The sequence below is a fragment of the Adlercreutzia sp. DFI.6.23 genome, from assembly GCF_024462535.1.
GTDB lineage: Bacteria > Actinomycetota > Coriobacteriia > Coriobacteriales > Eggerthellaceae > Adlercreutzia > Adlercreutzia rubneri.
The window spans coordinates 1-57,671 of the sequence record NZ_JANGBP010000014.1 but is presented as its reverse complement, the minus strand read 5'-3'; the positions used below and the strand labels follow the sequence as shown (position 1 = coordinate 57,671).

Sequence of the window (57,671 nt, the reverse complement as noted above, 5' to 3'; positions counted from 1 at the left end):
CCCTCGCGCAGCTGGGGCTCGCGACGGCCGAGTGCCGCCGCGCCTTCTGCGTTCGGATCGCCGGCGATCCCGTCGGCCGCCTCGCCTTCCAGAACATCCTCCGCACGGTAGACCTGCTGGCGGTAGACCGTGCGCATCGGCAGGTTCTTCGCGATCGACGTGCGCACGACGCCCGCCTCGCCGTAGCGCAGCGGCGCCTTGTAGTGGATCTCGATGTCGTGGATGGGGCTCATGTAGCCGGCTCCCTCGATGCGCTCCGCATAGGAGAAGTCCAGCGCGTCCAGGAAGTCGATGCGGGCGTCCTCGAAGTACAGCAGGTAGTTCGCGTGGTAGACCACCCCCATCATGTCCGTCTCGCCGTACCGTACCTTGATGGGGGTGTGCACATGCATCTCTTCGCTCGCTTTCGCCGTCTCGCTCGGGTTCCGTCGATCATTATAGTGAAGGCGGCGCGGCAGGGCGTCATTTTGTGCAAAATGGCATGGTTCTCGTAGTTTTAGCTGTGGCGTTATGAGAGGCAGAAAATTGCGACCTGGGAAGATGCCCATGACGAGACAGCTGTCGAAGTCAACGGACTACGAGAAGTAGGCTGTTTTGCACATTTTAAGCTCCTGTCGAATTAGTCCAAGTGGAACAGCACGGGCAGGTCGACGGAGACAGGCGAGTTGTCCTCGTTGGTCTCCATGATGTCGGCCATGAAGTCCCACCACTTCCGGTTGATGGCGGTGTCGGCGCCGGCGGCCCACCGCTCGGGATCGTCGATCTCGATGTAGCCGAACAGCGTCAGCGTGTCGGGATCCAGCGCGATGGTGTAGTTGCGGCCGCCGTGCTCGTGGATCATGTCGATCATCTCGGGCCACAGCTCGTTGTGCCGCCGCTCGTACTCCTCTTCCATGCCGGGATACAGCTTCATCTTGAACGTCTTGATCATCGTTTGCTCCTTGGGCGAAGGTAGGTGGACCCGCGTGCTGCGGGCACTTTCTGGTGGCTATGCTAGCGCGTTGCTCCGGGAAAACCGAGGATGCGCTTATCTTGCGATGAAACTGACAAAGTGCAGATCGTGCGCATGGGGGCGATTGCGTGGAGTCGGAAAGCCGGCTCAGAGCGCTTCCGTGTCGTGGCTGGCCTGGAAGAAGACCACCACGCCGATGATGCGCACTCGGCGCTTGTCTAGGATGAGGTCGGGCGAGGGTGCATCGTAGGACCATGAGGAAAGCACGACGGTGTTGTTGCCCGCCGTGTAACGGCGCACGACGATAGTGGCGTTGTCCACCAGAGCCACGACGGTGCACCCGTTGTAGGGCCGGGCCCGCTGGTCGACGAGTAGGAGACTGCCGACGGGATAGAGGCGCGTCATCTCTCGATAGTCCATGCGCACGAAGATGCTGGCCACGTGACGGGCCGCCACGTCGGACGGCGCGCAGGCGTAGCCGGTATGGCGCAGCGTCGTGCCGTTGCCCGAGCGATCCGTCTTGTACACGGGAAGGATCGCATCTCCCGCCCCCTCAGCGGCACCCGTGCCGTCGTTTCGCGTCTCCGGGCCCGGCCAGTTGTCTGCGGTCGGGGCGCTCGGCGCCGTGCCCAGCCCGCGCTCCTCGCTCATGATGTCGTCAGCGCAGACGGCGAAGTCGGCGATCATCTTGTCCAGATGGGTGCGCCGGGGGAAGGTGCGGCCGCTTTCCCAACGGCCCACCGTTTCCTTGGTGACGCCGAGCCTGCCTGCGAAGGCGGTCTGCGACAGTCCCTCCCGCTCGCGCAGGCGCCGTATGTTCTCGCCGATGCTCACAACGCTAGAGATCCTCGCGCACGAGGGGCAAACACAGGCTGTTGGGACCGCCGAACCCGACCGTCATCTCCTGGATAGATACTGGGTGCACGGTCATGCCCGCATCGACGAGCGCCTCGTTGGCGGCGAGATTCTCCGCGCACACGCAGAGGTTGCCGGGCGCAAGGGGCAGGATGCCCGCTGCTCCGTTGCCGTACTCGAAGGCCATAGGGCCGCCGCCGTCGCCGAAGTCGATGAGCCGCACCGGGCCGCCTCCCGTGGCCGCCTCCAGGATACGAGCGAGGCCCTCGCTACAGGGCTCGATGCGCACGCCGCCCCGCCGCCGGGCCCGCCGCAGGCGGTAGACGCGGGGCTCGCGGGCCAGGAGGGGATCCACCACAAAGGTGTCCCCGTCGATGGGAGAGAGGTAGGCGTCCAGATGCAGGCGGTTGCCGCTCTGGGGCACTTCGATCACGTACACATCGGTGACAGACGACCCGTCGCCCCACAGCAGCCCCTGACTCAGACGGTCGATGGCCAGGCTCTCCGTGCGACTCGAGAGCCCGATGGCCACGGCGTGCCCGCTCAAGTTGACGATATCTCCGCCTTCCAGGTGGAAAGAGCTGTCGTGGCCGAACCATTGGGGCGTGTCCGCGAAGCACGGGTGATGCTCCGCGACGGTCTGGAGCAGGTCTACCTCGCGGTTGCGGTCGTGCCAGTACATATGGTTGAGACTGATGCCGCCGCCGATCACGCTTAAGGGATCGCGCGTGAAAAACGCCGTGTTCAGCGGGCTCGAGAGGAAGGTATCGGGATCGAAAGCGCTGTCGGTGAGGGCGGCTAGCGGAAAGCGGTCGGAGGCGTCGAGGTCGGTGTCGCCGTAGCGTATGCCGTTGAAGAGGCGGGTGACGAACTGCTCGGCGTCGGCGGCCTCGGACATGTACCGGGTCGCCGCCTCGGTCAGCTCGGAGCCCTCGATGCGGCAGTTGGCCAGGAAGCGCTCGAGCAGCTCGTCTTTGGCCTCAGGCGCGAAGGCGAGGGTCTCCCCGACCAGCTCAGTCAGCTCGACAACCTCGGCGCCCTCGGCGCGAAGGATCGCCGTGAGGGCATCGTGCTCGTCCTGGGCCCGTGCCAGATCGAAGTCGCTGCTCGTGGGCCGCAAGGGGAAGGCCAGAGCAAATTCCCCGTGAGGGAAGCGCCGCGTCTCTGGGCCCGGCCGGTGGACGAGCACTCGCTTGAGGCGGCCCACTTCGTTGTTCACTCGCACGGTATCCATGGCTGTTTCGCTCCGTTTCTTCTCTCGTTGTCCTTCCAAAGCATAGGGAATTTTCGAGCCTGAGAAAAGGCACTGAGGAAAGAAGGTGACTTTTAACGTCACCTTCTACCGCTCAGGCGACGGGAAAGGTCACTGCGGGTGCCGCTTCTCCGAGCTGCGTTCCCGCTTGCGATGCGACGGCCGGACGGGAGGTGTCGCCCCGCGATGATGGCCTCGCGAATCCCGCACGCAGCGAGTGAGAAAGGAGAGGTGCAATGAGGGAAAAGGCAAAGCGCACGTTCCAGGTGCCGCATACCTACACGATCATCTTTATCTTGATGATCATCGTGGCGGTCATGACGTGGGTTGTTCCGTCAGGAACGTTCGCGACGACGGAGATCGACGGGCGCGAGGTGACGGTGGCGGGTACCTACGAGCAGATGGACAAGACGTTCGTCGATGGCGAGACGGGCAAGCAGGTCGATCTGCGCCAGGGTCCCGGAGCGGTGCTGGAGGCGCCCATCGCGGGCATCATGGCCGCGGCCGAGGTGGTGGCCTTCGTGTTCATCGTCGGTGGCGCGTTCCAGATCATCACGGCTACCGGCGCCATCGACGCCGGCATGCGCCGGGTAGTGAGGAGGTTCAAGAGCAAGGACATTCTGGTTATCCCCATCGCCATGCTCCTGTTCGCCCTCGGCGGCTCCACCTTCGGCATGGCCGAGGAGACCCTGCCGTTCTTCGCCATATTCCTGCCCATCATGATCGCCATGGGCTTCGATTCGCTCACGGCGTTCATGATCGTGTTCATCGGCGCGAAGGCAGGCTACATCGCCTCGACGGTAAACCCCTTCAGCGTGCTCATCGCCCAGGGCGTCATCGGCATCACGGGCAACCCGCAGCTGTGGCTGCGCGCCATCATGTTCGTGGTGATCGTGGGTCTGTCCATCGGGTGGGTGGTGCTCTATGCCCGCAAGGTGCGCAAGAATCCCGAGTTGTCGCTCACCTTCCACGATGACAAGCAGAAGCGCCTCGATATGGGCGCGGTGGACGACGATGTGCCGTTCACGACCGCCCAGAAGTGGATCCTCGTGGTGTTTCTCGCGGGCATGGCCCTCATCGTGTGGGGGCTCGTGTCCCAGGGCTGGTACATGAGCGAGCTGTCGGCGGTGTTTCTGGCCATGGGCCTTCTGGCCGGCATTATCGCGCGGTTCTCGCAGCAGAAGATTGCCCAGGAGTTCGTGGCGGGCCTGAAGGACTTCGCGTTCTCGGCCATCGTCATCGGCCTGGCCCGCGGCGTGCTCGTCATTGCCGATAACGGCATGATCATCGATACCATTCTGAACGCCATGGCCATGGGGCTCGCCGATGTGGCGCCTGCGGTGTACACCACCATTCTGTACGTGGCGGAGAACCTGCTGACCATCCTGGTGCCGAGCTCTTCCAGCCTGGCGGCGCTCACCATGCCCATCTTCGGGCCCCTGACCGAGTTGGTGGGACTGAATCCCGAGGGTGCTGTCACGGCCCTGTGCCTGGCCGAGCCCATGATGACTATCATCGCGCCCACGAGTGCCATCCTTGTCGCGGGTCTGGCCGTGTGCAAGATCAGCCTAGAGCAGTGGTGGAAGACCTGCTGGAAGTGGTGGCTGCTCATGAGCGCGGTCTGCATCGGCTTCACGGCGATATCGGCCATGCTGCCCGTCGCTTAGCTTATACTGAACGAGAAAGGAGAGGTCATGGCGAAAAAACCCATTCACGTGACCAGCGAGATCGGCGATTTGCAGCGCGTGGTGCTGCATCGTCCCGGGCGCGAGCTCGCGAACATGAAGGCCGCGGAGTTCGAGAAGTGCTGGATCCACGACGCCTTCTACCTGGAGTACGCCCAAAAGGAGCACGACGCCTTCGCGAACATTCTGCGCGAGGCCGGCTCCGAGGTGCTCTACATGGAGGAGCTTCTGGCCGAGGCCATGGACGCGAACCCGGTCGCTCGGGCCGCTTTCCTGGACGAATACATGGCCCAGGCTCCCATTCCCGATCCGGCGCTCGTGCCGCTCGTGCGCGAGAAGCTGGACGCCATTGAGGGCAACCGGGAGCTGGTGGCCAAGGCCCTGGCCGGCATGCGCCTGCACGAGCTCGATCTGGCGAGCGGCCCGCGTACGCTGTCGCGCTTGGAGGGCGACGGTCTCGCCCCCGACGACTTCGTGGTGTACTCCATGCCGTCGAGCTACTTCTCTCGCGACCCCATCGCCTCCATCGGCACGGGTGTGGCGCTGCACCGCATGTACTACAACCAGCGCAACCGCGAGGTGCCCTTCTACAAGACCTTCCTCACCTATCATCCCGATTTCGCGGGAACGCCGTTCTGGTACGACAACCATAGCGCGGCTCACATCGAGGGCGGAGACGTGCTCAACATCAACGAGACCACGCTGGCGGTGGGCATTTCCGAGCGCACCGAGGCGGCGGCCATCGACACGCTGGCGCACAACCTGTTCTGGGGCGAGGAGCCCTCGGCCATTGATACGGTGTACGCCATAAGGATTCCCTTCGGCTACGAGACCATGCACCTGGACACGGTGTGCACCCAGATCGACTACGACAAGTTCACGGTGTACCCGGGCATGTACGACGAGCTGCACGCCTACCGCCTGCGCAAGGGCGACAACCCCGGAGAGATCGCCGTGGACGAGCTGGACGGCTCGCTCAAGGAGATCCTGGAGATGGCGACGGGCGTCGATGAAGTCACGCTCATCGAGTGCGGCGGGGGAGACCCGGTAGAAGCGTCTCGCGAGCAATGGAACGACGGCTCCAATACGCTGGCCATCGCACCCGGCAAGGTGTGCGTCTACGAGCGTAACGTCGTGACCAACGACGTGCTCGACCGGGCGGGCATCGAGCTGTGTGTCGTGCCCTCCGAGGAGCTCTCCCGCGGCCGCGGCGGCCCGCGCTGCATGTCCATGCCCTTCGCCCGCGCCGACATCTAGGCGCCCGCTTCGGGACGGTGCGGCCCTGGCCGGCCTCTGTGCCGGTGCTGGTCGGGGCCGTGTCGCGCCCGATTCCCGCGTCGTTACCGGCCAGGCCGCTGGCCGTTTCGGCGACTGTCCCTCACTTCCCCCACTTGAGAAAAAGGTGATCCCATGCCGCTCAATCTTTCTGGAAAGCACTTCCTAACCCTGCTCGATTTCAGTCCCGAAGAGATCCGCTACCTGCTCGATCTGTCCCGCGACTTCAAGAACATGAAGCGCGCCGGTGTGCCCCACCGCTACCTCGAGGGCAAGAACATCGTGCTCCTGTTTGAGAAGACCTCCACGCGCACCCGCTGCGCCTTCGAGGTCGGCGCCATGGACCTCGGCATGGGTGTGACCTACCTCGACCCGGGCAGCTCGCAGATGGGCAAGAAGGAATCCATCGAGGACACCGCCCGCGTGCTCGGTCGCATGTACGACGGCATCGAGTACCGCGGCTTCGAGCAGTCGGTGGTGGAGGATTTGGCCGCCAATGCGGGCGTGCCGGTGTGGAACGGTCTCACGGCCCAGTTCCACCCCACCCAGGCGCTTGCCGATGTCCTCACCATGCAGGAGGAGTTCGGCCCCGACTTGCGCGGCCGCAAGCTGGCGTTCTTCGGCCAGGTGGGCAACACCGCCTCGTCGCTGCTCGTCATCTGCGCCAAGCTCGGCATCGATTTTGTGCAGGTGGGGCCCCAGGCCGACGTGCCCGGGAACCGCACCTATCGTCCGGAGCTGTGGGAGGCCTGCCAGAAGCTCGCGGCCATAAGCGGGGCGACGCTCTCGGTGACCGATGACATCGACGAGGGCATCCGCGGCGTGGATGCGGTGTACACCGACGTGTGGGTCGGCATGGGCCAGCCCGCCGATCTGTGGCGCGATCGCATTGCGCTGCTCGAGCCCTACCGCGTGACCGAGGCCGTGATGGCCAAGGCGAACCCGGATGCCATCTTCATGCACTGCCTGCCCTCGTTCCACGACACGAACACCACCATCGGCGCCGAGATCGCTGAGCAGTTCGGCGTGACCGAGATGGAGGTGGAGGACGTCGTGTTCGAGTCGGACGCCTCCCGCGTGTTCCAAGAGGCCGAGAATCGCATGCACACCATCAAGGCCGTCATGTACGCTACGCTGAGGTAGCGGTCTTTCGACGGCGAACTTTCCTGCGGTGCGGCGGCCTTAACCATGCCGCACCGTTTTCCGTGACGCCGCCCGTCGATCCCCTTGCAGTCGGCGGGCGGTCGGCACATCTGGTCTAATATGGGAGCGGTGTCTACAAGAGGGCGGCCATGTAGATGGGGAGGTATGTTATGGGGCCTTCTTGCTCCAGGTTTCCTCTATGCAGCACTATCGCCCCTTCCAGTTTGTAGTTCTTTACGCCGAGCAACGCATCAAGCGCCGCGTGGCGCTTCGAGCTCTTGCCCGACTTGACCTCGATGGGCACAACGTATGGGGCGCCGGCTGCGTCGATCATGAAATCGACCTCTCCGACCCCTCGCTTGTTGAAGTAGTAAAGCCGCTCATGGCCGTGAGCGCGCAGCTCTTGAGCGACGGCGTTTTCGAACACGGCGCCCAGGTTCATATCCTCCGAGCGAGCCAGCAGCTGCTCGACCGCTGTCGATGGGAAGGTGGCAAACAGCAGCCCAACGTCCGACTGATAGAGCTTGAAGTAGCTTCGTTCCTCGGAGAGCCCCAGAGGAAACGTCGCCTCAGTGGCTCGATGCACGGGAATCACGACGCCGGCGTCGGCGAGCCAATCGAAATCGGAGGCGATTCTGGAGAACCGCTTGCCGTCGGTGGCGCCGCTGATGATAAAGCGCTTACTCTCCTTGTTCAGCTGCGACGGCACCGCATCGAATATGGTCTTGATCTGGCGGGCGCGCACGCGATCCTTCACGTAGCGCGTAATGTCGGCACGATATGTGTCGAGAATACCCCGCTGCCGGGCGCGCATGAGCTGGGTATCGTGAGTGTCTGCGAATACCTGCACGGCCTCGGGCATGCCCCCGATGAGGACGTAGCGCAGCCAAAGGTCGAGGAACATCTCATGCAAGAAGTCCGGCACGGGCTCTCTTGCGGCAAAGCACCCTTTTACGGCATCCCAGAGCGTTGGGTCGGTTCCCTGGGACCAGCAGAACTCTTCGAAGTCGAGCGGGAACATTTCCTCGATGTCGATGGTCCCGACGGGCAGGGATCGAAAGTCGTAGGCCTCGACGCCGAGCATCGAGCCAGAGTAGATGACGTCGAAACGGTCGTCCTCGGCCAGATAGCGCATCCAGGTAATGGCGTCGGCGCACCGTTGAACCTCGTCGAAGAACAGCAGAGTGCTCTCGGGGGCGAGAGGCCGTTCGGCAAGCGCGGTGATGCGCATGATGAGATCGCTGGGGTTCTGGGCTTCGCTGATGACCTCGACCGCTCTCGGCTGCTCGACGAAGTCGATCTTCACCATGGCTTCATAGCGTTCGCGCCCGAACGCCTCGATGCTGCTTGTTTTACCCGTCTGGCGAGCGCCAGTGATGAGAAGGCCTTGATTGGTCTTTGTCGCCTTCCAAGACTCGATCCGTTTTTCGATTTTCCGCTTGAGCATATATGCCTTTCTTGACGATATGCAGGTAGTTTACGGCTTAGGTGACAAAAATGCAAAGTTAAAAAGAGGCGAAATGGCGAAAATGCAAAGTTAGAAAGCCGCGAAATGGCGAAAATGCAGAGTTCTGAAGCCGCAATGGGTGCAGCTGTCTCCAGTTTTTGCAAAGAAAAAGTCCCCGTGCTGCGCAACGGGGACTTTGAGGTATGTGAGAGAGGCTGCTAATTCTTCAGCGAGTTCAAAGGTGCGGGCATGCGGCCGCCGCGGTGGGCGAAGACGGTGCCGGCGTAGGGGTTCACGGGCATGACCGGGGCGTAGCCGAGAAGGCCGCCGAAGTCCAGCTGGTCGCCCACCTGACAACCGATGGCGGGGATGAGACGTACGGCGGTGGTCTTGTTGTTGATCATCCCGATGGCGCACTCGTCGGCGATGATGCCGAAGATGGCCTCTTGCGTGGTATCGCCCGGCACGGCGATCATATCCAGGCCCACGGAGCACACGCAGGTCATGGCCTCCAGCTTCTCGATGGAAAGCGCCCCGTCCTCGGCTGCGCGGATCATGCCGGCGTCCTCGGAGACGGGAATGAAGGCGCCGGACAGGCCACCCACGGACGACGACGCCATGACGCCGCCCTTCTTCACAGCGTCGTTCAGCATGGCGAGGGCCGCCGTGGTCCCGGGGCCGCCGCACTGGCCCACGCCGATGGCTTCCAGGATCTCGGCCACGGAATCGCCCTCGGCGGGCGTGGGGGCCAGCGACAAATCCAGGATGCCCTGCTGCACGCCGAGGCGGCGCGAGGCCTCGCGGGCCATGAGCTCGCCGGCGCGGGTGATCTTGAAGGCGGTGGCCTTGATGGCCTCGGCCACGGTAGTGATGTCGGCGTCCTTGGGTAGGTCGGCGAGCACCGCGCGCACCACGCCGGGGCCCGACACGCCCACGTTCACTACTTCGTCGGCCTCGCCGGAGCCATGGAAGGCGCCGGCCATGAAGGGGTTGTCCTCCACGGCGTTGCAGAACACGACGAGTTTGCCGGCACCGATGCACTGCTTATCGGCGGTGAGCTCGGCGGCGCGCTTGATGATGCCGGCCATCTTGAAGGCGGCGTCCATGTTGATGCCGGCCCGCGTGCTGCCCACGTTCACCGAGGCGCAGACGCGGTCGGTGGCGGCGAGCGCCGTGGGGATGGAGTCCATGAGCTTGTGGTCGGCCCGGGTGGCGCCTTTGTGCACGAGCGCCGAGAAGCCGCCGACGAAGTCGACGCCCACCTCCTTGCCGGCGCGGTCCATGGCCACGGCCACGGGCGTGAGGTCGTCGGCGGTCACCGCGGCGCAGATCTCCGCGATGGGGGTGACCGAGATGCGCTTATTCACGATGGGGATGCCGAACTCGCGCTCGAGCTGCTCGGCGGTGGGTACGAGCTTCTCGGCGGTCGAGGTCATGCGGTCGTAGACCTTCGAGGCCAGCTTGTCCACATCGGCGTCCACGCAGCCACGCAGGTTGATGCCCAACGTGATGGTGCGGATGTCCAAGTTCTGCTTGGACACCATGGCTAGGGTCTCGGCAACTTCGGCAGGGGTGATCTGCATGGCGGCTCCTCGCTCGCGACGGTCGGCAGGGCGCGCACTTCGCGCCCTGGTAATTGTTCCGGCTCAGTCTACCAAATCACGCCCGTTCCCGTCGCCGTACGGGCGTGGACGGGTCAGATTGTCTGTGACCATTCGCAATGTCAGGTTCGAAGAGGTCAGTCGTTGGTTTTTTGCCGCCGGAGCGTCTCTATTACACTGATCCGCACCAAGGGCAACCTATAAGTGCGCAATAGTTGCTGGTGCTCTGCCGCCTGCGTGCTAGGATGAATTCATCAAGGTGATTCTGAGAAGGCGAAAGGCGAGAAAGCGAGGCGGAAAATGGTGGTCATGGGGTTAGGGCTTCCCGAAGTTGTTATGGTACTGGCGGTTATCGTCATCAAGGTGATTCCCTATATCCTTTTCGCCGTTCTGGTTGCGCTTGTTGTGAGATATCTGAACGCGCGGCCCCGGCGAGATCGTGAGAGGAAGACCGCGCATTCGTTGGGCGAAGTGCTAGCGGAGGAGCGCCGACGCTGTGGCATGACGCAGGAGTTCGTGGCCCACGAGCTCGGAGTGAGTCGCCAGGCGGTTTCGAAATGGGAGAAGGGAACGAGCGATCCGTCCACCCACAACCTCATCGCCCTTGCCGAGCTGTACGGCGTCGATGCGGCCACCCTCATCAAGTCGGTCGAGCGCGACGGTAGCAAAGCGGCCAGCGCTGCCTCGGAGGGCTAGGCATCGGCGGCTAGTCGATTGCGCAGGTCGCGGTGCTGATCGCAGACGCAGAGAGCAGTCTTTATCGCGATCGCGATATTTTTCTTTTCCTCCTGTGCTATTATCGCGATCGCGATAATGATTGAAGGCAGGTGAGGACATGGCCATTCGAAGCGCGCGGGACTTTGGGGCGGCGATTCGCAATCGTCGCAAGCAGCTTGGATACACGCAAGGAGAACTTGCCGAGATGTGCGACGTAGGAATAATGTTTGTCTCTCAATTGGAGAACGGAAAGCCGACGGCCCAGCTGGACAAGGCGATTCGCGTTGCGAACATGGTCGGACTCGATATTGCGCTTCAAGAAAGGCGGTAGCCCATGCGCATGAAGGTGTGGGGCGAGATATCGGGCGAACGCCGTTCTCGGAAATTGCGACGGGCACCTCAAGAACCTCACTGTGCTTCGGGGCACCGACTGGTCGTCGTTTGCATTGGCGCCTGTGTACGACATCGCCTCGACGGTGGTATATGGGGGCCTCGACCGTCGTATGGCCATGCGCATCGGGTCGACCAACAAGATCGACGAGGTTGGCCGGGACGATTTTCTCGCTTTGGCGAAGGAGCTAGACGTTTCGCCGCGCATGGTGAGGCGGCTCATCGAGGAAGTTTGCGAAGGTGTTGGCGGGGCGGCGTCCGACGTGCTGCGCGATACGGAAGACGCTCTGGGCGCACCGCTTTCGAAGCTGCGAGATATCGAGGAGTTCGCGCGGTCGCAGATTGATCGGCTGGGCATAAAGGGCGCGTAACGAGGGCGAATCTCCTAAGACTCCTTTTCGCTCTGCTCGGCAGCTGCCTGCTCGGCCTCCGCAGCTTCGATGGCCCCTTCTTGGGCGGCGAGTTTCTCCAGCTCGGCGAGGAACTGGTCGGCCTCGGGGGCGTAGCTCAAATGCTCGGGGCGGGGAAGCGACCCGGCGGCGAAATCGCCCAGAGGGCCGCCGAAGCAGTCGTCCCAGTAGGCCTCGCCGAGCAGGTCGGCGGGAACGTCGGGCTCCAGCTCGATGAACGAGCACACCCAGCCCGGCACCGGCGTGAGGTTGAGCAGCAGCACAAGCGCCACGAGGGCGGCGAAGGTGGCGAGGATCTGCAGGTTCTGGCGACGGTGCACCAGGGTGGCCAGAGAGGCGGCGGAGCTTACGTCGGCAGTGTCGGTTGAAGGCGTATCGGTGCTCATGGGGCGCTCCTAGCGGCGGAAGAGGGAGAAGATGAAGTACAGGACGACGATGAAGATGCCGATGGTGCCTGCGAACAGGACGAGGAAGGGGATGACGCAGGCGATGGTCAGGAGCGTCAGCGTGACCATGGTGGGATGCTCGCGCCGCGCGACGGCGATGACGGCGAAGGAGAGGGCGGCCAGGCCGCAGTAGGCGATACCCCAGATGAGCTGGTCCTGCAGGAAGTACCAACCGGTCTCGCTGGCCAGGTCGGCCCAGGCGCCATAGCCCAGTCCCGAGGCGGTGACGATGGTGACGCCGGCCGCCGCGATGAGCGCCCCGCCCCAGAAAAACCCTTTGGAAAGGGCCGTGGCGGTGGCCTCGGGGTGCCGGCGCGCCCGGGTCTTCGCGATGAACGCGCTCGTGTCTCGGGCCACCGGGACGGGCCCTTCCTCGTTGCCGGTGATCCAGCAGGCGGCCTCGCCGCCGCCTTCCGCAATGCGGGCCGCCTCCTTGCGCAGGGCCGTGGCGCGCCGGCGCGTCTGCCCGCGGGTGCGCACGCCGCGGATGGCGAAGGCGGCGCTGGCGAACTTGGGGGCGAGCACGGTGGCGGCCGCCGCCAGAAAACCGAGGAGCGCCGCTCCGGTGAAGGTGGCCGTGGGCACGGCCGAGATGTCCCAGAGCGCGTCCGGGTACACCGAGTTTTCTCCCATGCCGGTGGGGGAGATGAGCACCGTGGCTGCCGTGGCGAGCGGCTCGCCGGCGTTCACGACGCCGTTCTTCCAGCTTCCGAAGGTGAAGCGGGGCGTGACGAAGCACACCAAAAGGACGAGGGCGACCGCGAGGACGAGCCGTCCGAAAAAGGCGGGTTTGGAAAGGCCGTCCACAGGAGCGTGCTTTCCCTCGGCGTCGGCCAGCGCATCTATCTGGGAAGCGGCCTCCTCCAGGGCCGCGACGGCGTCCTCGGCAAGGGTGTCGCTGCGGGCACCGCGCAGATGCTTGCTGGCCTCGGCCACGGCGCCCTTATCGGTAGCGGAGACCTCCATGAGTTCGGTGACGAAGCCTCGGGGCACGGGGCGGCCGAACAGCTCCGCGGTGAAGTAGCCGGCAGCCGTGGCGGGCACCACCGCCTCGCTTGCGCGGACGATGCCGAAGTGGTGGATGTGCGGGCTCGCCTCGGTGTGGGCGGCCATGTCGTCGGCGCGCTGAACCAGGCGGGCGCGGGCCTCGGCGGTGGCGGCAAGAGGGGCGGAGTCGTCCACGGCCGTGGAGCCCACGGCCCGGATGAGCCTGTCTCCGGCGCCGGTGCGCCCGTGGTAGGCCTTCAAGTTCCGCTGCACCCACGCCGCCCAGCCGTCGCTTCCGTAGCGTGCGGCGAAGGAGCGCACGGCTTGCTTGTCGGCCGCCGTGGCCTCGAGCACCGCCAGTACGCGGTCCACCTTCTCGCCCAAATTCGCGTCCTCGTGCTCGCGCAGCCACTTAAGTCCGGCGCGGGCCGGGCCCGAAAAGCCGGCCACGGCCACGATGCCCAGAAGGTCGCGCACCGCTTCCTCGTCGGCGATAAGGCGGTAGAAGCCGAGCGGCGTGGCCGAGGCTCGCGCAAACAGGGCATCTACGGCGGAGGCCCCGGGCACGACGGCCTCGCCCTTCCAGAAGACAGCGCCGCGCGCCGGGTCGATGAGCGTAAGCGCCCGGGAAAGCCCCAGATCCTCGTCGCCGTTCTCGTCCTCGGGCAGCGTGTCCGGATCGCGGTCGGTGATGTCGTTCAGGGCCACGGCCAGATCTGTCTCGCCGAGTTTGCGGAAGTAGTCTTCCAACCCGTGGGTGTACAGGTGGCGCTTGGCTTTCTCCCAATTATTCGCCAGCGCCGTGACCAGGGTGGCACGACTCTCGTAGACCTTGCCTTCGAACTGATAGCCCGCTGGCCCCGCCATGGCGGCGGCGTCCAGCGGGTCACGGTAGCGAAACGCGTCCGGGTCGGCCAGCCAGCGCTGGATGTCCTCGTAACCGAGGCGCCCCTGGGGATGGGCGTAGGTGAGCCCGTAGATGAGCTGGCCCAGCGTCTCATGCTCGGGCGCGCGGGCCTCGAAGGCTACGGGACGGCCGCCGGCGAGCACCGCCGACAGGTCGTCGCCGTCGATGAGCGTCTGGTGCGGGTGACGGCCGCCGTTGTACAGCGTCCAGATGGTGTAGCCGAGCGCGTACCAGTCGTTCTCACGCTGCACCACCGAGGAATGGGGCGAGTAGCCCGGCGTGCGGCGGTCCACCTTGGTGGCGCCGGTATCGCGGCCCTCTTCCAGCACCGAGGAGATGCCGAAGTCGCCGAGCACCACCTCGCCTTCTAGAAGATAGAGGTTCTTCGGCTTCACGTCGCGGTGCACAATGCCCTCGTCGTGCAGGTGCGCAAGCGCGCTGGCGGCCTGTGGAATGATCCTGTCGCGCAGCTCTTCGAAGGAGGCGCCGTCGCGGGTGAAGGCGTCGTCGCACAGGGGCATGACGACCACATCGTAGGTGGACTCGCCGAGTCCCGGCACCTCGTCGCTGATCTGGCCCGTGGCGTACAGGGGCATGAGGTGCGTCTCGCGGAAGTGCTCCTCACCGAGGGGGTGTTCGGCCATGAGGCGCCGCAGGTAGCCGAGCACGGCCCGACGTGCGAGGCGGTCGCGCACGGCGTGGGGCTGGTAGGCGATCTTAGCGACGAAGGTGCGGCCCTCCTCATCGGTGGCGGCGACGACCGTGCCCTGGCCGCCGGCTCCGATGACGTCGGCGGTGTGCAGGGTGAAGGTGCGGTCTCCGTCGCCTTGGAAGGGAAGGTCGGCACCGGAGAGGACGGGGGCGGTGGAGTCGATGTCCACGAGCGTGGGAGCGGCGTCCACGATGGTGGGTGCCGCGTCCCGCCGCGGCTCCCGCGAGATGTTCGGGCTAGCAGCCATTAGTGGCTCCGGCCTCCTCATCGGCCCTGCGGAACGTGACAGCGCCGGCGCTGGCGACGGCTTCTACGGCTTCGCCAGCTTCCACGTTTTCGTCGAAGATGAAGGTGGACAGCGGGTTCAGGTACGCATCCTCCACCAGGTTGCCGATGCCGCGGCCGCCGTTCTCGCGCACCTCGGGGGCTAGCGCGCGCTCGGCCAGAAGGTCGAGTGTGGCCTGGGCGGCGGCCACGGTGATGCCGCAGCGGTTCCGCACGTTTCCGTTGATCTTCCGGATCTGCGATTCCAGGATGAGGCGCGAGGCCTCAGGCGAGATGTAGTCGAACACGACGATGTTGTCGCCGATGCGGTTCAAGACCTCGGGCTTGAAGTGCGTGGCCATGGCCTGCTGGACCCGGGCGCAGATGACGTCGTAGGGCTCGCCGGGCTGCACGATGTTGCGGCGGCCGATGGTGCGCCCGTGCTCGTCGAGGAGCTCTTCGGAGATGCCGACGTTGCTCGTGAAGAAGATGAGGGTCTCGCCGAAGTACACCGTCTGGCCCTGGCCGTCGGTCATGCGGCCGTCCTCCAGGATTTGAAGGAACTTGTCCATGATGGAGGGATGGGCCTTCTCCACCTCGTCGAACAGGAGCACCGAGAAGGGGTTGGCGCGCACGGCGTTGGTGAGCTGGCCGCCGGCCTCGTAGCCCACGTAGCCCGGCGGGGCTCCGAAGAGCTTCTGGTCGGAGGCGTCGGCGGCGTACTCGGACATGTCGAAGCGCAGGTAGCTGCGCTCGTCGCCGAACAGAAGCTCGGTGACCGCCTTCACGATCTCCGTCTTGCCCGTGCCCGTGGGGCCGGCGAGGAAGAGCACGCCTTTGGGCTTGGTGCCCGATGAGTGCTGCATGCCGGAGAAGCCCAGCACCGAGCGCTTGAGCACCGAGACGATCTTGGCGATGGCGGGCTCTTGACCCTTCACGCGGCGACGCAGGACAGCTGCGGGGTCGTCGCGCAGCTTGTCCATCATGGCGCTCCAGCGGTTCTCGCGGATGCCGTACTTGTAGAGGTCCACGAGTTCGGTGACATGCTCCGGCACCGTGCCGCCGCGGGCGTACAGACGCCGCAGCTCGTCCAGCTCGGTGAGCAGCATGCGGTCGGTGGTGTCGACGAGTTTCTCGCGAGGGCGGTCGAGCTCGGGCGCGGCAAGGTCGGGGAAGGCGATGTCGAGATAGGCCTCGCGGGCCGGGCGATCGGGGCTGGGCAGTGCGATGACGCGCACGTCGGGGTTGCCGCGCACAAGCCAGGAGGGCAGGTCGGTGGCCTTGTTGGCGACAAGGACGAGGGTGTTCACGTGCTCGCCATCCCCGCGAATGGCGTCTTTCGCGCCGAGGAGCAGGTTCATGAACACGGCGTTCTCCTCGGGAGTGAGGTCCTCCGGCGAGGAGGCGAGCCGGCTCGCGAAGTCGAACACGCAGGCGACGGAGCGGGGCTCTTCCTCTCCGAGCCGCCGCGAGAGAGCCGCGCGTACGAGCAGGGAGTCGTGGACGAGGCGGTTGGCGGCAAAGGGCTGCTGGCGGCTCGCCGGGTCGGCGCCGGGGTTCAAGGCCTCGGCCTCGGCGGTGAGGCGTTCCGCTTCGCGCTGGGCCGCCTGGGCGAGCGCGCGCACCTCGCCGGTGCCGAGGGGATCGTGCACGCCCCGCAGCGGATCCACGTAGAGGAACCGGTAGGGCCGTGTGCCGTCCGGCGCGGCGAACAGCTCCGGCAGGATGTGGGCGAGGGGAAGGAACTGGGTCTGCCCTTCGCAGTCCCACGGGTAGAGGTCGGACACGTTGCCCTCCAGCACGAAGAGCGGCTTGATGCCGATGAAGTTCTCCAGCTCGCGCTGCCAGGTAGGCATGTTCACGGGGCTACTCCTTCTCGCGGGTCGTTTGGGGCCGGCCGTGGATGCCGATGGATATCGCCCGGCCGTCGAACACCGCGTTCTGCACCGAGCGCGGTTTCTGCATCTCCTCGTGATACAGGGTTTCCAGTGCCGGATTGAGCACGATGACCCGTTGGTTGGTGGAACCGCGCAGCGCGCAGACGCCGTCGTTTTCCGCCTCGACATAGGGCCCGTCGATGAGCACGTCGATGAGCGGCGCATCCTCCGGGTGCGCGCTGGGGGCGGCCCCGGCGCTTCCTTCGTTGGGAAGGCCGCCGCTGCTTGGTTGCGGGGAGGAGGGGAGGGGAAGCAGGCCTTTCGGTAATTTGGGCATGGCGGTGAGCTCCCCGAAGGTGTAGCCGGTGTAGATGAGGATGTCGTCGAAGGCGGAGCGGATAGCCGCGAGCACGGAGGCGAGGGCCGGCGCCTGTTCCAGCGGATCGCCGCCGGTGAAGGTGATGCGATGGGCACCGGTGCGCCCGGCAAGGTCGTTCAGAACGGCAGCGAGGCGCGCGGGCTCGATGGCGGCCTCGGGGCGCGTCTCCCACAGCTCGGGATTGGCGCAGCCGGGGCATCGCTTCGTGCAGCCACAGGTCCACACGACGACGCGCTCGCCGGGACCTAAGGTGGTGACGGGGAAGTAGATGCGGTCGACGAACATGGCGGCCTACCGGCCGGACATGGCCCGCGCCGCGACGCGCGCGATCTGCCGGGCATCCAGCGGATCCTTGCAGAACGTGCAGGCGGCAACGCGACCTTCGGGGCCTTCCACGGCATATTCGGTCCCGCACACGGGACATCGCACGGACCAGGCAGTTTCGGCGGGAGCGTTCTGCGCGTCCGATTCCACGGCGGCCCCGTCCGCCACGGCCGCCTGGGTGCCCACCTGCACGCGGAACACCATGTCGGCCAGCTTCAGCGTCTCGCCGCCGAACAGCGGTTGGGGCGCGCCGCAGCGCAGATCCGACCAGACGCCACCACGCTCCACGGCCGACGCGTTGCGGCCCGTGTGCTCGATGGTCCAGCGCCCTTCGCTGTCGACGGCCACCACGGCATGGACGCCGGACACCCTCGGCGAGAAGAGGTCGGGCGAGAAGTCGCCGGCGCGCCCAAGGATGCCGCCTGGGGCCGGTATGCGGACGACCTCCCCGCTCCGCACGTCTTCCAAAAGCAGGGTATCACCTGCGCTTTCGTGCGAAAAAGCGCCTCCGCAAGCGGCGCAGCGCATCGCATCGTCGGGGTTGGCGAAGCCGCAGGAGCACAGGCGCATGCTATCTCATCTCCCTTGTCGCGTTGCCGCTGCGCCTGCGCTTCCGCGCTTCGCGCCTCGCCGCCGCATCTTCTCCGTAGGGGCTGACCTCGGTCAGCCCTGGCCCGCGAGATTCGTTGGAGGCGCGGATTCCGTCGCGCTCCGCCATTCCCGCCCGCGCCTCGACGTCTGCGACGGCTCGCATCTCGCGGCAGAAGGCGGTATCGGGTGCGGCCTTGTAGCGCACAGTGTTGGTGATGCCGAAGGCGGCCAGATCCTCCGCGATCTCGTCGTAGACGGCGCAGAAGTCGTGCTGGTCGGCGAGGAGTCGCTCGGTGCGCGCCCCGCCAGGAGCCGCCTCCATGGTCACGACCTCGCCGTCTTCCACTGCCTCGATGCCGCCAGGCAGCCCTGCCACCTGCAGCATGAGGTCGCCCGCATCCGACACGAAGGCGTGCAGCCCCTCGGTGGCGTCTTCTCGGCCGAAGAGCCGATGGGTGCCCATGAGGTCGCGCCCCATAGTGACCGAGCGGGCGATGGTGTAGCCGTGGCGTGCCATAACGGTGTCGATGCAGGCCTTCAGGTAGGCGTTGCGATCGACTTGAAGCTGGAGGGCCCGCAGCGTCTCCAGGCGGCCGACGGCCTCCTCCAAGGTAGCGAAGGTGCCGAACGCTTCCGCGAAGGGGACGCTCTGGGCGCGCAGGTCGGCCTCGGCGTCCTCGATGAGGGCGATAAGATCGGCCATGGCTGCGGCGTTCGATTCCATGGTGGGGAGCAGAAGCGCCAGCTGCGCGGCGGCCTGCGGGCCCAGCTCGCGCGTCGTTTCCAGGAGCAGGGCGCGATCGGCAGGTAGGGTGCAGGGGGAGGCGATGAGCGCGAGCGCCCGACGGGCGACCTCTTGCACATGGTTGCGGGCGATCAATGTCCCGCTTTCGTCCACAGCAGCGGGCGAGGGGCGACCGAGGTTGCCCCCTACGGGCTCAACCTGCATGGCCGTCCCCTCTGCAGCAGCCTTCTCCATAGGGGCGGATCTTGATCCGCCCTGGGCTTCGACGGCCGATGATTCCGACGGCAGACAATGCTCATCGGCCATGAAAGAGCGGGCGGCCTCCACAGCGGCCGCTGTGGCGCTCTCTTTGGCGGCCTTGGCCAGCACGGCGGTGAAGTCGCGTGCTTCGGACGCGGCTGCGGCTTGGGCGCGGGCTCGCTGGATGCGTTCGGCCAGGGGGTGCGCCTCGCGCTCGAAGGCATCAGCGATGGCTACGGCTCGCGACGAGCAGCGCTCGGTCCGGGCGACGGATTCCGCCATGGCCGTTGCCGGCGTAAAAGCGCATTCCGCTGTCAGCTGCGCGAGGGCCGCCTCGGCGAGCTGCCGCAGGGAGGCAGCGGCTTCCTCGGCTTCGGCACAACCTTCGGCCTCGTTCAGAAGCTCGTTCAGGAGCGCCGCGATGCGCCGCCGCGCCCGGGCCCGACTGTGATCCACGTCGGAGCGCAGCGCCTCAAGCTGCGCCCGGATCATCCGCTCGATTTCCAATTGACTCGTCTTCGGCCCGCTCATGGATGTGCCCCTTTGCCCAAATTCTCTCTTCGGGCCATTATAGAGCCATCAGAAAGAATCGCGCGGGAAGATGGGAGACGGTATGAGCGAGGATGAAGCTGTGAAATTGACGACGGCGGGCTATACCGCTGACGACTACGACGGGGATGCCCATGTGCCAGCCGAGGAGGCGCTGCGGCGGCTTGTGGAGGGCAACCGCATCTACGTGGAGGCGCTCGACCATGAGCGCGATCTGTCCCAGGAGCGCATTGCCGACCTGTTCGAGAACGGTCAGCGCCCCTTCGCCTGCGTCATCACGTGCGCCGACTCGCGGGTGGTGCCCGAGCACGTCTTCATGACCGGGTTGGGCGAGCTGTTCGTCATCCGCGTGGCGGGCAATGTGGTGGGGCCCATCGAACTGGCCAGCGCCGTGTATGCCTGCGAGCACTTGCACACCCGTCTTCTGCTGGTGCTGGGGCACACCCACTGCGGCGCCATCAAGGCGGCCCTCGATGGGGAAGCGGGGCCGGTGGCCGCCATCACCGAGCGCATCGTCGCGGCCCTGGGCGACGTGCGCGACCCCTACGAGGCCAGCGTGGCGAACGCCCGGGCCGCGGCAGCCGAGCTGGCCGCCTCGCCGGAGCTGGCGCGCCTTGCCGCCGAGCACGACCTGGACATCCGCGTCGCCATCTACCACACCCACTGCGGCGTCGTCGACTTTCTGCAGCGCGGCTCTGAGATCCTGACGTTTGACGGGGAGATTCCGCTCTTGAAATGATTATCGTAATAACTTGCGATAAAGTGATTGAGGGGATACACTTGCACGTGATGATTCGCGAAATGTAGGGGCGGCGTTGGAAGGCAGGGGAGAATGTTGTTCAGCGAACTTGCCGTAGCCTACTTGTTTTTCGGGGGAGCGGGGGCTGGCACCTGTGCTGTTATGGGCGTATTGGAATGCGCCAATTTAGGACGCTACGGTACGAGAGCGACCTATCGCACTACAAAGAAATCGCAGCCCCGTTTGATTCGGTGGGTGCGAAGAAACTTGCGAGTGCCCCATGAGCTGTTATCCCGCGGCTGGGTGCTCTGCCTGGTGCTGCTGGCGGTGGGATCGCTTTGCCTCATGGCCGATGCCGGCCGTCCCGAGCGGGTGCTCTCTCTGTGGCTGGCCCCTCGCTTCACGGTCGTGACGGTGGGTGCGTGGGCACTTTTGGCCTCGGGCGCTTTGGCGACTTTCTTCGCTCTTGCCTCGAATGGTATTGGCGCGCGATTGCCTCTCTTCGTAGTGCTCGTCGCCTCCGTTGCCGCTGTGATCGCAGGAGTTATCACAGCGGTCTACACGGGAGTGCTCCTCATGCAGCTGCCCTCGGTTGTCGCCTTTGGGTCGTGGCTTGTGCCGGCACTCTTTTGTCTCTCGTCGCTGTCATGCGGGGTGGCCGTGGCCTTCGGCGTTGCGTCTTTCGTTGATTCTCGCGTGCCGTTCGGTTCAGCGCTGCGATGCTTAAGCCACATGGACCGTGCGATAATCATCGCAGAGGCAGTGGCTCTGGCCCTCTTTGCGACGTTTTTGCTGACTGATATCCGAACAGAGGCGGGGGGCCGCGCCCTTCTGACGGGTGATGAGGCGATTATGTTTTGGGTGGTGCTCGTGCTAGCCGGTTTGGTCGCGCCCTTTATCTTGGAGTGTCGTTACCCTGGAGGAGATCGGCGCACAAAGGGCCTCTGGATTGCCGTCTGTGTGCTCCTTGGCGGGGCGGCCCTGAGGGTCTGCGTGACAGGGCTCGCCTCTTTCGACGTTTCCCAGAACCCCGAGCTCGCGATGCGTATGGCGTTCGCGGTAGCTGGAGGCTGAGCTGTGCCCTCGCAGCGGGAACGCTGGAATACGATGAACAATAAGGCAACTTGCTAAGCAAGATGAGAGGAAGGATCGACCGATGACGAAAAGCGCAAGGGGTCGCAAAGCGCGCCGCACTGAATGGGAAGCTGCGCCGGGCCCGTGGAGCGACAGCGAAGCGGAAATGCTGGCGGCAACCTCCTATGTGCCCAAGAAATCGTCGCGCAACGGCGCTCTCGTATTCAGCGTCGCCGTGTTCATGGCCGCGGCCGCTGCGGCGCTTGTCTGCGATCTTCTTTTGGAGGGGCGCATCTCGCTCGTGGGCATTCTTGCGGCTCTGCTCGCGGCACTTGCGGCCTCTTCTTCGTTGCATATTGCTCTGGGGTGGGAAAAGGTGGTCGTGCTGCGGCTCGGCAAGTTGAACCGCGTGGTGGGACCTGGTTTCTATGCCACCATTCCCATTTTGGAGCATGGGACCATTCGCGTCGATCAGCGCATTATCGCCACCCCCTTCCGTGCTGAGCGTACGTTGACGGCCGATCTTGTGCCTGTGAACATCGACGCGGTGCTGTTCTGGGTGGTGTGGGATGCGGAAAAGGCCTGCGTGGAAGTGGAGGACTATTACGCGGCCATATCGTATCTTGCTCAGACGTCGCTGCGCGAGGCAGTGGGGCGCTCAACGGTAGGGGAGGTGGCCTTGCGTCGCGATCAGCTGGATGAGGAGATCAAGGCCGATATCGAGAAAGAGGCCTCGGGGTGGGGCGTTGACATCATCTCCGTAAAGGTCCGCGACATCGTGATCCCGGCGGAGTTGCAAAACGTCATGTCCTTGGAGGCTCAGGCCGACCGCGAACGCAATGCTCGCATGACGGTGGCGAGTGTCGAAGCCGATTTGGCGGAGATGCTTTCTGAGGCTGCCCGCATCTACGGGGATGAGGACGCGGCCCTGAAGCTGCGTACCATGCTCATGCAATACGAGACGGTGAAGGGATCCGGTAGCGCTGTTGTCACGGTGCCCACGGCCGTAAGCGATGGTTTTGCTGAAGGCGTCCAACGCGAGGGGCGAGGGCTCTGATAGGATATAAGTACCGTTTCGCGAGAAAGAAGCATCATGGGCGTCCTTGAATCTTTCGCTATAGACCACAACTCCGGCCTTCCGGTGTGGATACAGATTAAGAACCGCATTGCCTATCTTATTGGCTCGGGAGCCTTTGTCCCCGGCGATAGGCTTCCTACGGTGCGCGCCTTGGCGGTGGATCTGGATATCAGCTACAACACGGTGAATCGCGCCTATATGGATTTGGAACGCGAGGGCTACATTTCTACTCGCAAGGGGCGGGGCACTTTCGTGGCCGAGCGCCACGATTTGGGTGCTCATACGGCTTCAGATTCTCCCATCGAGCTAGTAATCGACGACATGATCCGCGTATGTTCGAACGCAGGGCTCGCCGATGACGACATTGTCGCCATGGTACAGGCTCGCCTTGCTCACCGGGATTTCATGCGATAGGCCCCATTTGCCTTCAGGGGCCAGGGCGCGGAACGGCGCGTCAACGTGCGCAGGAAACATGCCTGGGCAAAGAGGGACAAGTCAAGTCTTTATTGTCGCAAGATATTGTGATAATGTGACACTGTGACGTTAAGACGACTACATCGAGCTTTCGTATCGATGCTATCCAGGGGGAAAGATGGCGGTCGGGAAGGAAACCGAAAAGGGAGCGGGCGACGAGGGGCGCCGTTCGGCCCTCGCCCTGTACGAGGACATCGAGGCCGAGCACATGGCCGCCCTGGAGGCGACTGGCATAGCGTTCGCCCCGTACGATAGCGAACGACTTGAACGCGAGGGACTGCTTCGCCAGTTGCGCGAGCGGGGGGCTCGCATCCGCAATGGAGGAGCGAGTGTGGCCATCGGCCCCATGAGCGTTGCCTGCGAGGCGTGCACCGGCTCCTGCGTGAGCCGCAGTTTTGCCTTGACGAACAACTGCCATCGCGACTGTTTCTTCTGCTTCAATCCCAATCAGGAGGATTTTGCCTACTGGTGCGAGCGACCTTTTCCATGGCGTCGCCAGCTGGACGATTTGGCTGCAGAGCCCGGCTCCCCGGCCTGCATTGCGCTTACTGGCGGTGAGCCTCTTTTGATGGCAGACGAGGCTGTGGCTTTCTTCTCCCGTGCCTCCGAGCTGTTTCCCGCGGCTCATCTGCGCCTGTACACGTCCGGGGACCTGCTGAGCCGCGAGCTGATCGATCGTCTCGTGCGGGCGGGCCTTCATGAGATTCGATTCTCTGTCAAGCAGGATGACAAGCCGGAGCTTTTGGAAAAGGTGCTGGAACGTATGGCTTGGGCGCGCGAGCAAGTGCCCACGGTCATGGTGGAGATGCCCGTCATTCCGGGAACCGACTCGTTCATGAAAGAGCTTTTGGCGAAGCTCGATGCCCTAGGCGTTGACGGCGTTAATTTGCTGGAGTTTGCCTATGCCATGTGGAACTGGCCCGTGTTTGAGTCCTTGGGCCTTACGCTGCGCAACCCTCCCCAGCAGGTGATGTTCGACTACACCTATGCGGGTGCTTTGGCGGTGCAGGATAGCGAGGAGGACTGCTTGCGTCTGATGCTGTGGGCGCGCGAGCAAGGCTTGGGACTGGCGCTGCATTATTGCTCATTGGAGAACAAGCATCGAGCTCAAGTGCGAAACATGAACGAGCCCTTCGCCGACATTCACGCCTGCTATGCCTTCGACTACGACGACTTCTTCCTAAAGACCGCGCTGGCTTTCGACGGCGATCGCGATCTGGTGAGACGAGCCCTAGAGAGGGAGGGCTGCCGCCAGGTTCTCGAAGACGCCGAAGGGGGGTCGTTGGCCTTTCATCCTCGCTGGCTCTCCGTTGCTCGTCGTGCTGTGCCGGAACCCGGGCGGCTGTGCGTGTCTTTCAACGTCGCGGTGGACGAGGGGCGTTCCCTGCGGGAGCTGAAAGTGGTACCCGCAGGCGAACTTTCTGTGCAGCTTACCGACAGTACAGGATCTGCCGATGCGTGTGAGCCTTGCCTCCAGGGGTTTGAAAAGAGCTGGAATCGCTAAACAGAGAAAATAGGCTCAAATTTATTGTCACAATGTATTGCGACAAAGTAACAAAGGGTTTATACTGCGCACTGAGAGCGGGGAGGGGCCGACCCCGCGCGAGGGCGGGCGCTTATGCATGGCGCCCGAATGGAGAGCGGAGAGATTCCGCTGCATTTGGAGATAGGAGGAGAAATGTCGGAACTGAACGTACCGGTCAAAGGCATTTCGCGCCGAAGCTTTCTCAAAACTACAGCTGCTGTAGCCGGAGCCGCTGCAGTGAGCGGAGCCACGATGACGGCTCTTGCTGCAACCGATGAGGAGACTGCGGGCGACGAGGAGCATGAGGTCGTTTGCGTCTGCGGTTGCAACTGCCAAGGCAATTGTTCGATGGTTGCCACGGTTCGCGAAGGCAAAATGGTAAACATACGATCTAATGAGGATCTTCCGTATCCCGCTTACGAGCGAATCTGTATGCGTGGTTTTAGCCATGCGAACCGCATGTACGACTTCAACCGCGTGCTGTATCCCATGAAGCGGAAGACGTGGAGCTTGGAAGAGCCCCATGTCGAGAACCGCGGCACCGACGAGTGGGAGCGCCTGTCGTGGGACGAGGCTACCCAGCTTGTCGCCGATACGCTCACCTACAACACGGAGAACTACGGCGTGCGCTCGAACTGCGTGCTTGTGTCTGCCGGCAACTCTTTCGCCGCCTACGGCGGCTTGATCGCCGGTCTTGGTTTCGCGAATGCCTTTGGGTTCCAGGGGCTTGACGTGTGCCTGGACTACGGCGATCTGGTCGGCATCGGAGAGGTGACCGGCAGCGGTTGGGACTTCAACCAGCGTAACATGGCTGGCGACTACCGTTTTGCCAAAACGCTTTTGATCTGGGATACGAACCCGCCCAACTCCCAGCCCCATAGCTGGCACTTCTGCATGGAGGCCAAGGACGCTGGCGCCAATCTGGTCGTCATCGACCCTACCTACACCATCGCGGCCCAACAGGCCACAAAATGGGTGCCCATCAAACCCGGTACCGATCCGGCGCTCGGCATGGCTATGCTCAACGCTATCATCGCCAACGAATGGTACGACCTGGACTTCATGCGCGAGAAGACCTGCGCTCCCCTGCTCGTGCGCGAGGACAACGGCCATTTCCTCCGCGCGACGGATTTCGGCGAGGAGGGCCCGGCACAGCTGCCCGAGTACCCGTTCTTCGGCACACTGCTACTCCAGGGCGTGAAGGCCGGCAAGGTGCCCACGTTGGAGGAGTCGGCCCACTATGTGGTATGGGACGCCGACAAGGACGCCTGGGGCCTCATCAATGACGTGGCCAACCCCGCACTCGAGGGCAGCTTCGAGGTAAACGGCGTGAAAGTTACCACGGCCTGGTCGCTGTTCAAGGAGCATATGGCCGAGTGCACGCCAGAGTGGGCTGAGGGCATCACCGAGGTGTCGGCGGATACCATCGTGGAGCTTGCCCGCATGTACTCCCAGGACACGCCCTCGACCATCTATGCGGGCTACCACCTGTACGATAACTGCGAGGAGATGGGCATGACCTGGGCCTGCCTCGCCGCCCTTACGGGCAATATCGGCAAGCGCGGCGCCTCTATCGGGCATTTGGGGAAGAGCAAGCCGACGATCAACATGGCCGGCCTCGCCTTCCCGGCGGGACTCAAGGGCCTTCACGACGAGCTGCCGTGGCTTCATCTGCCCGAGGTCTTGGAAACGGGCAAGCTGAAGGGCGAGGATTTCCCCGTGCGCCTTCTCTACAACATAGGGGCGAACCCGGTCGGCAGCTATGCGGCCCAGCGCAAGACCATCGAGGAGATCTTGCCGAAGATCCCCTGCATCGTGACGAACGACATGGAGTTCTCCGAAACCTGCGAGTACAGCGACATTGTGCTGCCCTGCGCCCACTACTTCGAGTACGACTGGATTCAGGCCAGCTCGCACACTCCCTTCCTGTACATGGCGAACAAGGTGGCCGACCCCATCGGTGAGGCGAAGGAGGACGTGGAGATCTTCCGGGCCATTGCCGAGCGCATGGACAACGAGGCGGCCAAGGCGTTCTACGCCAAGTCCAACGAGGAAATGATGCGCATGGTGGTCGATACCGAGAAGGGCGAGCCGGTGGGCATTACCTTCGACAACCTCAAGGAGAAGGGCGTGCTGGCCGACCGAGACGAGAACTGGATTCACTGGGAAGAACAGCGCTGGCCTACGCTTTCCGGCCGTCTGGAATTCTACGTGGAGAATCCCGGCGCTCGCATCGACATCGGCAAGCCCATCGACAAGGACTTTTACCATATGCCCACCTACCATACGCCCTTCGAGGCCTACGATGAGAGCGAGCAGCACGAAAAATATCCCCTGTACCATTATTGCGAGCGCACAAGATGGCACTTGCATACCCAGTACAACCATGCTCCTGTGCTGCGCGAGCTTGATCCGGAGCCCTATTTGCGCATGAACCCCGTTGATGCCGAAGCGCGCGGCATCGCTGAGGGCGACTACGTCGAGGCCTACAACGATCGGGGCCACTGCGTGTGCAAGGCGAAATTCGATATGGGCGTCAGGCCGGGCATGGTCTCCTCGCCCAAGGGATGGCACCGGGGAGCCTATGTGGCGGGCAGCTATCAAGAGCTGACCTGCGACCATTTGAATCTGCTTCATATGAACACGTCGTTCGACGACACGCTCGTCGAAGTGCGCAAGTACGAGGGAGAGGTGAGATAAATGACCCGTTATGGAATGGTGATCGACACTAAGAAGTGCATTGGCTGCCACGTATGTGCCATGGCGTGCAAAACGGAGAACAACTTGCCCAACGATGTATGGTGGAACCGCATCTTCACCGATAACGGTGGCGAGATGGGGTTCGACATGGTGGGCGGCTCGTATCCTGACAATTTGCAGTTCGGCTATATCCCCGTCGCCTGCCAGCATTGCGAGAATCCCGCCTGCGTGAAGGTATGCCCGGTGGGAGCGACCTACAAGGATCCCGAAACGGGAGTGGTGCGCCAGGATTACGACAAGTGCATCGGCTGCCGCATGTGCATGAGTGCTTGCCCTTACAACGGTGTGCGTTCTTTCAACTGGGAAGAGCCCGTATTCCACATGGACTATGCCATGGGCAGCAAGGATGCGCCCGAACATCAGCAGCACGTCGTGGAGAAGTGCACGTTCTGCTACCACCGCACGTCTCAAGGCATTGAGCCGGCTTGCATGCACCTTTGCGTGGGTCGAGCACGTTTTTGGGGCGACTTAGATGACCCGACTTCTGAGGTAAGCCGTCTTCTTGCGGAACGGTCGCACAAGCGGCTCTTGGAAGATCGTGGCACGGAGCCTTCAACTTACTATCTCGTCTAGCAGAGGGGAGTGACATTATGTCCGAGTATATGCAGGGTGGAGCCCTTGCCAGCGATGACCTCGATTTCTCAGCGTCCAGCGATCGAGGGCGTGCTAGTGAGCACGCGTCGACGGCCGTCAAGAGTCCTGCTCTCAATGTTGCCATCGGCGTGAGCGCCGTGGTGATGGTGGTCGGCTTGGTGCTGTGGTTTATGCAGCTGTCGGGCGGCATGGTGCAGACCGCCATGCGCAACCTCGACAGCTGGGGCCTCTACATCACGGGCTTCATGTTTTTCGTGGGCCTGTCGGCCGGCGGTCTTATCATCTCGTCGGTGCCCAAGGCCCTCGGCATCCGCGGCTTCGGCGGTATCTCGAAAGTGGCGGTGTTCTCATCCATCGCCTGCACGGTGGTCGCCATCGGTCTTGTAGTGGTGGATATGGGCCAGCCCTTCCGCGTGTGGGAGCTGTTCGTTTACTCCAATCTGGGCAGCCCGCTTATGTGGGATATCATTGTCCTTTCCACCTACCTCATCCTGTCGTGCGTATACCTGTGGGCCCAGATTCAGGCCGAGCGCGGCAAGGTCAGCGCTGTGGCCTTGCGCGTCATCTCGGTGATCGCTCTCGTTACCGCCGTGCTCGTCCATTCGGTAACTGCCTGGATCTTCAGTCTTCAGCAGGGGCACGAGATGTGGCATACAGCCCTTCTGGCTCCTTGGTTCGTGTCCTCCGCTCTGGTGTGTGGTACGGCGCTCGTGATGGCTGTTGTCATTGGATTGCGCCGTGCCGGTTACCTCAACGTGGAGCAAGACAACATCGTGCGTCTCGCCAAGCTGCTCGGAGCCTTTGTGCTGGTGGATTTGTACTTCTTTGGCTGTGATCTGCTTACCGAAGGGTTCCCGGGTGGCGCAGGGGCAGAGGTAGTGGCCATGCTGACCCAAGGTCCTCTGGCCCCCTACTTCTGGTTCGAGATCATCGGCTGTGTCGCGTGCGCCGTCATCTGCCTGACTCCTGCCCTGCGTCGCAACGGTCTTCTGGTGACGGCTTCGTTGCTGGCCATCGCCGGCATCTTCTGCAAGCGCGTTCAGCTGCTGGTGGGCGGATTCCAAATCACTAACCTGGCCGACATGGCACCTGCAGTGAATTCCATGAGCATCACCTACGCCGATGGCACGCTTGCCGATGCCTATGCGAACCTCGTCTACTGGCCGACGCCGCTGGAGGCGGGCGTGACGCTGGGCGTCGTGGCCCTTGGGTTCCTCGTGTTCTTCTTGGGGCTCAAGTTTCTCCCGTTGCGTCCCTCCGAGAAGTAGTCAGTTGCGCGGACGCGAGCCGAGCCCTCCAATCAGCCCTGCGTCTTTCTGACATGCGGGCCGCCTGCCGCAGGGCGGGCGGCCCTTCTCTTTCGGAGGAGGAAGGAGTCCTATGAAAAAGATCGCCGTGACGGCGGCGGTGTTTCTGCTGGCCGCAGTCTGTTCGGTCGGTGCTGTGATGCTTGTTCAGCCTGAGGCGTTGAGTGTGCGACCCATTACGGAGACTTCACCCTGTCCTGTGGTGGGATGCGCTTCAGGAAGCTGCCACGGTTTCGACGACGTGCCCGAGCCGGATGGCGTGCACGAGATGACGTGCCCGGAAGCTTCCTGCGCATCGGTGGAGTGCCATGGTTGGGAAACTCTCGGCTCGCGCTACCACCAGGCATCGGATGCGAGCTTGAACCTGTGGATACTTATGCCGGTGGCCCTTGTGGTGGCGCTTGTCGGCATCGTGCGGAAGGTGGGACGCTCATGAGAGTGCTCGTTGTTGATGCGCTGGCGCTGGTTTTGTATATCGTGGTGTCGCTGCCTGCGATGACGGGCGTTGGCGCGCACGAGTGGCTGGGGCTTGGTATCGGGTTGGTCCTGCTTGTGCACGGGGCCCAGCATGTTGATTTTGCCGGCCACCTTTTGACGAGTCGGGGCGCCTGGCGAGCAAAGGGACGAATTTTGCTCGATGCTGCGCTGGTGCTTTCCGTTGCAGTTGTTGTCCTGTCGGGTCTCATGGAATCGGGAACAGTTCTGCCTGCCTTTGGCTTTTATGCCGAGGGCTATTACTTTTGGGGGCCGCTGCATGCTGCTTCCGCCAAGGTGCTTCTCGCGCTTCTTGTTGTGCATGGGGCGCTCAATCTCGGCTCGGCGTGGCGTCTGGCCCAACGCGCCCGTGCGAAGGAAGATGAATGAACTTTCGGCAGCTATTTGACGGTTGCCTTTGATCTTGCAAAAAAGAGCGGCCCGGGCGAGTGTCCGGGCCGCTCGGCGTTTCTGGTGCGGATTCGTGCCTACTCCACGTCCACGACGTCGTCGGTGGTGAGGGCGTCGGCCATGAGGTCGCGGTACTCGGCGGGGGAGGCGGCGTTGGTGGCGGCGCCCAGTTCGGTATCGCTTGCCTGGGGCTCGGGGATTTCCGCGGAGGTGTCGGTTGGATCAAGCCCTGCGTCTACCCGGCGCATCATGTCCTGCCACTCGGCGTACTGGGTGCCCACGTAGCTGATGCCGTCCTGGTTCAGGGTGTAGCTGGGGCAGGCGGCCGAGTACATGGTGAGTCCCTTGTCCTTGAAGGTGAGCGCGAGGGACACCAGATCGGTCACGGAGTAGTCGGTGGTCACGCAGCGGGCGAGGGATTCCACGGTACCGGGGATCTCGGTGATGGACTTCGAGAGCACCTTCTCCACGATGGCCTCGATGATCATGCGCTGGGCCTGGGCGCGGGAGAAGTCACCGGCGCGGGTGGCGTGGCGCTCGCGGGCGAAGGCGAGGGCCTGGTCGCCGTCGAGGGTCTGCTCGCCGGCCTCAAGGGAGATGCCGCTCGTGTCGGAATAGAAGCTCTCGGGCACGTTCACCTGAATACCGCCGAGTTCGTTCACAACGTCCTTCAGCTCCTCGAAGTGCACCTCCACGTAGTGGGTGATGGGCACGCCGGCGAAGGTGGAGAGCGTTTTCACGGCCTCGGACGGGCCGCCGAAGGCATAGGCGGCGTTGATCTTCTGGGTGCCGTGACCCTCGATATTGATCATGGTGTCGCGGGGCACCGAGATGAGATCGACCACGCCCTTGTCGGGATCGATGCGGGCGAGCATGGTCACGTCCGAGCGGCTGGCTGTCTCGCCCTTGCGGGCGTCGCTGCCGAAGATGCCCACGTAATAGGAGCCGTCGGCCTTGGCCGGGGCCAGCTGCTCGCCGAGCTCCTTGAACTCGGCGTCATCGAGGCCGCCCTGGATGGTGGCGTTGATGCCGTTCAGGTAGAGCGCGAGCGCCGTGCCGGCACCGGCGAGGATGACGACGAGGGCCGCGGCGATGCCGAGAGCGATCTTCTTACCGCGCGACTTCTTGCGAGCCGCTTTGGCGTGGGCAAGGCTGTCCGTGGCAGCGAAGCTTTGGGAGCCGCCCGCGGCGGAAACGGGGCTTGCGGTCGGCGCGAAGCCGGTGCCCTCGAAGGAGGAGCGGGCGCGGGAGGCGCGAGGCGTCCGCGAGGCGTCCGCCTGGGCGCTGCGAGAACGGGCGGCCTGGGCGCTCCGGGTGCTGCGGCCGGCGCTCGTTACGGGGGCGGAGTGGGAACCGCGGCGTCCCTGCGTGGAGCCGAGCGGCGCCGAGTGGGCGCCCCGGCGCGAGGTGCCGGAGTTGAGCGGAGCGGAATGCTTGCCAGGTCTGTTTGCCATAGGGTTCGGCGCGCAGGCGCCTGCCTCCTCGATAAACGCGGTGGTACGAATGCGAAACCCCAAGATACCAGGAAAAGAGCAACTGCGGGCCGCCTTCGACAAGAAAACAGGCTTTTGGAAGGGTGGTGGAAGGGGAAGGAAGGGGTTGCCGAAAAGGGCGGCGCTCTCTATAATGCGAGCTATTGAACAGTGTGTCCAATTTTGGCCGTTCTGTCGAAATCCGACCGCTGTATCGCAACCGAACGAAGGAGACCGTCATAGCCACGGCAACCTGCGCGCCGGCCGCCCCCTGCGAGGATCGGCGCATCGCGAAATCGAGGCGGGCCCTGCGCGGCGCCCTCATCGAGCTCATGGAGGAGCGCGGCTACGATGCGCTCACCGTGAACGATCTGTGCGAGCGGGCCGATACGTCCCGTGGCACCTTCTACAACCACTTCCGCGACAAGGACGGGCTGCTCGCCGTGCTGGAGGACGAGGTCATGGCCGACCTCGATGCCCTGCAGGGACGCATGCAGTCCATCACCTTGGCGGATATGCTGGCCTTCCGCGCGACGGGCCGGCCGCTGCCGTTTCTCGTGGAGCTCTTCGACTACCTGCGCGAGCAGAGCGATTTTTTGCACGCGGTGCTCGGCCCCGGGGGCGATGTGCGCTTCGGGCCGCGGCTGCGCGAGGCGGTCTGCGAGAACCTGGTGCAGAACATCCTGCATGAGAAGTATCGCGACAACCCTACGGTTTTCGTGGAGTACTATGTGGCCTTCTACGCCGCCGCCTACCTGGGCATCATCGCCCACTGGATCGAGCGCGGCTGCCCCGAATCCTCTGAGACCATGGCGCGCATCGCCATGCGCCTTCTGTTCATCAAACCCGGCGAATCCATCGAGCTGCAAGTTGGGAGAAAGTCCGATGAAGAAAAACACCAAGAACAGCAAGTACACTGAGATCATCACCGAGGCCTCAACCTCGGCGAAAGAGCTGGCATCTGCGGCGTGCGCCTCTTGCGCGCCGCGGGTGACCACGGTGGAGACGGCCCAGACTTCCGCCGAGGCCAGCGCCGCTGCGGAGGCGTGCCCCTTCCATATCGGCATCGACGTGGGATCGACCACGGTGAAGCTGGCGGTGCTGAACAACGACAACGAAATCCTGTGGGCGGTGTACCGCCGCCATCACGCCGACGTGCGCGCCACCATCGTGGAGGTGCTGCGCGAGGCCGCCGCGGCCTATCCGGACGAGACCATGACCATCGCCATCACCGGATCGGGCGGCCTGCTTCTGTCCCAGTGGCTCGATGTCACTTTCGTGCAGGAGGTCATCGCGTCGAAGACGGCGGTGGAGACCTTCATCCCCAAAACCGACGTCGCCATCGAGTTGGGCGGCGAGGACGCGAAGATCATCTACTTCGACAACGGTATCGAGCAGCGCATGAACGGCACCTGCGCCGGCGGCACGGGCGCCTTCATCGACCAGATGGCGGCCCTTCTGGACACGGATGCCGGCGGCCTGAACGAGCTGGCGGCCGATCATGAGACCATCTACCCCATCGCGAGCCGCTGCGGCGTGTTCGCCAAGACCGATGTTCAGCCGCTTCTGAACGAGGGCGCGCGCAAGGAGGACATCGCCGCCTCCATCTTCCAGTCGGTGGTGACTCAGACCATCTCCGGTCTCGCCTGCGGCCGGCCCATCCGGGGGCATGTGGCCTTCCTCGGCGGCCCCTTGCAGTACCTGCCCGAACTGCGCAAGCGCTTCTACGAAACCTTGGAATTGACCGACGAGGCCATCATCGTGCCCGAGAACGCGCACCTGTTCGTGGCTGCCGGCTGCGCCATCGCCGGTGTGGCAGAGGGCGCGCGGCCCGAGAAGCTTTTCGATGTGCTGACGCGCCTGGAGGGCCTGGGCGACATGCAGGGCTCGGAGGTGGTACGCCTGGCGCCGCTGTTCGCCGACGAGGCGGAGCTGGCGGAGTTCCACGCTCGCCACGACGCCGAGCGCGTGCGTCGCGCGTCGCTTGAGGACTACCGGGGCGTGGCCTTCCTCGGCATCGACGCCGGCTCCACCACGTTCAAGGCGGCGCTCATCGGCGAGGACGGGGCGCTTCTGTGGTCCACCTACGCCTCGAACAAGGGCGACGTGCTGGGCTGCGCCAAGGCGGCCGTGGCCGAGCTGTACCAGGCGCTGCCCCGCGACCCGGAAACGGATGAGCCGCTCGTGCAGATAGGCCACGCCACGGTGACCGGCTACGGCGAGGGGCTTCTGCTGGAGGCCCTGCGGGTCGACTCCGGCGAGATTGAGACGGTGGCCCATTTGCGCGGCGCCCAGGAGATGCTGCCCGGCGTGGAGTTCATCCTGGACATCGGCGGCCAGGACATGAAGTGCTTGCGCGTGAAGGACGGCGTCATCGACCACATCATGCTGAACGAGGCCTGTTCCTCGGGCTGCGGCAGCTTCATCGAGTCCTTCGCGAGCGGCCTGAACCTGGACGTGGCCGAGTTCGCCGCCACGGCCATCTCCGCCGAGAACCCGGTGGATCTGGGCAGCCGCTGCACCGTGTTCATGAACAGCCGCGTGAAACAGGCCCAGAAGGAGGGCGCCACCGTAGGCGACATCGCCGCGGGTCTGGCGATTTCCGTTATCAAGAACGCCCTGTTCAAGGTCATCAAGATTCGCGACCCGCACGATGTGGGCACGAAGGTCATCGTGCAGGGCGGCACCTTCTTGAACGATGCGGTGCTGCGCGCCTTCGAGCAGCTCTCCGAAGTGAACGCCATCCGTCCCGACATCGCCGGCAACATGGGCGCCTTCGGCGCGGCATTGTTGGCCCGCGACCGCTTTGAGGAGACGCGTCGGCGCACCGAGAACGTGCCGCTGTCGCCGGATCTGGGCCCGAAGGTGCCCCTGAGTGGGCTTTTGTCCCTTGAGGAGATCGAGGCGCTCGCGCCGACGCATCGCACCGTGCGCTGCAAGGGCTGCTCGAACGCCTGCCTGCTCACAGTGAACGATTTCGGCATCGATGCGGCGACGGGCAAGCACCGCCGCTTCATCACCGGCAACCGCTGCGAGAAGGGCGAGAGTTTGGGCACCGGCACCGAGAAGTCGGCCGTGCCGAACCTGTTCGAGTACAAGGCCGAGCGCACCTTCGGCTACGAGCCCCTGGCGCCCGAGGAGGCGCCCCGCGGCACCGTGGGCATCCCGCGCGCGCTCAACATGTACGAGAACTACCCGTTCTGGTTCACCTTCTTCACGAAGCTGGGGTACCGGGTGGTGCTGTCCGACCCGTCCACGAAGAAGACCTACGAGGCCGGCATCGAATCGATGCCCTCCGAGAGCGTGTGCTATCCGGCGAAGCTTTCGCACGGCCACATCATGAACCTGCTCGACAAGCACCCGGACTTCATCTGGATGCCGTGTTCGAAGTGGGAGCGCCAGGAGGACGAGACCGCCGGCAACCACTTCAACTGCCCCATTGTGGCGAGTTACCCCGAGGCGCTGCGCCTGAACATCGACGAGCTGCGCGAGACCGATGTGGCCTTCGTGTCGCCGTGGGTGCCCTACCACGACAAGGACAAGCTGGCCGAGCGCCTGGTGGTGGAGCTGACCGAGAACTTTGCGAAAGAGACGAACGGGTGCGGCCCCGCGCTCACGGCTGACGAGATCCGGGCGGCGGTGGAGGCGGCCTGGGCCGAGGACGAGGCGTTCAAACGCGATATTCGCACGAAGGGTGTGGAAACCCTCGCGTGGATGGAGAAGACCGGCACGCGCGGCATCGTGTTGGCCGGGCGCCCCTACCATCAGGATCCCGAGATCAACCACGCCATCCCCGAGCTGCTCACGAGCTTCGGTTTGGCCGTGCTCACCGAGGACTCCGTGGCGCACTTGGGCCAGCTGGAGCGGCCCATTCGCGTGGTGGATCAGTGGATGTACCACACGCGCCTGTACGCGGCGGCCAAGGTGGTCACCCAGCGTAAGGATCTCGATCTCATTCAGCTGAACTCCTTCGGATGCGGCCTGGATGCCCTCACCACCGATCAGGTGCAGGAGGTGTTGGAAGCGGCCGGCAAGGTGTACACGGTGCTGAAGATCGACGAGGTGTCGAACTTGGGCGCGGCGCGCATTCGCGTGCGCAGTCTTTTGGCGGCCTTGAAGGACCAGGCCGACCGCGAGGCCGAGGCGGAAGCCGACGCCGCCGCCGAGAAGAGGGGCTGTCCGGCTGCGTGCATCGACTTGGACAACCTGGATAAGCTCGTGCCCGCCAGCTTCACCGAGAAGGCCGATGGCGTGGTGGCCGCGGCCGAGATCGAGCAGCGCGAGGGCGCCTCCACCGAGTTCGCGCGCCCCCAGTTCACCGAGCAGATGCGCGATGGGGGCTGGACGATTCTGGCGCCCCAGATGGCCCCCTACCACTTCGAGCTTCTGGTGCCCATCTTCAAGCGCGCCGGCTACAACGTGGCGCTTCTGCCCTCGGTGGACCACGGCGCGGTGGACGCGGGCCTGAAGTACGTGAACAACGACATCTGCTACCCGTCCATCCTGGTCACGGGCCAGATTATGGAAGCGGTGCTGTCGGGCAAGTACGACACCGACAAGCTGGCCGTGCTCATCACCCAGACCGGCGGCGGCTGCCGCGCCACCAACTACATCTCGCTCATCCGCAAGGCGCTGAAGTCCGTGGGGCTCGGGCACATCCCGGTCATCGCCATCTCCTTCAAGGACCTGGGCGAGGAGAACCCTGGCTTCAAGATCACGCCGAAGATGCTCTACCAGGCCATTTACGCGCTGCAGTACGGCGATTTGCTCATGATGTGCTTGTATCGCACGCGCCCCTACGAGGTGGAGCCGGGCAGCGCGAACCGCCTGTTCCAGTACTGGATGGACGCCTGCAAGCACCAGCTCGAGCGCGGCGTGCGCCAGTCGGAGTTCCGCCGCACGGTGCGCCGCATCGTGGAGGACTTCGACGCGCTGCCCCTGGCCGGCGAGGGCACGAAACCCCGCGTGGGCGTGGTGGGCGAGATCCTCGTGAAGTTCCACCCGACGGCCAACAACCAGATCGTGGACGTCATCGAGCGCGAGGGCTGCGAGGCCGTGGTGCCCGGGCTTATCGAGTTCTTCCTGTTCGGCATCGCCGGCGGCATCTTCCAGCAGCCTATCGGCAAGTCGAAGAAGAGCGCGCTCGGGAGCAAGATCGGCCTGGCCGCCATCAAGAAGCTGCGCAAGCCCGTGAACGACGCGCTGGAGAAGTCGAGTCGCTTCCACCCGCCGGCGGACATCTACGAGCTGGCCGACTACGCGAGCGAGATCCTTTCCCTGTGCAACTCCATGGGCGAGGGGTGGCTGCTCACCGCTGAGATGGTGGAGCTCATTCGCTCCGGCTGCCCGAACGTGGTGTGCACCCAGCCCTTCGCCTGTTTGCCGAACCACGTGGTGGGCAAGGCCACCATTAAGGAGCTGCGCCGCCGCTACCCGGAGAGCAACATCGTGGCCGTGGACTACGACCCCGGTGCGAGCGAGGTGAACCAGCTCAACCGCATCAAGCTCATGATCGCCGTGGCCAAGGCGAATTTGGCCGAGAAGGAGGCCGAGGCCCGTGCCGCCCGGGCGGTGGCCCGCGACGGAGCGCCTGAGGAACCCGAGACCGTGGCGGCATCCGTAGAGGTGGAGACCACCGAGGTCGTGGGGTAGTGGAATCCGCCAACGCTTCGGGAAAACTCGTCATCGTGCCGACGCCCATTGGGAATTTGGGCGATATGACGCTGCGCTCGCTGGAGGCGCTGCGCGAGGCCGACGTGGTGTGCGCGGAGGACACCCGGGTAACGGGGAAGCTGCTCGCGCATTTCGGGATCGAGAAGCGGCTCGCGCGGCTGGACGAGGCGATGATCGGCTCGCGGGCTGCGGGCGTGGTGGAGCGCGTGGCAGCCGGCGAGGTGGTGGCCTACTGCTCGGACGCCGGCATGCCCGGCGTGTCCGACCCGGGGCTGCGACTTGTGGCCGCGGCGCGCGAGGCCGGTGTGGCCGTGGAGGTGCTGCCCGGCGCCTCGGCGGCGGCCTGCGCCTACGTGGCCTCGGGAACGGTGTGCCCGCGCTTCTACTTCGGCGGCTTCTTCCCACGCAAGGCGACCGAGCAACGGACGGTGCTCGCAGAGCTTTCCGGGTTGGACGCGGCTCTCGTGTTCTACGAGAGCCCGAACCGGCTGGTGGCGGCGCTTTCGGTCATCGCCGAGGTGCTGCCGTGGCGCGAGGTGGCGGTCTGCCGCGAGCTGACGAAGCTGCACGAGGAGGTGGCCCGGGGGAGTGCCGCCGAGCTGCGCGAGCGGTTCGCGGCCCGTGCCGAGGAGCCCGGCGGCGTTCGCGGCGAGATCGCGCTCGTGATAGACGCCCCGGGCGAGACGGAGGCGGCCGTCGGTGCCGAGGAGGCCGCGGCATCGGCTGCCGAGCGCGCTGTCGAGCTGGTGGCGGAGGGCCTGCGCACCAAGGAGGTCACCAAGCACCTTGTCGCCGAGTTCGGCATTTCCCGCAACGACGCCTACAACCTGGCCATGGAGGCCGCGCGATGACTTCGGTGTCATTCTGAGCGAGCGAAGCGAGTCGAATAATTTCATGGCAGCAGCGAGAAAGCGTCCGGCAAAAATGATGCCTCCCGAGCTCGTCTTCATCGACGGGCTGGAGGTCTGGCTCACCCGCAAGGCCATCAAGAATATGCACCTGCGGGTAAAGCCTCCCGACGGGCGCATCGAGGTGTCGGCGCCCCTGCACTTGCCGCTCGCCACCATCCGGAAGTTCGTGGGGGAGAAGCGCGACTGGATAGAGCGCCAGCAGCAGGAGATCGCGCAATCGCCCCGTGTCGAGGCCGCCGCGGCCACGCCTACGGAAGTGGCCCAGTGGAAAGCGGTCGTTGCGGCCTGCGTGCCGGCGCTCATCGAGGCGTGGGAGCCCGTCATGGGCGTGAAGGCGGGCAAGATCGCCTACCGCAACATGACGAGTCGCTGGGGCAGCTGCCAGCCCTCGACCGGCCGCATCTGCATCAACGTGCGCTTGGCCCTCTACCCGCCGGAGTGCTTGGAATACGTGGTCGTCCACGAGCTGTGCCACCTGCTTGAGCGCGGCCACGGCCCTCGCTTCCACGCGCTTATGGACACTTTCATGCCCGACTGGAAAGAGCGCCGCGCCAAGCTGCGCTAGCGTCGGGATTCGGCACTGCGAAATTGAAGCGAACTTTTGTACTAAAAGGGCTTTTCATTGGGCTTGTATTACATTACAATGCGAACAAACATTCGGTTTTGAGAGCGAAAGGCCTGGTGAGAGCATGGGAGAGGTTGTTGGACGCAAAAAGAAGGCTGTGGTGACAGGAGCGCTGGCGCTTACCTTGGGCGCTGGCCTGGGGCTTGGCGCGGTAGCTTGGGGAAGTGAGGGGTCCGTGCCTGAGGAAAGTGTGAGAGCCGGGGACGCTTGGGCTCCGTTGGTGGGCCAGAAGTTGGAGGAGAAGGTGGCCGCTGCGGCCCGTTCCCATCGCGCCGAAGTGCGGCAGGCGCTTGCGGCCTATAGGGCAACGGACGCGGCGGAGCGGAAAGCCGCCACGGAAGCAGGGGAGCAAGCACCGGCCGAAGCCGCCGGGGCACAGGGCGCTCATCTTTCAGCCGAGGGCTCAGGTACCTCATCGGGCGAGGTCGCGGCAGCGCGTTCGGAAGAGGCGGCTCGGGTGGACGAGCAACGCGGCAGCCAGGAGGCGTCGAAGGAATCCGGAAGCGCGGGGGAGGGTGGGGGATTTGCCTCTCAGCCGAGCGCGCCCGGGCCCGAACCTTCGGTGGAAACATCGGCGGAAGCCGGCTCTTCCGCTTCCGAAGAGGTGCCATCTGATGAGGGATCGAACGTCGATGGAACGCTCAAGCCTGGCACGCTGGTGGTAGACGGTACCGCCATTCCCTACCGCGATGTGCGCGGCGGCACGACACCGAGTTCCGGGGGAGGTCTGTGGTTGGGGTCGGACGCGGTGGATGACGGCAGCTGGGGCTATTTCGTCGGACATAACCCCGGCTCGTTCGCACCGGTGCGTTCGCTGTCCTCGGGCGATGCCGTCGTCGTGTGCGACCGCTCGGGAGGGCGGCGCACTTATACGGTGAGGGATGTGTTCCAGGTGGAGGAGACGGCCACGTGGAAGACCATCGCTTCGCGGGTAACCGGTTACGGCGAGTCGGTGGTGCTGCAAACCTGCGCGGGCGACGGCATGAACGTCATCGTCGTTGCAGCGTAGGGGTGGGCGACTTTGCGGCACGCGCCGGCTTGAAAAGAGAAGAGCCCGGAAGCCCTTGGGCTTCCGGGTCGAACCAGCGGCTTGTCGGAGAGCCAGCGGCTACTCGTCGTCCTCGTCGCCGTGGCCGTGGTCGTGCTCGGAGATGTCGCTCACGGGCTTCTCCAGGCCCTCGATGACGATGCCGTTCTTCTCGGCGTAGTCCCACAGCGCCGCATGGATGGCCTCTTCGGCCAGCAGCGAGCAGTGCACCTTCACCGGGGGCAGCCCGTCTAAGGCCTCCATGACGGCCTTGTTCGTGACCTCCAGCGCCTCCTGCACCGTCTTGCCCTTCACGAGTACGGTGGCCATGGAGCTTGTGGCGATGGCGGCGCCGCAGCCGAAGGTCTTGAACTTCGCGTCGCGGATGACGTTGTTCTCGTCGATGTCGAGGTACACGCGCATGATGTCGCCGCACACCGCATTGCCCACGGTGCCGCAGCCGCTCGCGTTTTCGATCTCGCCGACGTTCTGGGGATTGGTGAAGTGCTCCATCACTTTATCGGAGTAGTTCATGGCCATGAGGGGGGTTCTCTCTTTCTATTGAGGGGAGGTGATGAGTGATGCTAGTTCGCGTAGGGGAAGCCGTCGGCTTTGAAGCGCTCGATGACCGATTCCACCTTGCCCTGCTGGAAGTCCTCGTACAGGGGGCTCATCATGCGCAGGTTCTGCAACGTGGCCTTAAGCGAGTCCACGGCGAAGTCGACGTCTTCCCGTGTGGTGTCGCGGCCCAGCGTCATGCGCAGCGAGCCGTGGGCGATCTCGTGGGGAAGGCCGATGGCCAAAAGCACGTGGCTCGGGTCCAGCGAGCCGGAGGTGCAGGCGGAACCGGAGGACACGCAGATGCCCCGGGTGGCCAGCTGCAGCAGCATGCCTTCGCCCTCGATGAACTCGAAGGAGAAGTTCACGTTGTTGGCCAGGCGGCTCTCCCAGCTGCCGTTGAGCTTGGCCGAGGGGATCTCCTCGAGAATGCGACGGATAGCGTGGTCGCGCAGCGCCAATTGGCGGTCGCGCTCGGGGACGATTTCCTCGGCGGCCAATTCGGCGGCGCGGGCGAAGCCGACGATGCCGGGCACGTTCTCGGTGGAGCCGCGCCGCCCGCGTTCCTGCTGACCGCCATCGAGGAGGTTCTGAAGCTTCACGCCACGGCGCACATACAAAAGGCCGACGCCCTTGGGGCCGTAGATCTTGTGGGACGACGCCGACAGCATGTCGATGCCCAGCTCGTTCACGTCGATGGGCTCATGGCCGAAGGCCTGCACCGCGTCGGTGTGGAAGGCGACGCTCGCCTCGTGGGCGGCCGCCGCCAGCTCGCGAATAGGCTCGATGGTGCCGATCTCGTTGTTGGCGAACATGATGGAGGCCAGGATGGTGTCCGGGCGGATGGCCGCCTTGAAGTCCTCAACGCTCACGAGTCCGTGCTCGTCCACGGGAAGATAGGTCACCTCGAAGCCCTCGCGCTCCAGCGCCTCGCAGGTGTGAAGCACCGCGTGGTGCTCGATGGCGCTCGTGATGATGTGGCGCCCCTTGGTGGCGTTGGCCCGGGCGAAGCCCTTGAGGGCCCAGTTGTCCGATTCGGTGCCGCCGCTCGAGAAGAAGATTTCGCGCGGCGTCGCGCCGATGAGGCTGGCCAAGCTCTCGCGGGCGGCAGCCACGGCGTCGGAGGCCTCCTGGCCCAAGGGGTAAATGGAGGAAGGATTGCCGAAATGCTCGGTGAAGTAGGGGGCCATGGCCTCCACCACTTCGGGGCGAACGGGCGTCGTGGACGCATGGTCAAGGTAGATCTGCCTCATGGTGCTCCTGCTTCCGCGTCTGGGATGGATTCGCCCGGTACGGTTCTCGGACGCGGCCGGGCGCCCCCATCTAAGTCTAGTAATTTGCTAGAGTTTAATATAATCGGGTTGCGGAGATTGTCAAGAACCTCTTATGATTGTTACCATATTCACGACGATTTCCCAGAAAGGCGACCTCGGTGAAGATTTCGACGAAGACCCGCTACGGCATGCGTTTCATGATCGATTTGGCCCAAAGCCAGGGGGAGGGCCGCGTGGCCCTGAAGGATATCGCCGACCGCCAGGGCCTTTCCAAGAAATATCTCGAGCAGGTCGTCGCGCCTCTCGCCAGCGCGGGATTGCTCGACGTGACGCGCGGGAACCAGGGCGGCTACCGTCTTTCCCGCGATGCAAGTGCCATCACGCTGGCCGACATCGTCGCCGCCTCCGAGGACGGCTTGGAGTTGCTCGACTGCATGGGGTCGCTTTCTGCCTGCGAGCGCGCCGAGGACTGCCCGTCTCGTCGCGTGTGGGGCGGCCTTCAAGTGGCGATCGGCGATTATCTCTCCGGGCTCACCCTCGCCGACGTCGCCTCTTCCGCCGCCGCTGCCAACTTGTAATCTACCACCAGACCTCTTTCGCGTATCATGTGTAATTACCTGTGCCGCGACGAGAGAGGACGCTGTGGAAGACGAGGGGAAAAAGTACTGGCTCTCCATAGCTGCTTTCGTTCTCGTGTTCATCGCGGTCGTCGTCACGCTGTCCACCTTCATGCAGCAGACGAGCAACCGCATCGTCGCCCAGGCGAACCAGTACGTCTCTGATGCCACGGCCCAATCCTGCGTGCTGGTCTCCACCCTCATGGAGAACACGCAGAAAGACATCGAGACTATCGCCGCCCTTGCCTCGGAGTCGGCGGATGTGACCGACATCGTCACCAGCGAGGAATGGCTCATCAGCGTGGAGGAGACCTCGCCTTTCGACACCATCGACTTCGTTGATGTCGACGGCATGCAGCACTCGCCCCAGCACGAGCCGGTGAACGTGTCGGATCGCTCTTACTTCAAGCGGGCCATGGCGGGCGAATCTGGCATCGAGGCCGTATTCAACACCCGCATGACCCACGAGAACCTCGTGTACTTCTTCGCACCGGTTCGCGAGGGCGCGGACGGCCCGGTCGTGGGCTTGCTTCTGGCCCACTACAGCGAGAACCGGCTCGCCGATCTTCTGTCAGGCGATTTCTTCGGCTACGCGTCCCAGGTGATGCTGTGCTTGCCCACCGGGGAGGTGGTGGCCGCCACGGATTCCTCCTATGTTGGCAGGAACCTTATCCAAGAGGCGCAGGCCGACCCCTCTGCCACCTCTGGCGCCCGCGATCTGGAGCGCGCTTTTGCCAATCACGAGACGGTCACGTACAGCTACCAGGCTGAGCGCGGCACGGGCTCGGTGTGCCTTCGCGAGGTGCCGGGTCTCGGCTGGATGATGCTGGAGACGTTCCCGGCCGCCGCTACCGAGCAGATGATCAACGAGGCCAATGAAGGCGGTTGGAGCGCCCTGTTCGTCATCGTGGTGGTATTCGTCCTCGTCATTGCCGGCATTATCTTCTACAACAACCGCCGCCACCGCTCGCTCACCCGCTCGATGCGCGATCGGGAGGACGTGCAGCGCGGGGTGGCCAAGCTGACCGAGCGGCTGGTGCTCATGGATTTGGATGCCGATCGGTTCCGCTACATGAGCGGCCCGGTCACGCCGAGTGACCCCTACGAGTTGGAAGGCCCCTACACCGCCATGATAGAGCGCCTGCAGGGCCTGGTCGTGGGCGACGAGGCCAAGGCGGAGGTGGCCAAGCTCTACGACAAGCACACGATCATCGATCTCATGCCGCCCGGCTCCGACGAGATCCGCTTCGAGTACCAGATGAATCGCGGGGGAGACGTCAAATGGGAGGACATCAACCTCATCTGCGTGCAGCGCGACGCGGCGGGGATGCCGACGCGGCTTCTCTACACAACCCAGGACGTCACGGCGCTCAAGCAGCGCGAGAAGCAGCTCCAGCGGGCCATGGAGGACTCCTATCGCGCGGCGGTTGCCGCCAACAACGCCAAGAGCGACTTCCTCTCGCGCATGAGCCACGATATCCGCACGCCGATGAACGCCATCATCGGCATGACGGAGCTCGCGCGCATGAACGAGGGGCATCCGGAGAAAGTGGACGACTGCCTGGCGAAGATCACGCTGTCGAGCAACCATTTGCTCGCGCTGATCAACGAGGTTCTCGATCTTTCCATGATCGAGAACGGCCGGCTGGAGCTTACTGTGGGGAAGGTGGATTTGCGGGCGCTGGCCCTTGAGATGGAGACGGTGTTCGCGCAGCGCTGCGAGGACGCGGGCATCGCCTTCGTGATTGAATTCGAAGGGCTCGCCCATCCGCTGGTAGAGGGCGACGGACTTCGCTTGCAACAGGTGTTCATGAACATGCTCGGCAATGCGGTGAAGTTCACGCCGGCGGGCGGCTCGGTGTCGCTGCGGGTTGTCGAGCACGCCTCTCGCGTCGAGGGGACGAGCGACTACGAGTTCGTCTTCGCCGACACCGGCTGCGGCATGGCGCCTGAGTTTCTGGCGCACGTCTTCGAGCCCTTCGCGCGTGAGCACGACTCGCGCACCGAGTCCGTGGAGGGCACGGGGCTGGGGCTTTCCATCGCCCAGTCCGTCGTCTCGCTGATGGGCGGCACGATTGATGTGGAAAGCGAGCCGGGTCGCGGCACGGTGTTCACGGTGCGGGTGAGCATGCGCTATGTGGAAAGGGACGCGAAAGGCTCCCTCGAGGAAAGCGACGACGCCGACGCCCTGTGCGATGTTTCGCAGGGGGATGCGCCCGCGCCGAGGGGCGCCGATTTGAGCGGCGTGCGCGTGCTGCTTGTGGAGGACAACGAGCTTAACAGTGAGATCGCCGTGGCGCTGCTGGAGTCCCTCGGCGCGGCGGCCGAGACGGCGGCCAACGGCCAGGAGGCCCTCGATGCGCTGGACGCGAGCGAGCCGGGCCATTTCGACGTGGTGCTCATGGATATCCAGATGCCCGTCATGAACGGTCTGGAGGCCACGCGCCGCATCCGCGAGAGCGAGCGCGATGATTTGCGCGCGCTGCCCGTCGTGGTGCTCTCGGCCAACGCGTTCACCGAGGATGTGCAGGAATCGAAGCGCGCTGGCGCCGACGACCATCTCTCCAAGCCCATCAGCGTGAAGGATCTGGCGGCGACGTTGGGTGGAATCCTCGGGCGCTCCTGATCCTTGCGGCGCTCGCGTCCCTCGCGACCCTTGCCGCCCTGGTTCCTCACGGCCCCGCGCCATCACGCGCCTACGGCGCAGCGCGGAGTCGAAGGATCGTGCGGCCCTTCGCTGTGTTAAGATAGCCTGCACGCAACAACCCTAAAGGGGAGCGGTGGTGTCATCGGCCGCCTGCGCCCGGAAAAGGAGTCTTACCCGTTATGCCTAAGGGAACCTTCGGCGTCACCACGCCCATCTACTACATCAACGCCGCGCCGCATCTGGGTACCGCCTATACCACGGTGGCCGCCGACACCATTGCTCGCTACGAGCGTATGAACGGCTACGACGTGTCGTTCGTCACCGGCACCGACGAGCACGGCCAGAAGATCGCCGAGACCGCCGAGAAGAACGGCATGACCCCGCAAGCCTGGTGCGATTCCCTCGCCCCCGCCTTCACCGATGCGTGGAAGACGCTGGATATCGACTACACCAACTTCGTGCGCACCACTGAGGATCGCCAGACGCGCGCCGTGCAGAAGTTCTGGCAGGGGCTCTACGACGCGGGCTGGCTGTACAAGAGCGCCTACGAGGGCTGGTACTGCGTCCATGAGGAGACCTACTACGCCGAGAGCGATCTGGAGAAGAACGAGGACGGCGAATTCGTGTGCCCCGACTGCAAGCGTCCGGTGCGCTACGAGTCCTCGGGCGAGGAGAACTGGTTCTTCAAGCTCTCCGAGTTCCAGGACAAACTCCTCGCCTTCTATGACGAGCATCCGGACTTCATCCGGCCGGTCAGCCGTCGCAACGAGATCGTCTCCTTCGTGAAGGGCGGCTTGCAGGATCTGTCCATCTCCCGTTCCAGCTTCGACTGGGGCATCCCCGTGCCGTGGGATGAGGGCCACGTGTTCTACGTGTGGGCCGACGCGCTCATCGCGTACCTCACGGGCATCGGCTACGGCGACCCCGAGCGCGAGGCCGAGTTCGATCGCCGCTGGCCCATTCAGTACCACTTCGTGGGCAAGGACATCACCCGCTTCCACTGCGTCATCTGGCCCGCGATGCTCATGGCCGCCGGCATGCCCATCACCCACACGGTATTCGGCCACGGCTTTCTGCTCACCAAGGGCGAGAAGATGTCGAAGTCGAAGGGCAACGGTCTTATGCCCGCCGATCTCGTGCGCGTGTTCGGCGTGGATGCCTACCGCTACTACTTCATGAGCGACGTGCAGTTCGGCCACGACGGCTCCATCTCCATGGAGCGCATGGTGCAGGTGTACAACGCCGATCTGGCCAACACCTGGGGCAACCTCGTCTCCCGCGTGACGAACATGACCACGAAGTACTTCGAGGGCCGCGTGCCCGAGACGCCCGCCGGTTCCGAGGACAATCCGCTGCGCGAGATCGCCGACACCCTGTACGCGGAATACGACGCCTGCATGGCCGAGGTGGACTTCACCGGGGCCGCGGCGGCGGTGCAGAAGCTGGCGAGCCGCGTGAACCTGTACGTGGAGGAGAGCGCCCCCTGGACGCTGGCGAAGGATCCCGCCCGCGCCGATGAGCTGGCCGCGGTCATTTACAACTGCCTAGAGGCCATCCGCATCATCGCCCTGTACATGGCGCCGTTCATGCCGAACACCTCGGCCGAGGTGTTCCGTCGCCTGGGCCTGGGAGAGATCGCCGACACCACCGACATCCAGGAGGCCACGGCCTGGGGCCAGCTGCCCGCTAGCGTCGCCGTGGAGGTGGGCGACCCCCTCTTCCCGCGCCTGGATGTGGATAATCTGCCCGAGCTGTAGGCGATCATGAGAGACCAAGATCCCGTTTTTTATGACGCGCTGTTTCGGCAGAAGCGCAAAGGGGGGAAGTGGCGTGTGATGCCCTCGCCGGTGCTGGAAGGCCCGGTGGCCGACACCCATGCGCATCTGCAGATGCTCGCCGATCCGGCCTGCGAGTTGGCCCGCGCCGGCGCTCACGGCGTCGCCTTCGTGGAGACCATCGTCGATCCGGCCGAGGACGGCTTCGCCACCTTCGACGTCCTGCCTCTCTGGCTCATGGAGGCCGCTCGCGATCTGAAGGTCATGGAAGAAGAGGATGATGGCACGGCCGGCATTGTCGCCGCTCCGGCGGTGCCCCACGTGCGCATCGCGGCCGGCGTGCACCCGCACAACGCCAAGGAGTGGGCGCCGGAGCTTAAGGCCGCCCTGCGCGAGCGTTTGCGCGACCGCCGCGTGAGCGCGGTGGGGGAGATCGGGCTCGACTACCACTACGACCTGTCGCCGCGCGATGTGCAGCGCGAGGTCTTCCGCGCTCAGATTCGCCTGGCCAAGGAAGCGGGACTGCCCATCGCGCTGCATATGCGCGAGGCTCACGACGACGGCTTCGCCATTCTGGAAGAGGAGGGCTTTCCCGAGGCGGGAACGCTTCTGCACTGCTTCAACCTGGATGCCGCTGAGGTGGCGCGTTGGGTGGAGGCCGGCTGCTACATCGCCTTCGGGGGCCCGCTTACCTTCAAGCGCGCCGACGAGGTGCGCGAGGCCGCCAAGCTGGTACCGGCCGATCGCCTGCTCACCGAGACGGATTCGCCCTATATGACCCCCGAGCCTCTGCGCGGCACCGACTGCGGCCCGGCCCACACCATCTACACCGCCGACGTGCTCTGCGAGGTGCGCGGCGCCGACACCCCCGAGGCCCGTGCCGCCCTGCTCGCCCAGCTCTACGAGAACGCACAGCGCCTCCTCAACCGCAAGCCCACCCCGTGGCAGAAAGGCAGCAGCAATGCATAGAGTGATTTTGCACGGGTCGTGTCGGGCCGATGGGCGCAGTGCCGTGCTGGCCGACGAGCTATTCAATGCCTGCATCGAGGAGTGCCCGGAGGACGGGGTGTCCATCGTGTCGGTGTCGTCCACCGAGGTGCGGCCGTGTATCGGCTGCGATGAGTGCCGCGCCGTCGCCGAGGAGCCCATCCACGTGTTCGAGGAGGGCGATCCGCTGCTGCCTCAAGAGACGGTGGCGGAATCCGGTGCTCTGTTCCACCACTGCATCATCGACGACGACATGAACGAGGTGCGCAAGCACCTGGATGCGGCCGATGAGCTCATCGTGGTGTGCCCGGTGTACTTCGCCAGCGTGCCGGCTCAGATGAAGGCGCTGCTCGACCGCCTGCAGCCCTACTACTTCACCGACCTGCGCACGCGGCCCAAGCGCCCTGCGGTCATCCACGTGGTAGGAGCCGGCGGCGATCCCCACGGCTTCGAGCCGCTCATCGGCACGGTGCGCTCGGCGCTGTCCGTGGCCGGCTTTGCCGTAGAGCTCGTGCTCAACTGGGTGGGGAAGATCCGCGCTGACGGCGAGATCACGGCCGACGCCGAGGAGTACCCGCTGCCCCCCGTGGGCGGCTTCGGCGCCCTGGGCCTCGAGTTCGATGACGACTATGAGGTTGTGGAAGTGGAGGGCGTGGAAGAAATCGAGGAAGTCGAAGAGGAGGAGGACAACGACGGGGCGACCGAAGCTGCCGAGCACCGCCCGAAGGATCGCGCGAAGCTGTCCGTAAGCCAGAAGGCGCCCGCCCCTAAGCAGGATGCCCCGAAGTCGGGCTCCCGCGGCCCGCGCAAGTCCTCCGGCAAGGGCGGCGGCCCGGCCTACGGGAAGAAGAACACCAAGAAGAAGGGCAACGGCCGTGGCGGCCACCGATAGCTATGCCGGCGGCGACGGGCGCCTGTCGCCGCTCTCTACGCCGAGTGCCACCCGCGCGGTGCTCGAGGCCCACGGCATCGGCACCAAGTACACGCTCGGCCAGAACTTTCTCGTGAACGACGACGTGCTGAAGAAGATCATCGCCCTGGCCGAGGTGGACGAGGCCGACCGCGTTTTGGAAGTGGGCCCCGGCATCGGCACGCTCACCATCGCGCTCCTGAAGCACGCCGCCAGCGTCGTCGCCATCGAGCGCGACCCCGACCTGCCCGCCGTCCTCGCCGACACCCTGCACCCCTGGCGCGAGAAGTTCGCTCTCATAGAAAAGGACGCCCTTGACGTAACCGGGGATGACATTGTTGCGGCTATGGCCGAGATCGGCGCAGACACGGGGTGCCTTGACCGAGCGAGTTCCGCAGCGAACGAAACAGCCCAGTGGGCTGTTTCGCAGAGCGAGGACTGTCTGAGCGAATCAAGGTACCGCGTGGCTGTGCCTCAGGAGGAGCTTCAGCCGAGTCTTCCCAGCAAGCTGGTCGCGAACCTTCCCTACGCCGTGGCCGCCACCGTCGTGCTCGACTACTTCGAATCCTTCCTCTTCTTGGACTCCGTCACCATCATGGTGCAGAAGGAGGTGGCCGACCGCATGGCGGCCGCCGTGGGCACGAAGAACTACGGCGCTTACACCGTGAAGCTCGGCTTGCACGCCGAGCCGGCCGGCCGCTTTCCCGTGGGCCCGGGCAACTTTTTCCCGCCGCCCCGGGTCGATTCCGCCGTCATCCGCCTGAACCGTCGCGTGCCGCTCATGGCCGATGGGGCACCTGCCACGCCGGAGGTCATCGCTGCTGCGGCTCTCATAGCCGACGCCGCCTTCGCCAACCGCCGCAAGACCATCGCCAACTCCTGCAAGACCTACTTCTCCGGCCGCGGCTCGCTCTTGCTGGGAGCCTCGGGTTCGTCGGCTGGGCTAAGGGCCGTGGATGGCGCCCTGTCTGGTGGTGTTGGGGGCGCCTTCGTCCTCGACGGAGCCGACATCGTCGACCACCTTCCCGCCATCTTCGATGCCGCCGCCATCGACCCCCGCCGCCGCGGCGAAACCCTGACCCAGCAGGAATTCCTCGCCCTCGGCGCTGCACTGCTGAAAGAGGCGACCGTCTGATCTCTTTCTGTGATATGATGCAAAAATCATATTGAAGGGAGGGGCTATGGACGATCTGGTTGCGGAGCTGCAGGATTTCCGCCACCTGCGCTGGGACGAGCGCACGACAACCTCGGGAACGAGCGGCACCTTCCCGAAGGCGCGGGCCGGCGAGGGGAGGGCGCGCCGCTACTACAAGCTCTCCTGCTACGACAGCTACCGGGGCATTTACGGCCATGAGTGTGTCAACGAGCTTCTGGCCGCCCGCGTGATGGAGCACCTGGGCATTCCCCATGCACGCTATCGGCTCATCCACGGGCTCGTGGTCATCGACGGCGAAGAGCGCGAGACGTGGCTCAACGAGTCGCCGAGCTTCCGCGCGCCCGACGAGCGCAAGATGGCCTTCGATTTATTCTACGACTTGAACCGGCGCCCCGGGGAGTCGCCGTTCGACCTTGCGCGGCGCTACGGTTGGGGCCCGCAGGTGGCGGCCCTCATCATTGCTGATTATCTCATCGCCAATCGGGATCGCCACGGCGCAAACATAGAGGTGATACGCAGCCCCGAAGGCTCGGTGCGCCTCGCGCCGCTGTTCGATAGCGGCTTGTCCTTCGTGTTCTCTTGCTACGGGGATGAGGAGCGCGTGCGCGCCTTCGACCCCTTAAGCGACGTGAACGCCAACAATTACCTGGGGACGCGCTCGTTGGAAGAGAACTTGCGCTTCGTGGGCGAGCTGGTGGAGACGCCCCTGCCAATGCCGCCTCTCGGCGAGGGGCGCATACGGGCCTTGACCGATGGCATCGGCCACGCGGTATCCGATGCCCATGTTGCGAAGATGCGCGAGATGCTTGCACGGCGCTGGGAGCATCTGCTTGCGGGGGGCATCGTCGTCGAGAGCCGGTCGGACGGCCTGTCGAGGGAGGGGTAGTCGTGTTCGCCTTCGACATCATCGACGGCCGCGCCCGCAATGCCGTTCCCTGCGGCCGTCTCTTCTACGACGCCGAACGCGACGAATGGGGCATCCAGATAGCGGAGGGCGCAGGCCCCGAAGAGGTGCCGTTCCTTTTCTCCTCGTTCGTCGAAAGGGGGGAGCGCGCGATAGGGCCTGCGTGGGCGCGTCGCTGGGTGGCCGAGCGCGTGGTGCCTCCGGGACGGCAGAACCTGGGAGAGGTCTTGAGGGCGAATGGCCTCCGGGAATACAGCGAGTTCGCCCTGCTCGCTATTGGGAAGGGGGCCTGTTCGCAGGATTATTTCGTGCTGCGCGGGCCGTTTCCCGTCGATGACGATGGCGAGATACTGGACGACCGGCGCCAGTTGCGCCAGTCCATCGGGCGCGCGGTGGCCGAGGCGCGCCGCGAGCAGGGTATGACGCAGAAACAGCTGGCCGAGAGGGCCCTGGTGGATCAGGCCGTCGTCAGCCGCGTGGAGCGAGGTCGCGCCAACATCACCTCCGATCTTCTGGCGGATGTGGCCTGCGCCTTGGGAATGTGTGTGGAAGTGACGCTGGCGCCGGCGGCGGTGTACAATGGCGAGCCTGACGAAGGACGATTGGGCCTCTAGGTCCTGGAAGTGAGCGGGCCGATAGGCCCTGGAAGCGAGGGTGCCATGGGAAAGACGGCGGGACGGGCAAGGTTCGCGCGCATCGGCATCGCGGTGGCGGTGCTCGTGGTGCTCGCGGGCATCGGTGTGGCCCTGGCCGCGACGGTGGGCGGCCTGTCCCCGGCCGGAGGATCGAATGCCCTGGTGGTGGAAGAGCCGATGGGCCGTCCCCAGGACACGCTGGAAGCAGAGCCTGAGGCTCCGGCCGATGCCGCTGCGCAAGAGGCTCCGGTCGAAAAGGCGGCCCCGCCTGCGCCCACACCTTCCACGACCGGCGCGCTGAAGGTCACAGGCGCCCAGCTCACCGATGCCGCTGGCGAGCCGGTGCAGCTGCGCGGCGTCTCCACCCACGGTCTGGCCTGGTACCCTCAGTACGTGAACCAGGAGTTCTTCACCGAGCTGCGCGACGTGTGGGGCGCCAACGTCGTGCGCCTGGCCACCTACTCGGCGGAAGAGGGCGGCTACGCCACGGAGACGGGCGACCGCACGGCGCTGAACGACCTGGTGGTGCGCGGCGTCCAGTACGCCCAGGCTGCCGATTTGTACGCCGTGGTCGACTGGCACACCCTGTCCGATGCGAACCCCGCCACCAACCAGTGGGCCGCCGAGGAGTTCTTCCGCTCGGTGTCGGGCGCCTTGGGCAACACGGACAACGTCATCTACGAGATCTGCAACGAGCCCAACGGCGGCACGAGTTGGGCCGACATCAAGGCCTACGCCGAGGCGGTCATTCCCATCATCCGCGCCAACGACCCCGATGCGATCATCGTCGTGGGCACGCCCACCTGGTCCCAGGATCTCGCCGCCGCGGCGGCCGACCCGCTGCCCGACGCCAACGTCATGTACGCGCTGCACTTCTACGCCGCCACTCATGAAGATGACCTGCGCCGTGCGCTTTCCACGGCGGTGGCCGGCGGCCTGCCCGTGTTCGTGACCGAGTTCGGCATTTGCGAGGCAAGCGGTGCCGGCGAGATCGACTACGCTTCGGCGAACCTGTGGGTACGCCTTATGAACGAGCTGGACGTGAGTTACATCTGCTGGAACCTGTCGAATAAGGACGAGACGGCGGCCCTGTTCAAGCCCGGCTGCGCGAAGACCTCCGGCTTCACCCTGGACGACCTCACTGACGAGGGCCTATGGCTCGTCGACACCCTGAAGAGCCCCGGCTTTTCCCGCGAGGAGGTGGCGCTGGCCCGGGCCGAGGTGAAGGACAACAGCGCCGGAGCCCAGATGCTCGTCTCCGCCGACGACACCCTGCAGTGGACCTTCCAGGTGGCCGACCGTTGGGAGGAGGGCGGCCGCACCTTCTTCCGCTACGAGATGGCCGGCTCGAACTACAGCGCCGGCGTGAAGAGCTGGTCGGTCGTGGTGCCCTTCAACGGCGAGGTGACCTTGGAGGACGCGTGGAACTGCAAGGCTTCGGCCTCAGGCACGCGGCTCACTGTCGCCAACGACGCCCACAACGGGAACGTTCCCGCCGGCGGTTTTGTGCGCGACGTAGGCTTCATCGTGAGCGGCCCGGCGGATCTGGCCGTGGTGGAGTACGAGTAGCGCGCGGCTTCCCCTCCGCTCGCCAGTTCGCCTTTTGACGGCGATGGGTGCGAGCATACAATAGTTGTCACGGCGTCACGCAGGCGATTCAAAGGAGGTTCGGTTGTGCGCACGGTAAGACTGGCGACGGAGGCAGACGCGGCAGGCATTCTGGCCGTGTACGCGCCCTACATTCGCGATACGGCGATCACGTTCGAAACCGAGACCCCCTCTTTGGACGCCTTCCGCTGTCGCATGGCCTCTATCATCGGCGACTATCCCTATCTGGTGGTGGAAGAGGACGGCTCCATCGTCGGGTTCGCCTACGCGCACCGGCTGGGGGAGCGCGCCGCCTATGCGTGGAACGCCGAACTGTCCATCTACTTCGCGCCGGACTACACCTCCCGAGGGTGGGGCAGCGTGCTGTTCTGGGCGCTCATCGACCTTCTGGCCCTGCAGGGCGTGCGCAACGCCTACAGCCTCATCACCGTGCCCAACGAGGCGAGTCTGGCCTTGCATGAGAAGTTGGGCTTTGCGCTCATGGGCATTCAGAAGGAGGCCGGCTACAAGCTGGGCGCCTGGCACGATGTGGCGTGGCTGCGCATGGCCATCGGCGACTTCTCAGCGGCTCCCGAACCCCGCGTGCCGCTTTCCGCCATGGATCCCGATCAGGTGGCCGAGGTGCTCACCGCTGCTGAGGACGCGCTGGCGCGGTTGGGGTAGCGGCGCTGCGTGTCGGCGCGATTCGGCTGAGGCGGACGCAATGGCGACGCCGCAGCGGTCGGTGTGGGAAAGCGCCGGGAACCGATGACGGTTTTGGGACGGCTTTGCCGCGACCACGGCAGAGCCGATACCCGCTATACTGGCTTGCAAAAGACGAGGCGACCGAAGGCGGGGAACGTTCATGGATCAGAAGATGGAGCAGGCACGGGCTGTGCTGGCGAGCCGTTTCGGCTACGACGCGTTCCGCCCGGGGCAGGAGGCAGTGGTCTCGGCGCTCCTTTCCGGTCGCGATGTGCTGGCAGTCATGCCCACCGGTGCCGGCAAGTCGGTGTGCTACCAGGTGCCGGCCGTCGTCATGGAGGGCATGGCGCTCGTCGTGAGCCCGCTCGTGTCGCTCATGGCCGACCAGGTTCGGGCCGTGCAGGAAGCGGGCATCCGCGGGGCGTACCTGAATTCCACGCTGGCGCCCGGACAGCAGGCCGAGGTGCTGCGCCGGGCGGCCGAGGGCGCCTATGACCTCATGTACGTGGCTCCCGAGCGCCTGGCCGATCCGCGCTTCGCCGAGTTCGCCCGTACGGCGCGGCTCGCGCTGATCGCCGTGGACGAGGCCCACTGCGTGTCCCAATGGGGTCAGGACTTCCGCCCCTCGTACCTCTCCATCGGCCAGTTCATCGCTGAGCTGCCCGTCCGCCCTCCCGTGGCGGCGCTCACGGCCACGGCCACCGATCTGGTGCGCCGCGACATCGTGCGCCTTCTGGGTCTGCGCGACGCGGCCTGCACGGTCACGGGCTTCGACCGGCCCAACCTGCGTTTCGCGGTGGAGCGGCGCGAGCCCAAGCAGAAGCTGGCGCGCCTGGATGCCTTCATCGACGAGCGACGGGCCGAGTCGGGCATCGTCTACTGCGCCAAGCGGGCGACGGTGGAGGAGGTGTGCGACCACTTGCGCGAGCGCGGCATCGCGGCCACCCGCTACCACGCGGGGCTCACCGCCGAGGAGCGCGAGCGCAACCAGCGGGCCTTCGTGAACGATACGGCCCCGGTCATGGTGGCCACCAACGCCTTCGGCATGGGCATCGACAAGTCCAACGTCAGCTACGTGGTGCACTACAACATGCCCGGGTCGGTGGAGGCCTACTACCAGGAGGCCGGCCGCGCCGGGCGCGACGGAAGCCCGGCCGAATGCCTACTTCTGTGGTGCGACGGCGACATCGCCACGGGCCGTTTCTTCATCGAGCAGGAATCGACCCACGAGGGGCTCACGGCCGAGGAGGCCGAGGTGGTGCGCGCGAGCCGCCGCCGCATGCTGGAGTCCATGGTCGGCTACTGCTACACCACCGGTTGCCTGCGCGCGTACATTCTCCGCTACTTCGGGGAAGGTGGTCATGACGAGGCACTCCCGTCGCAGGGAGGGGCGACCGAGGTCGCCCCCTACGGTGGGGCGGGTGCCGGCGGCGCAAACCTGCTTGACGGTGCTGCCTGCGCCCCAGACTCCCGCGATGGCCATGCCGCCTGCGACCCCACCCTCCGTAGGGGTGGATCTTGGTCCGCCCTCCCGACCGAGGAAAATTCTGCAAGCTCGTCGGCGAAGCGGTGCTGCTCGAACTGCGACGGGGAATTCGAGGCCGTGGACGTCACCGCCGAGGCTCGCGCCATCATGCGCTGCGTGCAGGCTCTGCGCGGCCGCTTCGGCAAGACGACGGTGGTGGACGTGCTGCGCGGCGCCGACACCGAGAATCTGCGCCAGTGGGGCCTGGTGAACCTGCCGGTCTACGGCACCTCCGAGGCTCGGCGCGCCCTGCTCATGGAAGTGGTGGAGCTCTTGGCTGCCGACGGGTATCTCGCCATCACCGAGGGGAAGTTCCCGCTTGTGGGCTTCGGCCCCCGCTACCGTGAGGCCGCTGAGCCCGATTTTGCGCTGCGCATCAAGCAGACGCCGAAGGTGCGCAAGGGGAGCGCGGCCAAACCGCCGAAGGCTGCCCGTCCTGGCGCCGCCGATCTGGGAGCGGCGGACGCCGAGCTCTTCGAGCGTTTGCGCGCCCTGCGTCTGCTCCTGGCCCAGGAGGCCGCCGTGCCGCCCTACGTCATCTTCCACGACGCCACCCTAGCCGCTATGGCCGCCGCCCGCCCCGCCACGGAAGAGGAGCTGCTAGCCCTCCCCGGCGTAGGCGAGAAAAAGCTCGCCACCTATGGTAAGGCGTTCTTGGAAGAGATCGCGTCTGTCCCCGAAGCAACCGAAGTTGAGTAGGCTCGGAGGGGCCGAGGGGGCCCGCGCGCAGGTTGCGCAGCGACTGGAACAGCCCAGTGGGCTGTTCCGCAAAGCGAGCCATTGCTTGAGCACGGGTTCCCTCGGCCCCTCCGAGCCGGACGGCTCCTTTCTCGCTCGAACTCGGACAGCCCCTGCCCGTTACAACCTTGTTTCTAGGCGAATTGCGGGGCGAGTTGCTCACATTTCGCGGTAGCATGGTCGCAACCGATTTCTGTCGTAAGGAGCACCATGACCAAGATTCAAATGACCACGCCGCTTGTGGAGATGGACGGCGATGAGATGACCCGCATCATCTGGCAGATGATCAAAGACGAGCTGATCTGCCCCTTCGTGGACTTGAAGACCGAGTACTACGATTTGGGCCTGGAGAACCGCAACGCTACCGACGATATGGTCACCATCGAGTCCGCCGAGGCCACCAAGCGTTTGGGCGTGGCCGTGAAGTGCGCCACCATTACGCCGAACGCCGCTCGGGTGGAGGAGTACGACCTGAAGCAGATGTGGAAGAGCCCCAACGGCACCATCCGCGCGATGCTCGACGGCACGGTGTTCCGCACCCCCATCATTGTGAAAGGCATCGAGCCCTGCGTGCGCAACTGGACGCGCCCCATCACCATCGCCCGCCATGCCTACGGCGATGTGTACAAGAACGCCGAGATCCGCGTGCCCGGCCCCGGCAAGGTGGAGCTTGTGTACACCGGCGACGACGGCACGGAGATCCGCGAGCTGGTGCACGAGTACGACGGCGCCGGCGTGGCCCAGGGCATGCACAACCTGGACGCCTCCATCGCGAGTTTCGCCATGAGCTGCTTCGAGTTCGCCCTGGACACCAAGCAGGACCTGTGGTTCGCCACCAAGGACACCATCTCCAAGAAGTACGACCACCGCTTCAAGGACATCTTCCAGGAGATCTACGACGATAAGTACGCGGCCCGCTTCGAGGAGGCCGGCATCGAGTACTTCTACACGCTCATCGACGACGCCGTGGCCCGGGTCATGAAGGCCGAGGGCGGCTTCATCTGGGCCTGCAAGAACTACGACGGCGACGTGATGAGCGACATGGTGTCGAGCGCCTTCGGGTCGCTGGCCATGATGACCTCGGTGCTCGTGAGCCCGGCGGGCGTCTACGAGTACGAGGCGGCTCACGGCACGGTGCAGCGTCACTACTACAAGCATTTGGAAGGCAAGGAGACCTCCACGAACTCCGTAGCCACCATCTTCGCCTGGTCCGGCGCCCTGCGCAAGCGCGGCGAATTGGACGAGCTGCCCGACCTCGTGGCTTTCGCCGACCGCTTGGAAGCGGCTACCCTGGCCACCATTGAGGCCGGCGAGATGACCGGCGACCTCGCCCGCATCACGACGCTGCCGAACCCCGTGACCCTTTCCACGGGCGAGTTCATCCAAGCCATCGCCAAGCGCCTCGCCGCCTAAGCGATTCCGCGTCGCCTCGTCTCTTTTCGGCTTGCCTCGTCCCTTCCGGCCCGACCGCATCCAACCCGCGGTCGGGCCTTTTCGTTCTCGCTAATTTGGAAAATGTGCTTTTCTGGATCGCGGGATTTGGAAAATGTGCTTTTTTGATTTCGCAAAACACCTTGCTTGATCTGCGGAAACTTGAAAAATCCCAGTTCAGAAGGGTGAACAAAAAAGCACATTAATCCTCCTTTGCAGATTGTGGGCTAGGAGGAGGACTCCTCATCGTCTGAACTGGGCGACCTCGCGTAGAAGTCCCTGTATCGGAGCGTTTTCGGGTTGCGCATTGCCCGATCCAACACGAACGCC

Annotated in this window: 47 protein-coding genes and 2 pseudogenes (1 of these 49 running past the window's edge); 34 read left to right on the top strand and 15 right to left on the bottom strand. The window is 64.7% G+C overall.

Going from position 1 to position 57,671, the window contains the following annotated elements:
* From NE591_RS11630 to NE591_RS11615, 4 genes are all read right to left on the bottom strand, one after another.
* Positions 1 to 392, bottom strand: partial view of a thioesterase family protein gene (locus NE591_RS11630; protein WP_256156709.1) — the 5' portion only. Its footprint begins 130 nt before the window's first position; the window shows 392 of its 522 coding nt (coding positions 1-392); the start codon lies at positions 390 to 392; the stop codon falls past the left edge of the window.
* A gap of 227 nt (positions 393 to 619) precedes the next feature.
* On the bottom strand, positions 620 to 931 hold the full coding sequence (rhaM, locus tag NE591_RS11625; protein WP_256156708.1) for an L-rhamnose mutarotase: 312 nt from the start codon (positions 929 to 931) through the stop codon (positions 620 to 622).
* A gap of 168 nt (positions 932 to 1,099) precedes the next feature.
* The gene (locus NE591_RS11620) at positions 1,100 to 1,786 is read right to left on the bottom strand and encodes a LexA family transcriptional regulator (RefSeq protein WP_202427870.1); all 687 of its coding nucleotides are present in this window, start codon (positions 1,784 to 1,786) and stop codon (positions 1,100 to 1,102) included.
* Positions 1,787 to 1,790: 4 nt separating this feature from the next.
* Positions 1,791 to 3,041 (bottom strand): arginine deiminase family protein, encoded by a 1,251-nt coding sequence (locus NE591_RS11615; protein WP_256156707.1) that lies wholly within the window; start codon positions 3,039 to 3,041, stop codon positions 1,791 to 1,793.
* Between the two features lie 254 nt (positions 3,042 to 3,295).
* On the opposite strand from NE591_RS11615, the gene NE591_RS11610 reads away from it, so the two are divergent.
* The 3 genes from NE591_RS11610 to argF all read left to right on the top strand — a co-directional run bounded on the left by NE591_RS11610 (position 3,296) and on the right by argF (position 7,162).
* On the top strand, positions 3,296 to 4,726 hold the full coding sequence (locus tag NE591_RS11610) for a YfcC family protein (RefSeq protein ID WP_256156706.1): 1,431 nt from the start codon (positions 3,296 to 3,298) through the stop codon (positions 4,724 to 4,726).
* Between the two features lie 27 nt (positions 4,727 to 4,753).
* Complete coding sequence (locus NE591_RS11605) at positions 4,754 to 6,001, top strand: arginine deiminase (protein ID WP_022739359.1); 1,248 nt, start codon at positions 4,754 to 4,756, stop codon at positions 5,999 to 6,001.
* Between the two features lie 153 nt (positions 6,002 to 6,154).
* Positions 6,155 to 7,162, top strand: a complete 1,008-nt coding sequence (gene argF, locus NE591_RS11600) for an ornithine carbamoyltransferase (RefSeq protein WP_022739360.1) — start codon at positions 6,155 to 6,157, stop codon at positions 7,160 to 7,162.
* Between the two features lie 133 nt (positions 7,163 to 7,295).
* Here argF and NE591_RS11595 read toward each other — a convergent pair whose 3' ends face one another.
* Entirely contained in the window at positions 7,296 to 8,609 is a 1,314-nt protein-coding gene (locus tag NE591_RS11595; protein WP_256156705.1) for an ATP-binding protein, read from the bottom strand.
* Between the two features lie 218 nt (positions 8,610 to 8,827).
* Entirely contained in the window at positions 8,828 to 10,192 is a 1,365-nt protein-coding gene (locus NE591_RS11590) for a PFL family protein (protein ID WP_256156704.1), read from the bottom strand.
* Between the two features lie 489 nt (positions 10,193 to 10,681).
* Here NE591_RS11590 and NE591_RS11585 point away from each other — a divergent pair, with 489 nt between their 5' ends.
* The 3 genes and pseudogenes from NE591_RS11585 to NE591_RS11575 all read left to right on the top strand — a co-directional run.
* Complete coding sequence (locus NE591_RS11585; protein WP_256156717.1) at positions 10,682 to 10,906, top strand: helix-turn-helix domain-containing protein; 225 nt, start codon at positions 10,682 to 10,684, stop codon at positions 10,904 to 10,906.
* 139 nt (positions 10,907 to 11,045) lie between these two features.
* On the top strand, positions 11,046 to 11,258 hold the full coding sequence (locus NE591_RS11580; protein ID WP_114539227.1) for a helix-turn-helix domain-containing protein: 213 nt from the start codon (positions 11,046 to 11,048) through the stop codon (positions 11,256 to 11,258).
* A gap of 37 nt (positions 11,259 to 11,295) precedes the next feature.
* A pseudogene (locus tag NE591_RS11575) lies at positions 11,296 to 11,688 on the top strand (HipA domain-containing protein); the annotation flags it as partial.
* A 14-nt stretch (positions 11,689 to 11,702) separates the two neighbouring features.
* Here the strand turns inward: NE591_RS11575 and NE591_RS11570 are convergent.
* Genes NE591_RS11570 through NE591_RS11545 form a run of 6 tightly spaced genes read right to left on the bottom strand, consistent with a single transcriptional unit; the run spans position 11,703 to position 19,730 of the window.
* Positions 11,703 to 12,113: a hypothetical protein gene (locus NE591_RS11570; RefSeq protein WP_157012554.1), complete on the bottom strand. Its 411-nt coding sequence runs from the start codon at positions 12,111 to 12,113 to the stop codon at positions 11,703 to 11,705.
* 9 nt (positions 12,114 to 12,122) lie between these two features.
* Positions 12,123 to 15,026 (bottom strand): protein kinase, encoded by a 2,904-nt coding sequence (locus NE591_RS11565; RefSeq protein ID WP_256156703.1) that lies wholly within the window; start codon positions 15,024 to 15,026, stop codon positions 12,123 to 12,125.
* Positions 15,016 to 16,899 carry an AAA family ATPase gene (locus NE591_RS11560; protein ID WP_256156716.1) on the bottom strand — a complete coding sequence of 628 codons (1,884 nt, stop codon included), beginning with the start codon at positions 16,897 to 16,899 and terminating at the stop codon, positions 15,016 to 15,018. The genes NE591_RS11565 and NE591_RS11560 overlap by 11 nt, the downstream gene beginning before the upstream one ends.
* 10 nt (positions 16,900 to 16,909) lie before the next feature.
* Positions 16,910 to 17,584, bottom strand: coding sequence for a 4Fe-4S single cluster domain-containing protein (locus NE591_RS11555; protein WP_157012551.1), 675 nt, complete (start codon positions 17,582 to 17,584; stop codon positions 16,910 to 16,912).
* A 6-nt stretch (positions 17,585 to 17,590) separates the two neighbouring features.
* On the bottom strand, positions 17,591 to 18,193 hold the full coding sequence (locus NE591_RS11550) for an FHA domain-containing protein (RefSeq protein ID WP_173114005.1): 603 nt from the start codon (positions 18,191 to 18,193) through the stop codon (positions 17,591 to 17,593).
* A 1-nt stretch (position 18,194) separates the two neighbouring features.
* A complete protein-coding gene (locus NE591_RS11545) occupies positions 18,195 to 19,730 on the bottom strand; it encodes a hypothetical protein (RefSeq protein WP_157012549.1) in 1,536 nt (511 codons plus the stop codon).
* A gap of 100 nt (positions 19,731 to 19,830) precedes the next feature.
* Here NE591_RS11545 and NE591_RS11540 point away from each other — a divergent pair, with 100 nt between their 5' ends.
* From NE591_RS11540 to NE591_RS11495, 11 genes and pseudogenes are all read left to right on the top strand, one after another.
* Positions 19,831 to 20,487 (top strand): carbonic anhydrase, encoded by a 657-nt coding sequence (locus NE591_RS11540; RefSeq protein ID WP_173113999.1) that lies wholly within the window; start codon positions 19,831 to 19,833, stop codon positions 20,485 to 20,487.
* Positions 20,488 to 20,580: 93 nt separating this feature from the next.
* The gene (gene nrfD / locus NE591_RS11535; RefSeq protein ID WP_157012547.1) at positions 20,581 to 21,561 is read left to right on the top strand and encodes an NrfD/PsrC family molybdoenzyme membrane anchor subunit; all 981 of its coding nucleotides are present in this window, start codon (positions 20,581 to 20,583) and stop codon (positions 21,559 to 21,561) included.
* Positions 21,562 to 21,643: 82 nt separating this feature from the next.
* Positions 21,644 to 22,618, top strand: coding sequence for a slipin family protein (locus NE591_RS11530; RefSeq protein ID WP_157012546.1), 975 nt, complete (start codon positions 21,644 to 21,646; stop codon positions 22,616 to 22,618).
* Between the two features lie 36 nt (positions 22,619 to 22,654).
* Positions 22,655 to 23,053 carry a GntR family transcriptional regulator gene (locus tag NE591_RS11525; protein ID WP_157012545.1) on the top strand — a complete coding sequence of 133 codons (399 nt, stop codon included), beginning with the start codon at positions 22,655 to 22,657 and terminating at the stop codon, positions 23,051 to 23,053.
* 268 nt (positions 23,054 to 23,321) lie between these two features.
* Positions 23,322 to 24,617, top strand: a complete 1,296-nt coding sequence (locus NE591_RS11520) for a radical SAM protein (protein ID WP_173113996.1) — start codon at positions 23,322 to 23,324, stop codon at positions 24,615 to 24,617.
* Between the two features lie 114 nt (positions 24,618 to 24,731).
* Positions 24,732 to 24,884 (top strand): annotated as a pseudogene (locus NE591_RS16325) (twin-arginine translocation signal domain-containing protein); the annotation flags it as partial.
* Positions 24,885 to 25,070: 186 nt separating this feature from the next.
* Positions 25,071 to 27,338: a molybdopterin-dependent oxidoreductase gene (locus NE591_RS11515; RefSeq protein WP_227081070.1), complete on the top strand. Its 2,268-nt coding sequence runs from the start codon at positions 25,071 to 25,073 to the stop codon at positions 27,336 to 27,338.
* Positions 27,339 to 27,971, top strand: coding sequence for a 4Fe-4S dicluster domain-containing protein (locus NE591_RS11510; RefSeq protein WP_114539213.1), 633 nt, complete (start codon positions 27,339 to 27,341; stop codon positions 27,969 to 27,971). It begins immediately after the preceding gene.
* 17 nt (positions 27,972 to 27,988) lie between these two features.
* Positions 27,989 to 29,260 (top strand): NrfD/PsrC family molybdoenzyme membrane anchor subunit, encoded by a 1,272-nt coding sequence (gene nrfD / locus NE591_RS11505; protein WP_227070122.1) that lies wholly within the window; start codon positions 27,989 to 27,991, stop codon positions 29,258 to 29,260.
* A 112-nt stretch (positions 29,261 to 29,372) separates the two neighbouring features.
* The gene (locus tag NE591_RS11500; protein ID WP_114539212.1) at positions 29,373 to 29,735 is read left to right on the top strand and encodes a hypothetical protein; all 363 of its coding nucleotides are present in this window, start codon (positions 29,373 to 29,375) and stop codon (positions 29,733 to 29,735) included.
* A complete protein-coding gene (locus tag NE591_RS11495; RefSeq protein WP_157012542.1) occupies positions 29,732 to 30,163 on the top strand; it encodes a DUF4405 domain-containing protein in 432 nt (143 codons plus the stop codon). Before NE591_RS11500 ends, NE591_RS11495 begins: the two co-directional genes overlap by 4 nt.
* Positions 30,164 to 30,261: 98 nt before the next feature.
* Here the strand turns inward: NE591_RS11495 and NE591_RS11490 are convergent, their stop codons facing one another.
* On the bottom strand, positions 30,262 to 31,638 hold the full coding sequence (locus NE591_RS11490) for an LCP family protein (protein ID WP_173113990.1): 1,377 nt from the start codon (positions 31,636 to 31,638) through the stop codon (positions 30,262 to 30,264).
* Positions 31,639 to 31,829: 191 nt separating this feature from the next.
* Here NE591_RS11490 and NE591_RS11485 point away from each other — a divergent pair, with 191 nt between their 5' ends.
* The 5 genes from NE591_RS11485 to NE591_RS11465 all read left to right on the top strand — a co-directional run bounded on the left by NE591_RS11485 (position 31,830) and on the right by NE591_RS11465 (position 39,874).
* A complete protein-coding gene (locus NE591_RS11485; protein ID WP_371130589.1) occupies positions 31,830 to 32,576 on the top strand; it encodes a TetR/AcrR family transcriptional regulator in 747 nt (248 codons plus the stop codon).
* Positions 32,542 to 37,308: a 2-hydroxyacyl-CoA dehydratase gene (locus tag NE591_RS11480; protein WP_256156702.1), complete on the top strand. Its 4,767-nt coding sequence runs from the start codon at positions 32,542 to 32,544 to the stop codon at positions 37,306 to 37,308. Before NE591_RS11485 ends, NE591_RS11480 begins: the two co-directional genes overlap by 35 nt.
* Complete coding sequence (gene rsmI, locus NE591_RS11475) at positions 37,308 to 38,180, top strand: 16S rRNA (cytidine(1402)-2'-O)-methyltransferase (RefSeq protein WP_256156701.1); 873 nt, start codon at positions 37,308 to 37,310, stop codon at positions 38,178 to 38,180. The genes NE591_RS11480 and rsmI overlap by 1 nt, the downstream gene beginning before the upstream one ends.
* Positions 38,181 to 38,253: 73 nt before the next feature.
* Positions 38,254 to 38,805, top strand: a complete 552-nt coding sequence (locus tag NE591_RS11470; protein ID WP_173115356.1) for a M48 family metallopeptidase — start codon at positions 38,254 to 38,256, stop codon at positions 38,803 to 38,805.
* 124 nt (positions 38,806 to 38,929) lie between these two features.
* Positions 38,930 to 39,874: a sortase domain-bontaining protein gene (locus NE591_RS11465; protein ID WP_173113984.1), complete on the top strand. Its 945-nt coding sequence runs from the start codon at positions 38,930 to 38,932 to the stop codon at positions 39,872 to 39,874.
* A gap of 99 nt (positions 39,875 to 39,973) precedes the next feature.
* On the opposite strand, the gene nifU is transcribed toward NE591_RS11465, so the two are convergent.
* Together nifU and nifS are read right to left on the bottom strand one after the other, a co-directional pair.
* Positions 39,974 to 40,426 (bottom strand): Fe-S cluster assembly scaffold protein NifU, encoded by a 453-nt coding sequence (gene nifU / locus NE591_RS11460; RefSeq protein WP_157012584.1) that lies wholly within the window; start codon positions 40,424 to 40,426, stop codon positions 39,974 to 39,976.
* 50 nt (positions 40,427 to 40,476) lie between these two features.
* Positions 40,477 to 41,703: a cysteine desulfurase NifS gene (gene nifS / locus NE591_RS11455; RefSeq protein WP_173113981.1), complete on the bottom strand. Its 1,227-nt coding sequence runs from the start codon at positions 41,701 to 41,703 to the stop codon at positions 40,477 to 40,479.
* 179 nt (positions 41,704 to 41,882) lie between these two features.
* On the opposite strand from nifS, the gene NE591_RS11450 reads away from it, so the two are divergent.
* The 12 genes from NE591_RS11450 (at position 41,883) to NE591_RS11395 (ending at position 57,323) form a co-directional block, all read left to right on the top strand.
* Complete coding sequence (locus NE591_RS11450; RefSeq protein WP_173113978.1) at positions 41,883 to 42,302, top strand: Rrf2 family transcriptional regulator; 420 nt, start codon at positions 41,883 to 41,885, stop codon at positions 42,300 to 42,302.
* 64 nt (positions 42,303 to 42,366) lie between these two features.
* On the top strand, positions 42,367 to 44,967 hold the full coding sequence (locus NE591_RS16320; protein ID WP_256156700.1) for a hybrid sensor histidine kinase/response regulator: 2,601 nt from the start codon (positions 42,367 to 42,369) through the stop codon (positions 44,965 to 44,967).
* Positions 44,968 to 45,167: 200 nt separating this feature from the next.
* The gene (gene metG / locus NE591_RS11440) at positions 45,168 to 46,745 is read left to right on the top strand and encodes a methionine--tRNA ligase (RefSeq protein ID WP_173113972.1); all 1,578 of its coding nucleotides are present in this window, start codon (positions 45,168 to 45,170) and stop codon (positions 46,743 to 46,745) included.
* 78 nt (positions 46,746 to 46,823) lie between these two features.
* On the top strand, positions 46,824 to 47,732 hold the full coding sequence (locus NE591_RS11435) for a TatD family hydrolase (protein ID WP_114539339.1): 909 nt from the start codon (positions 46,824 to 46,826) through the stop codon (positions 47,730 to 47,732).
* Complete coding sequence (locus NE591_RS11430) at positions 47,725 to 48,642, top strand: flavodoxin family protein (protein ID WP_173113969.1); 918 nt, start codon at positions 47,725 to 47,727, stop codon at positions 48,640 to 48,642. The genes NE591_RS11435 and NE591_RS11430 overlap by 8 nt, the downstream gene beginning before the upstream one ends.
* A complete protein-coding gene (locus NE591_RS11425) occupies positions 48,626 to 49,795 on the top strand; it encodes an rRNA adenine dimethyltransferase family protein (RefSeq protein ID WP_231699506.1) in 1,170 nt (389 codons plus the stop codon). The genes NE591_RS11430 and NE591_RS11425 overlap by 17 nt, the downstream gene beginning before the upstream one ends.
* A 46-nt stretch (positions 49,796 to 49,841) precedes the next feature.
* Positions 49,842 to 50,702: a hypothetical protein gene (locus NE591_RS11420; RefSeq protein WP_173113963.1), complete on the top strand. Its 861-nt coding sequence runs from the start codon at positions 49,842 to 49,844 to the stop codon at positions 50,700 to 50,702.
* A 2-nt stretch (positions 50,703 to 50,704) separates the two neighbouring features.
* Positions 50,705 to 51,334 carry a helix-turn-helix domain-containing protein gene (locus NE591_RS16315; RefSeq protein ID WP_173113960.1) on the top strand — a complete coding sequence of 210 codons (630 nt, stop codon included), beginning with the start codon at positions 50,705 to 50,707 and terminating at the stop codon, positions 51,332 to 51,334.
* A gap of 45 nt (positions 51,335 to 51,379) precedes the next feature.
* Positions 51,380 to 52,924 carry a cellulase family glycosylhydrolase gene (locus NE591_RS11410; RefSeq protein WP_173113957.1) on the top strand — a complete coding sequence of 515 codons (1,545 nt, stop codon included), beginning with the start codon at positions 51,380 to 51,382 and terminating at the stop codon, positions 52,922 to 52,924.
* A gap of 60 nt (positions 52,925 to 52,984) precedes the next feature.
* The gene (locus NE591_RS11405; RefSeq protein ID WP_256156715.1) at positions 52,985 to 53,626 is read left to right on the top strand and encodes a GNAT family N-acetyltransferase; all 642 of its coding nucleotides are present in this window, start codon (positions 52,985 to 52,987) and stop codon (positions 53,624 to 53,626) included.
* Positions 53,627 to 53,807: 181 nt separating this feature from the next.
* A complete protein-coding gene (locus NE591_RS11400; protein ID WP_231699505.1) occupies positions 53,808 to 55,871 on the top strand; it encodes a RecQ family ATP-dependent DNA helicase in 2,064 nt (687 codons plus the stop codon).
* 249 nt (positions 55,872 to 56,120) lie between these two features.
* Positions 56,121 to 57,323 carry an NADP-dependent isocitrate dehydrogenase gene (locus NE591_RS11395; protein WP_173113954.1) on the top strand — a complete coding sequence of 401 codons (1,203 nt, stop codon included), beginning with the start codon at positions 56,121 to 56,123 and terminating at the stop codon, positions 57,321 to 57,323.
* Positions 57,324 to 57,671 lie beyond the last annotated feature (348 nt).

Bases quoted from the DNA above. Each gene is read 5' to 3' on its own strand.
- NE591_RS11605 (WP_022739359.1), top strand. From the start codon at position 4,754: ATGGCGAAAAAACCCATTCACGTGACCAGCGAGATCGGCGATTTGCAG.
- NE591_RS11525 (WP_157012545.1), top strand. From the start codon at position 22,655: ATGGGCGTCCTTGAATCTTTCGCTATAGACCACAACTCCGGCCTTCCG.
- nifU (WP_157012584.1), bottom strand. From the start codon at position 40,426: ATGAACTACTCCGATAAAGTGATGGAGCACTTCACCAATCCCCAGAAC.
- NE591_RS11555 (WP_157012551.1), bottom strand. From the start codon at position 17,584: ATGTTCGTCGACCGCATCTACTTCCCCGTCACCACCTTAGGTCCCGGC.
- NE591_RS11615 (WP_256156707.1), bottom strand. From the start codon at position 3,041: ATGGATACCGTGCGAGTGAACAACGAAGTGGGCCGCCTCAAGCGAGTG.
- NE591_RS11470 (WP_173115356.1), top strand. From the start codon at position 38,254: ATGATGCCTCCCGAGCTCGTCTTCATCGACGGGCTGGAGGTCTGGCTC.
- NE591_RS11420 (WP_173113963.1), top strand. From the start codon at position 49,842: ATGGACGATCTGGTTGCGGAGCTGCAGGATTTCCGCCACCTGCGCTGG.
- NE591_RS11480 (WP_256156702.1), top strand. From the start codon at position 32,542: ATGAAGAAAAACACCAAGAACAGCAAGTACACTGAGATCATCACCGAG.
- NE591_RS11430 (WP_173113969.1), top strand. From the start codon at position 47,725: ATGCATAGAGTGATTTTGCACGGGTCGTGTCGGGCCGATGGGCGCAGT.
- NE591_RS11410 (WP_173113957.1), top strand. From the start codon at position 51,380: ATGGGAAAGACGGCGGGACGGGCAAGGTTCGCGCGCATCGGCATCGCG.
- NE591_RS11515 (WP_227081070.1), top strand. From the start codon at position 25,071: ATGCGTGGTTTTAGCCATGCGAACCGCATGTACGACTTCAACCGCGTG.
- nifS (WP_173113981.1), bottom strand. From the start codon at position 41,703: ATGAGGCAGATCTACCTTGACCATGCGTCCACGACGCCCGTTCGCCCC.
- NE591_RS11580 (WP_114539227.1), top strand. From the start codon at position 11,046: ATGGCCATTCGAAGCGCGCGGGACTTTGGGGCGGCGATTCGCAATCGT.
- NE591_RS11560 (WP_256156716.1), bottom strand. From the start codon at position 16,899: ATGCCTACCTGGCAGCGCGAGCTGGAGAACTTCATCGGCATCAAGCCG.
- NE591_RS11435 (WP_114539339.1), top strand. From the start codon at position 46,824: ATGCCCTCGCCGGTGCTGGAAGGCCCGGTGGCCGACACCCATGCGCAT.
- NE591_RS11565 (WP_256156703.1), bottom strand. From the start codon at position 15,026: ATGGCTGCTAGCCCGAACATCTCGCGGGAGCCGCGGCGGGACGCGGCA.
- nrfD (WP_157012547.1), top strand. From the start codon at position 20,581: ATGTTGTTCAGCGAACTTGCCGTAGCCTACTTGTTTTTCGGGGGAGCG.
- nrfD (WP_227070122.1), top strand. From the start codon at position 27,989: ATGTCCGAGTATATGCAGGGTGGAGCCCTTGCCAGCGATGACCTCGAT.
- NE591_RS11500 (WP_114539212.1), top strand. From the start codon at position 29,373: ATGAAAAAGATCGCCGTGACGGCGGCGGTGTTTCTGCTGGCCGCAGTC.
- NE591_RS11495 (WP_157012542.1), top strand. From the start codon at position 29,732: ATGAGAGTGCTCGTTGTTGATGCGCTGGCGCTGGTTTTGTATATCGTG.
- NE591_RS11395 (WP_173113954.1), top strand. From the start codon at position 56,121: ATGACCAAGATTCAAATGACCACGCCGCTTGTGGAGATGGACGGCGAT.
- argF (WP_022739360.1), top strand. From the start codon at position 6,155: ATGCCGCTCAATCTTTCTGGAAAGCACTTCCTAACCCTGCTCGATTTC.
- NE591_RS11510 (WP_114539213.1), top strand. From the start codon at position 27,339: ATGACCCGTTATGGAATGGTGATCGACACTAAGAAGTGCATTGGCTGC.
- metG (WP_173113972.1), top strand. From the start codon at position 45,168: ATGCCTAAGGGAACCTTCGGCGTCACCACGCCCATCTACTACATCAAC.
- NE591_RS11490 (WP_173113990.1), bottom strand. From the start codon at position 31,638: ATGGCAAACAGACCTGGCAAGCATTCCGCTCCGCTCAACTCCGGCACC.
- NE591_RS11400 (WP_231699505.1), top strand. From the start codon at position 53,808: ATGGATCAGAAGATGGAGCAGGCACGGGCTGTGCTGGCGAGCCGTTTC.
- NE591_RS11465 (WP_173113984.1), top strand. From the start codon at position 38,930: ATGGGAGAGGTTGTTGGACGCAAAAAGAAGGCTGTGGTGACAGGAGCG.
- NE591_RS11595 (WP_256156705.1), bottom strand. From the start codon at position 8,609: ATGCTCAAGCGGAAAATCGAAAAACGGATCGAGTCTTGGAAGGCGACA.
- NE591_RS11550 (WP_173114005.1), bottom strand. From the start codon at position 18,193: ATGCGCCTGTGCTCCTGCGGCTTCGCCAACCCCGACGATGCGATGCGC.
- rhaM (WP_256156708.1), bottom strand. From the start codon at position 931: ATGATCAAGACGTTCAAGATGAAGCTGTATCCCGGCATGGAAGAGGAG.
- NE591_RS11590 (WP_256156704.1), bottom strand. From the start codon at position 10,192: ATGCAGATCACCCCTGCCGAAGTTGCCGAGACCCTAGCCATGGTGTCC.
- NE591_RS11545 (WP_157012549.1), bottom strand. From the start codon at position 19,730: ATGAGCGGGCCGAAGACGAGTCAATTGGAAATCGAGCGGATGATCCGG.
- NE591_RS11520 (WP_173113996.1), top strand. From the start codon at position 23,322: ATGGCCGCCCTGGAGGCGACTGGCATAGCGTTCGCCCCGTACGATAGC.
- NE591_RS11570 (WP_157012554.1), bottom strand. From the start codon at position 12,113: ATGAGCACCGATACGCCTTCAACCGACACTGCCGACGTAAGCTCCGCC.
- NE591_RS11610 (WP_256156706.1), top strand. From the start codon at position 3,296: ATGAGGGAAAAGGCAAAGCGCACGTTCCAGGTGCCGCATACCTACACG.
- NE591_RS11530 (WP_157012546.1), top strand. From the start codon at position 21,644: ATGACGAAAAGCGCAAGGGGTCGCAAAGCGCGCCGCACTGAATGGGAA.